General features: G+C 58.6%; 45 protein-coding genes and 11 pseudogenes (1 of these 56 running past the window's edge). 28 read left to right on the top strand and 28 right to left on the bottom strand.

All coding sequences use genetic code 11. The features are described from left to right. From B0G83_RS34450 to B0G83_RS34425, 6 genes are all read right to left on the bottom strand, one after another. Window positions 1-559 carry the beginning of a M20 aminoacylase family protein gene (locus tag B0G83_RS34450; protein WP_105511798.1) on the bottom strand. 629 nt of this gene lie to the left of the window's left edge, so only the first 559 of its 1,188 coding nucleotides appear in the window; it begins with the start codon at window positions 557-559; its stop codon lies beyond the left edge, outside the window. Window positions 560-570: 11 nt separating this feature from the next. Continuing rightward, complete coding sequence (locus B0G83_RS34445) at window positions 571-1,806, bottom strand: diaminopropionate ammonia-lyase (protein WP_105511769.1); 1,236 nt, start codon at window positions 1,804-1,806, stop codon at window positions 571-573. 555 nt (window positions 1,807-2,361) lie between these two features. Continuing rightward, window positions 2,362-3,492, bottom strand: coding sequence for a Xaa-Pro peptidase family protein (locus B0G83_RS34440; protein ID WP_105511768.1), 1,131 nt, complete (start codon window positions 3,490-3,492; stop codon window positions 2,362-2,364). 22 nt (window positions 3,493-3,514) lie between these two features. After that, window positions 3,515-4,678 carry a Xaa-Pro peptidase family protein gene (locus B0G83_RS34435; protein WP_105511767.1) on the bottom strand — a complete coding sequence of 388 codons (1,164 nt, stop codon included), beginning with the start codon at window positions 4,676-4,678 and terminating at the stop codon, window positions 3,515-3,517. A 32-nt stretch (window positions 4,679-4,710) separates the two neighbouring features. Next, entirely contained in the window at window positions 4,711-6,240 is a 1,530-nt protein-coding gene (locus B0G83_RS34430) for an amino acid ABC transporter permease/ATP-binding protein (protein WP_105511766.1), read from the bottom strand. A gap of 45 nt (window positions 6,241-6,285) precedes the next feature. Further along, window positions 6,286-7,125 carry a transporter substrate-binding domain-containing protein gene (locus B0G83_RS34425; RefSeq protein WP_105511797.1) on the bottom strand — a complete coding sequence of 280 codons (840 nt, stop codon included), beginning with the start codon at window positions 7,123-7,125 and terminating at the stop codon, window positions 6,286-6,288. A gap of 193 nt (window positions 7,126-7,318) precedes the next feature. On the opposite strand from B0G83_RS34425, the gene B0G83_RS34420 reads away from it, so the two are divergent. The 3 genes and pseudogenes from B0G83_RS34420 (at window position 7,319) to B0G83_RS34410 (ending at window position 9,411) form a co-directional block, all read left to right on the top strand. After that, window positions 7,319-7,780: an Lrp/AsnC family transcriptional regulator gene (locus tag B0G83_RS34420; protein WP_374954966.1), complete on the top strand. Its 462-nt coding sequence runs from the start codon at window positions 7,319-7,321 to the stop codon at window positions 7,778-7,780. A 259-nt stretch (window positions 7,781-8,039) separates the two neighbouring features. Continuing rightward, window positions 8,040-8,536, top strand: a pseudogene (locus B0G83_RS34415) (IS6 family transposase). Between the two features lie 584 nt (window positions 8,537-9,120). After that, on the top strand, window positions 9,121-9,411 hold the full coding sequence (locus B0G83_RS34410; protein WP_146120338.1) for a hypothetical protein: 291 nt from the start codon (window positions 9,121-9,123) through the stop codon (window positions 9,409-9,411). 163 nt (window positions 9,412-9,574) lie between these two features. On the opposite strand, the gene B0G83_RS34405 is transcribed toward B0G83_RS34410, so the two are convergent. Continuing rightward, window positions 9,575-11,086 (bottom strand): CoA-acylating methylmalonate-semialdehyde dehydrogenase, encoded by a 1,512-nt coding sequence (locus tag B0G83_RS34405; RefSeq protein WP_105511763.1) that lies wholly within the window; start codon window positions 11,084-11,086, stop codon window positions 9,575-9,577. 107 nt (window positions 11,087-11,193) lie between these two features. Between B0G83_RS34405 and B0G83_RS34400 the strand changes: the two genes are divergently transcribed. Beyond that, on the top strand, window positions 11,194-12,138 hold the full coding sequence (locus tag B0G83_RS34400) for a LysR family transcriptional regulator (RefSeq protein ID WP_105511762.1): 945 nt from the start codon (window positions 11,194-11,196) through the stop codon (window positions 12,136-12,138). 300 nt (window positions 12,139-12,438) lie between these two features. On the opposite strand, the pseudogene B0G83_RS34395 reads toward B0G83_RS34400, so the two are convergent. Then, window positions 12,439-12,612 (bottom strand): annotated as a pseudogene (locus B0G83_RS34395) (DMT family transporter); the annotation flags it as partial. A 289-nt stretch (window positions 12,613-12,901) separates the two neighbouring features. Between B0G83_RS34395 and B0G83_RS34390 the strand changes: the two are divergent. Continuing rightward, the gene (locus B0G83_RS34390) at window positions 12,902-13,576 is read left to right on the top strand and encodes a hypothetical protein (RefSeq protein ID WP_105511760.1); all 675 of its coding nucleotides are present in this window, start codon (window positions 12,902-12,904) and stop codon (window positions 13,574-13,576) included. A gap of 83 nt (window positions 13,577-13,659) precedes the next feature. Here the strand turns inward: B0G83_RS34390 and B0G83_RS34385 are convergent, their stop codons facing one another. From B0G83_RS34385 to B0G83_RS34370, 5 genes and pseudogenes are all read right to left on the bottom strand, one after another. Next, the gene (locus B0G83_RS34385; RefSeq protein WP_105511759.1) at window positions 13,660-14,886 is read right to left on the bottom strand and encodes a PLP-dependent aspartate aminotransferase family protein; all 1,227 of its coding nucleotides are present in this window, start codon (window positions 14,884-14,886) and stop codon (window positions 13,660-13,662) included. Window positions 14,887-15,296: 410 nt separating this feature from the next. Then, window positions 15,297-15,518 (bottom strand): annotated as a pseudogene (locus B0G83_RS39635) (hypothetical protein); the annotation flags it as partial. A 160-nt stretch (window positions 15,519-15,678) separates the two neighbouring features. Then, on the bottom strand, window positions 15,679-17,094 hold the full coding sequence (locus B0G83_RS34380; protein WP_219849057.1) for an aldehyde dehydrogenase family protein: 1,416 nt from the start codon (window positions 17,092-17,094) through the stop codon (window positions 15,679-15,681). A gap of 2 nt (window positions 17,095-17,096) precedes the next feature. Continuing rightward, window positions 17,097-18,146, bottom strand: a complete 1,050-nt coding sequence (locus tag B0G83_RS34375) for a homoserine dehydrogenase (RefSeq protein ID WP_105511796.1) — start codon at window positions 18,144-18,146, stop codon at window positions 17,097-17,099. Between the two features lie 138 nt (window positions 18,147-18,284). Continuing rightward, window positions 18,285-18,740 carry an Lrp/AsnC family transcriptional regulator gene (locus tag B0G83_RS34370; protein WP_105511757.1) on the bottom strand — a complete coding sequence of 152 codons (456 nt, stop codon included), beginning with the start codon at window positions 18,738-18,740 and terminating at the stop codon, window positions 18,285-18,287. A 301-nt stretch (window positions 18,741-19,041) separates the two neighbouring features. Here B0G83_RS34370 and B0G83_RS39305 point away from each other — a divergent pair. Further along, window positions 19,042-19,327, top strand: a pseudogene (locus B0G83_RS39305) (antibiotic biosynthesis monooxygenase family protein); the annotation flags it as partial. Between the two features lie 147 nt (window positions 19,328-19,474). Here B0G83_RS39305 and B0G83_RS34360 read toward each other — a convergent pair. From B0G83_RS34360 to B0G83_RS34330, 7 genes are all read right to left on the bottom strand, one after another. Then, window positions 19,475-20,404, bottom strand: coding sequence for a LysR family transcriptional regulator (locus B0G83_RS34360; RefSeq protein WP_105511756.1), 930 nt, complete (start codon window positions 20,402-20,404; stop codon window positions 19,475-19,477). A 189-nt stretch (window positions 20,405-20,593) separates the two neighbouring features. Then, a complete protein-coding gene (locus B0G83_RS34355; protein ID WP_105511755.1) occupies window positions 20,594-21,361 on the bottom strand; it encodes an ABC transporter ATP-binding protein in 768 nt (255 codons plus the stop codon). Window positions 21,362-21,381: 20 nt separating this feature from the next. Continuing rightward, window positions 21,382-22,095, bottom strand: a complete 714-nt coding sequence (locus B0G83_RS34350; protein WP_105511754.1) for an ABC transporter permease — start codon at window positions 22,093-22,095, stop codon at window positions 21,382-21,384. Continuing rightward, entirely contained in the window at window positions 22,092-22,781 is a 690-nt protein-coding gene (locus B0G83_RS34345) for an ABC transporter permease (RefSeq protein WP_105511753.1), read from the bottom strand. Before B0G83_RS34345 ends, B0G83_RS34350 begins: the two co-directional genes overlap by 4 nt. A gap of 61 nt (window positions 22,782-22,842) precedes the next feature. Next, window positions 22,843-23,616, bottom strand: coding sequence for an ABC transporter substrate-binding protein (locus B0G83_RS34340; protein WP_105511752.1), 774 nt, complete (start codon window positions 23,614-23,616; stop codon window positions 22,843-22,845). 266 nt (window positions 23,617-23,882) lie between these two features. Further along, the gene (locus tag B0G83_RS34335; RefSeq protein WP_165576571.1) at window positions 23,883-24,632 is read right to left on the bottom strand and encodes a B3/4 domain-containing protein; all 750 of its coding nucleotides are present in this window, start codon (window positions 24,630-24,632) and stop codon (window positions 23,883-23,885) included. A gap of 89 nt (window positions 24,633-24,721) precedes the next feature. Further along, window positions 24,722-25,321, bottom strand: a complete 600-nt coding sequence (locus tag B0G83_RS34330) for a helix-turn-helix domain-containing protein (RefSeq protein ID WP_105511750.1) — start codon at window positions 25,319-25,321, stop codon at window positions 24,722-24,724. A 329-nt stretch (window positions 25,322-25,650) separates the two neighbouring features. Here B0G83_RS34330 and B0G83_RS34325 point away from each other — a divergent pair, with 329 nt between their 5' ends. The 7 genes and pseudogenes from B0G83_RS34325 to B0G83_RS34295 all read left to right on the top strand — a co-directional run bounded on the left by B0G83_RS34325 (window position 25,651) and on the right by B0G83_RS34295 (window position 32,009). Beyond that, entirely contained in the window at window positions 25,651-26,415 is a 765-nt protein-coding gene (locus B0G83_RS34325) for a DMT family transporter (RefSeq protein WP_181157158.1), read from the top strand. A 294-nt stretch (window positions 26,416-26,709) separates the two neighbouring features. Continuing rightward, window positions 26,710-27,609, top strand: a complete 900-nt coding sequence (gene dapA, locus B0G83_RS34320) for a 4-hydroxy-tetrahydrodipicolinate synthase (RefSeq protein WP_105511795.1) — start codon at window positions 26,710-26,712, stop codon at window positions 27,607-27,609. Window positions 27,610-27,782: 173 nt separating this feature from the next. Then, window positions 27,783-28,079, top strand: coding sequence for a hypothetical protein (locus tag B0G83_RS34315; protein ID WP_146120337.1), 297 nt, complete (start codon window positions 27,783-27,785; stop codon window positions 28,077-28,079). A 1,110-nt stretch (window positions 28,080-29,189) separates the two neighbouring features. Continuing rightward, complete coding sequence (locus B0G83_RS34310) at window positions 29,190-29,567, top strand: hypothetical protein (RefSeq protein ID WP_258168451.1); 378 nt, start codon at window positions 29,190-29,192, stop codon at window positions 29,565-29,567. Continuing rightward, window positions 29,495-30,109, top strand: a pseudogene (locus tag B0G83_RS34305) (3-oxoacyl-[acyl-carrier-protein] synthase III C-terminal domain-containing protein); the annotation flags it as partial. The gene B0G83_RS34310 and the pseudogene B0G83_RS34305, both read left to right, overlap by 73 nt. 399 nt (window positions 30,110-30,508) lie before the next feature. Beyond that, entirely contained in the window at window positions 30,509-31,204 is a 696-nt protein-coding gene (locus B0G83_RS34300; protein WP_258168450.1) for a LuxR family transcriptional regulator, read from the top strand. A 166-nt stretch (window positions 31,205-31,370) separates the two neighbouring features. Then, the gene (locus B0G83_RS34295) at window positions 31,371-32,009 is read left to right on the top strand and encodes an acyl-homoserine-lactone synthase (RefSeq protein ID WP_105511746.1); all 639 of its coding nucleotides are present in this window, start codon (window positions 31,371-31,373) and stop codon (window positions 32,007-32,009) included. 137 nt (window positions 32,010-32,146) lie between these two features. Here B0G83_RS34295 and B0G83_RS34290 read toward each other — a convergent pair whose 3' ends face one another. The 3 genes and pseudogenes from B0G83_RS34290 to B0G83_RS34280 all read right to left on the bottom strand — a co-directional run. Then, window positions 32,147-32,713, bottom strand: a complete 567-nt coding sequence (locus tag B0G83_RS34290) for a hypothetical protein (RefSeq protein WP_105511794.1) — start codon at window positions 32,711-32,713, stop codon at window positions 32,147-32,149. Between the two features lie 1,380 nt (window positions 32,714-34,093). Beyond that, window positions 34,094-34,303 (bottom strand): AlpA family transcriptional regulator, encoded by a 210-nt coding sequence (locus B0G83_RS34285; RefSeq protein ID WP_258168447.1) that lies wholly within the window; start codon window positions 34,301-34,303, stop codon window positions 34,094-34,096. A gap of 360 nt (window positions 34,304-34,663) precedes the next feature. After that, window positions 34,664-34,843: pseudogene (locus tag B0G83_RS34280) on the bottom strand (integrase); the annotation flags it as partial. Between the two features lie 197 nt (window positions 34,844-35,040). Between B0G83_RS34280 and B0G83_RS39300 the strand changes: the two are divergent. The 3 pseudogenes from B0G83_RS39300 to B0G83_RS34265 all read left to right on the top strand — a co-directional run. Then, window positions 35,041-35,189, top strand: a pseudogene (locus tag B0G83_RS39300) (alpha/beta hydrolase); the annotation flags it as partial. 91 nt (window positions 35,190-35,280) lie between these two features. Next, window positions 35,281-35,968: pseudogene (locus B0G83_RS34270) on the top strand (IS6 family transposase). Window positions 35,969-36,020: 52 nt separating this feature from the next. Next, window positions 36,021-36,782 (top strand): annotated as a pseudogene (locus tag B0G83_RS34265) (transposase); the annotation flags it as partial. 984 nt (window positions 36,783-37,766) lie between these two features. Here B0G83_RS34265 and B0G83_RS34260 read toward each other — a convergent pair. Then, on the bottom strand, window positions 37,767-38,399 hold the full coding sequence (locus B0G83_RS34260; RefSeq protein ID WP_105511745.1) for a TetR/AcrR family transcriptional regulator: 633 nt from the start codon (window positions 38,397-38,399) through the stop codon (window positions 37,767-37,769). A 129-nt stretch (window positions 38,400-38,528) separates the two neighbouring features. Here B0G83_RS34260 and B0G83_RS34255 point away from each other — a divergent pair, with 129 nt between their 5' ends. From B0G83_RS34255 to B0G83_RS34245, 3 genes are all read left to right on the top strand, one after another. After that, window positions 38,529-39,527 (top strand): SDR family NAD(P)-dependent oxidoreductase, encoded by a 999-nt coding sequence (locus B0G83_RS34255; protein ID WP_105511793.1) that lies wholly within the window; start codon window positions 38,529-38,531, stop codon window positions 39,525-39,527. 381 nt (window positions 39,528-39,908) lie between these two features. Then, entirely contained in the window at window positions 39,909-40,523 is a 615-nt protein-coding gene (locus tag B0G83_RS34250; RefSeq protein ID WP_258168445.1) for an SDR family oxidoreductase, read from the top strand. 196 nt (window positions 40,524-40,719) lie between these two features. Further along, window positions 40,720-41,841, top strand: a complete 1,122-nt coding sequence (locus tag B0G83_RS34245) for a winged helix-turn-helix domain-containing protein (protein ID WP_105511744.1) — start codon at window positions 40,720-40,722, stop codon at window positions 41,839-41,841. A 592-nt stretch (window positions 41,842-42,433) separates the two neighbouring features. Here the strand turns inward: B0G83_RS34245 and B0G83_RS34240 are convergent. Then, complete coding sequence (locus B0G83_RS34240) at window positions 42,434-44,053, bottom strand: methyl-accepting chemotaxis protein (RefSeq protein WP_105511743.1); 1,620 nt, start codon at window positions 44,051-44,053, stop codon at window positions 42,434-42,436. Between the two features lie 310 nt (window positions 44,054-44,363). On the opposite strand from B0G83_RS34240, the pseudogene B0G83_RS34235 reads away from it, so the two are divergent. The 4 genes and pseudogenes from B0G83_RS34235 to B0G83_RS34220 all read left to right on the top strand — a co-directional run. Continuing rightward, window positions 44,364-44,713: pseudogene (locus B0G83_RS34235) on the top strand (transposase); the annotation flags it as partial. 137 nt (window positions 44,714-44,850) lie between these two features. Beyond that, window positions 44,851-45,486 (top strand): adenylyl-sulfate kinase, encoded by a 636-nt coding sequence (gene cysC / locus B0G83_RS34230; protein WP_105511742.1) that lies wholly within the window; start codon window positions 44,851-44,853, stop codon window positions 45,484-45,486. Between the two features lie 298 nt (window positions 45,487-45,784). Then, window positions 45,785-46,204, top strand: coding sequence for a MarR family winged helix-turn-helix transcriptional regulator (locus B0G83_RS34225; protein WP_105511792.1), 420 nt, complete (start codon window positions 45,785-45,787; stop codon window positions 46,202-46,204). Between the two features lie 118 nt (window positions 46,205-46,322). Then, window positions 46,323-47,675, top strand: a complete 1,353-nt coding sequence (locus B0G83_RS34220; protein WP_105511741.1) for a chloride channel protein — start codon at window positions 46,323-46,325, stop codon at window positions 47,673-47,675. Between the two features lie 259 nt (window positions 47,676-47,934). On the opposite strand, the gene B0G83_RS34215 is transcribed toward B0G83_RS34220, so the two are convergent. Further along, a complete protein-coding gene (locus B0G83_RS34215; RefSeq protein WP_105511740.1) occupies window positions 47,935-48,705 on the bottom strand; it encodes a DUF3047 domain-containing protein in 771 nt (256 codons plus the stop codon). A gap of 1,571 nt (window positions 48,706-50,276) precedes the next feature. Next, on the bottom strand, window positions 50,277-50,681 hold the full coding sequence (locus B0G83_RS34200) for a BspC domain-containing protein (protein ID WP_105511738.1): 405 nt from the start codon (window positions 50,679-50,681) through the stop codon (window positions 50,277-50,279). 185 nt (window positions 50,682-50,866) lie between these two features. On the opposite strand from B0G83_RS34200, the gene B0G83_RS38360 reads away from it, so the two are divergent. From B0G83_RS38360 to B0G83_RS34190, 4 genes are all read left to right on the top strand, one after another. Continuing rightward, window positions 50,867-51,208 carry a hypothetical protein gene (locus tag B0G83_RS38360; protein WP_146120335.1) on the top strand — a complete coding sequence of 114 codons (342 nt, stop codon included), beginning with the start codon at window positions 50,867-50,869 and terminating at the stop codon, window positions 51,206-51,208. 157 nt (window positions 51,209-51,365) lie between these two features. Beyond that, window positions 51,366-53,024, top strand: coding sequence for a penicillin-binding protein 2 (locus tag B0G83_RS34195; protein WP_105511737.1), 1,659 nt, complete (start codon window positions 51,366-51,368; stop codon window positions 53,022-53,024). A 1,213-nt stretch (window positions 53,025-54,237) separates the two neighbouring features. Beyond that, on the top strand, window positions 54,238-54,390 hold the full coding sequence (locus B0G83_RS38815; protein ID WP_181157157.1) for a hypothetical protein: 153 nt from the start codon (window positions 54,238-54,240) through the stop codon (window positions 54,388-54,390). A gap of 661 nt (window positions 54,391-55,051) precedes the next feature. After that, on the top strand, window positions 55,052-55,486 hold the full coding sequence (locus B0G83_RS34190) for a universal stress protein (RefSeq protein ID WP_105511736.1): 435 nt from the start codon (window positions 55,052-55,054) through the stop codon (window positions 55,484-55,486). A 986-nt stretch (window positions 55,487-56,472) separates the two neighbouring features. Here B0G83_RS34190 and B0G83_RS34180 read toward each other — a convergent pair. Next, window positions 56,473-56,757 (bottom strand): annotated as a pseudogene (locus tag B0G83_RS34180) (DUF1840 domain-containing protein); the annotation flags it as partial. 306 nt (window positions 56,758-57,063) lie between these two features. Between B0G83_RS34180 and B0G83_RS34175 the strand changes: the two are divergent. Further along, window positions 57,064-57,591, top strand: coding sequence for a hypothetical protein (locus B0G83_RS34175; protein WP_258168444.1), 528 nt, complete (start codon window positions 57,064-57,066; stop codon window positions 57,589-57,591). The last annotated feature ends 80 nt before the right edge of the window (window positions 57,592-57,671 follow it).

The following is a 57,671-nucleotide window of genomic DNA, read 5'->3' as shown; positions in this document are numbered from 1 at the left end:
CGCTCGCCATAATTCCGCCTCGGCGGGTCGCAAAACTGCCTGCAGGCATGCCTGGCATATTGTGCGCGCCGAAGATCGCTTCGACCGGGAAGCGCTCGAACAGTCCATCCGCCATCATTGCTTTCGCACCGCGACCGTGTTCTTCACCGGGTTGAAAGATGAACCGGACCGTGCCATCGAAATCCTTACTTTCAGCTAGCAGCCGCGCGGCCCCTAGAACCATGGCCATGTGCCCGTCGTGACCGCACGCGTGCATTTTGCCCGGCGAGCACGAGGCGTAAGCCCGACCAGGTGCGTTTTCGGCGATCTCCAGTGCGTCCATGTCGGCACGCACGCCGATGGCTCGATGACTGTTGCCGACCTTAAGGTTGGCAACCAACCCCGTGCCACCGATATTGCGATGTACTTCGAGGCCGAGCGCGGAAAGAATCCGTGCGACATAGTCGGAGGTCCGGACCTCCTCAAAGCCCGTCTCCGGGTTCCGATGGAGGTGGTGTCGCCAACTGCGCAAGCTTTCCTGCAACGGACGGCCGAACGCGTGATCCAGTTCAACAGTCATATTCATCACTGTCACCGTACAGCGCAGCCCTGCAGCCACTCCTGCTGCCGCGCCAGCACCGATTGAGCGGATTCTCCAACAAGTTCGGAGTAGGTGTTCGGTGCCGTGGCACCTTCCGTACTGATCACCAGCACCCGCGATTCGGACGTCAGGCCCACCTCGCGAGCTTGCTCCGGGTTTTGCGCCAACACTGTCACGCCGGCGTATCCCGCAGCGCCGGATTCGCCGACAACCAGCGGCGCATCCCTTTCAGTGCCTCGTGCCAGTGTTTGCATCGCCTTCACCGCGTCATCGTCTGAAATCGTCATGAAATGGTCGACGCATGGTTCAAGGAACTTCCATGCGAGTGGAGAAGCTTCGCCACAAGCCAAACCCGCCATCACGGAGTCGACCGAGCCGGTGGCCGTAGTCGCGTAGCCTTCGATTGCGCTCTGATAGAGGCAATCCGCCTGTTGAGGCTCAACCACGATGAAAGTTGGGCGTTGCACACCGTAGTGCTCCCAGAAATACGTCGCAATGCCAGCCGCGAGGCCGCCAACGCCGCCCTGCAGGAACACGTGTGTGAAAGGAGCCTTCGATGGTGAGCTTTCCAGCTGTGCGACAACTTCGTCAGGAATGACGCCATAGCCTTGCATGACATCGCGCGGGATGGCTTCGTATCCTTCATAGGAAGTGTCGGACACGACATGCCAGCCGTTTGTCTGGGCGAGATGCGCTGCATGTTCCACTGATTCGTCGTAGTTGCCAGAAATCCGGATGATCTCTGCGTTGTATGCAGCAATCGACTTTTCACGCTCAACGCTGACATTGGCGTGCAACACGATCACGCAGCGGCACCCAATGGCTTGAGCCGCCGCCGCAAGGGACTTTCCGTGATTACCATCGGTCGCACTGATCACAGTGAGACCTTCAAGCAGGCCGGAATAGCCGCCATTGATCAATACTCGTGGATCGAACATCGCTTCTGAGCTCCACAGCCGAGCGATAAGGCGCATCAACGCCACGGGAGCGCCAAGCGCCTTGAAGCTGCCAAGAGGCGACCGCACCGACTCGTCTTTGAGACACAGTTGTGCAATCCCGAAAGCTTCTGCTGCGTCCGGAAGATCCCACAACGGCGTGACCGACCGGTTTATCTGATTCCAGTGTGAGAGCCAGATACCGCTTTCCTGCGCTGACTTGATATTCATCACTGCGCGCAGGTCGTCCGGATAGGCGCGGCGGGACGCTTGGGGATTTTTGATCAGCATCGCTATCTTTACTCCATGTGAGGTGCCGAACAGGCACGCGATTCTTCCGTGACAGCCAAAATGCTTCAATAGGCGACACGTGTCAGTCACAATAATATTTCATCACCCCGGCAACTACGTCTCTATTAACGGGGCTAAGATGCAAATTTTTATCGTCGTCGGCTTTGATCACTCTCGACTCATTTGATCGCATGCTGCCCGCACAAATACAGCGAGATTCCAAAGCGCCACAGGGCGGGCTCGGCGCGCGGGTTCAATCTCTGGGGCTGCGGCCGTCCCACAGGTGATGTAAAGGCTGTGTGAACGGTGGTCATATGACCGCTACGCGGCCCCATTTCTTCTCACGAGCTTCACCACGATATGAGGGCCGTCGCGAATGTGTAGGTCGAAAAACAAAGCGAGCAGATCGATTTGCCCGATGCCACGAAGCACGCGTTCGCGGGGAAAGGTTGAGCTTGATATACCGACGGTTTAAATGAGAGTCAGCAGTCTGAGCAAACCACAGATCCGGGAAGAAGGGTCGCGCCAGTCTTCAGGCCTGGCGCCGCCTGTTTCTCATCGTTCGAAAAGAACGCGGGGCGAACGCGTCAATCGTTCTCCACCATCCTTCCTGACGACTACCGTCTCACTTAGCGCGATCCCTGCCGCTGAGGTATAGACATGAAACACCATGCCCGCTTCGAGTTTCCAATCAGCTTTCGGATTGAAGCAACGATGAAGATCGCTGGTCCGCTGGGTGGTGATCGGGGTCAAGCCGAGCGTGTATCCAGTGATGTTCTCGTAGGTTTCACGCAGGCCGGCCTCGATCACTCCCCGTCGAACAATGCTGTCTATCTCGGATGCAATCGCTCCCGGCCGCATTGCTTCGATCTGCCGATCCTGAATCTCGGCAAGCAACGCCGTTATGCGCTTCTGTTCAGAACTGGCACCGCCCACAGCGACACAACGCATGATGCGAGCGGAGTAGCCCCGCAGGCGCGGCAAAAGCTCGATATGAACCAGGTCTCCGGCTTTCAAGGGCCGTTCGGGCATGAATCCATGCAACGAATCCCATCCTGTAGCGACCGTAATCGGACCAATGAATCCGTCGTCGAACCCGAGCTTATAAACCTGTGCTGCTGTCTCGGCTGCAACGATGCGAGGTAGTACACCCTCACCGATGGAAGAAACAGTGTGCTTCAGCGCCTGGTCGACAAGCGCAGAAGCTCGCCGCATCAGTGTAATTTCTTCTTCGGACTTGCAGCGGCGCAGATCCCACAGTGAGCGGTTCAAATCGCAGATATCTGCGCGCGGAAGAAGCTCGCGCAGGTCCCTCATCCGCGCAACGGTAAATGAGTGCGATTGAAAATCAACCGCCACACGCTCAAGTGTGAAATTCAGCGTTCGGGCAGTTCCCACCAAAAGCGGCAGTGGATCGTCCCAATCAAGAAAGCCAACAATGTGTTTGAACCAGCTCCGCTCCTTCGCGGGTGCCATGTCCAATTTCCTCACGAGCAAAACCGGCTCGCCGACAGCCGGAACTGCACACGCGCGCCAAAGGTTTTCGGTCGTCCAGTAGCCGGAAAGCCAGCCCATCATCTCCGGCTCGTCCAGGATTGCGACGTCGATCTGCTGCGCGCGAAGTTCTCGTTGAATTAATTCAAGTCGGTTGCGGTATTCGTCGATAGTGAAAGCAAGGTCCGTCATGGTTCGTCCTACGTCTAAATGCTCAATTGATGGCCCACATCTCTCGCGGGGCCCGAACGGTCAGGACGTCGGCAAAACCGTCCTCTGTAATGGTTATGTTCTCTTCATGGACAATCATCTTTCCTGGCTCGTACTCCATACCAGGCTCGATGGTGATGACCATGCCAGGCTGCAGCACTGCCTCGTCCGCCACACTGTTTGACGGAGGCTCGGTAACCTGAAGGCCAAGTCCGTGACCGAGCCGTCCGACGTTGTTGCCGCGCATACCAGCCCCTTCGAGGACTTCCATCATCGCCTTCCAAAGATCCCGGACCTTTGTGCCGGCTCTCGCGGTATTGATCCCAACTTCAGTTGCGACCCAGACTGCATCGTGAACTCGACGAGCATCGTCCGAGATTTTTCCGACGGCATAGTTGCGATCGAAATCGCAAAAATATCCATCGATGGTCGCGCCGACGTCGATAATCAGCACATCGCCGTCCCTCAACTCACGCCGGCTTCCGCGTGCGATGATCTGATCGTATCCGCCAGGCCCCGATGCACACGCCACGTACGGCACCGTGTGGGCACCACGCAAGAGAATATCCACCGTCAGATCCCGAGATGCCTGCGCTTCAGTCACCCCCAGCTTCGCAAATTCCGGGACCGATGCGAAGGAGCGGCTGACGATCTGACCGGCCTGACGGATTTTCTCGATTTCGGCACGTGACTTAATGTTGCGCACTTCCCAAATGCAAGGCGACCCGTCAACCGCCTCAGACGTCAACAAGTCGCGCAGCCGCAGAAAATCGAGTACCGGCATTCGCAAGGCGAACTCACGACCTAGCTCGAATCCAACCTTTCCGAAGCGGCGGGCCCGATCGTTCACAACGGATGCGAGAAGCGACACGCCCTCGTCTTCGGGCCGAGGCGAGGGCCATGTCTCCACGCTGCCCGCTACACACTGGTTCACGACAACTTCAGCAATGGACGGGACAATCGCGATGGTCGGTCCACTCGCTGGAATAACGAGAAACCAGGGACGGGTGGGGCTTTCCCAGAACTGACTGTCCAGACCTGTGAAGTAACGAAAATTCGCAGGCGTCGTTAGCACGAGCGCATCCAGTTGCGCTTTGCACATAGACGCCTGCGTTCGTTCTAAGCGAGCATCAAACTCGCTTACCGGGAATGGCAAAGAGGTCATCATTTTTGTTCCTGTCGAGGCCGAGAGGTCCGTTATCAAGCCGTTGCCGTGACGTGCTCGTGCTCTTCCCGGCATCCCTTCAAGAAGCGGACCACGCGGGAATCACGCGGCATCGCCTGGTACTGCGCGGGCGTCATGTCGTGGGCAACGACGCCACCCTCCATGAAGAGAATTCGATCGGACACTTTCATTGCGAAGTCGATTTCGTGCGTGACGATGATCATCGTCATGCCTTCCCGAGCAAGGTCTTCGATGACACGCAATACTTCACCAACCAGTTCAGGATCAAGCGCCGACGTCGGCTCGTCGAACAGCACGATGGACGGCTCCATGGCCAGCGCGCGCGCAATGGCAACTCGTTGCTGTTGGCCTCCGGAGAGTTGGTGCGGATACTTGTACGCATGCGCCCCCATGCCCACCTTGTTGAGCAACTTCAGACCATGGCGCTCCAGCATCTCACCCTTGAGTCGGGAATGATATTGCGGGGCCAAGGTAACGTTCTCCAGGACGGTCCGGTGAGGAAAGAGATTAAAGCTCTGGAACACCATGCCGATGTGCAGAATGCCTTCGTGATAAGCGGCACGCGACTGATGGGAGCTTTTGTGATTCGAGAGGAACGGCTTGGTGTTGAGTCTTACTTCACCGTCGTCGATCAATTCGAGTCCGTTCAGCGTTCGAATCAGCGACGTTTTGCCCGATCCGGATGGCCCGATGACAGAGATCACTTCGCCCGTCATCACCTTCAGGTTGATCCCTTTCAGGACATGGTGGCTGCCGTAATGTTTATGGATATTCGCTGCCTCGATAGCGGTCGTTGGCTTGCGGTCGGGCACAACGATCGGGACTACCTTTTCCGCGACGGCCGCGTCTCCGGTATGAACGTCTCCGCTTCGGCGCGTGAAATCGAGGTGTTTCTCGACATAACTTAGGAGATACCCGAAGACCGTTACGATGAGGACGTAATAGACCGCCACAGCGAGCATCGTTTCCAGAACTTTGAAGTTCTGGGTATACAAGCGCTCGCCGACGAGCAAAATTTCCTCAAGCGAGATAACAGACACCAGCGACGTCAGCTTGACCATGCTGATGTACTCGTTGATGAGGGCCGGAAGGGCGACACGGAACGCCTGCGGCAGAACGACCAGCCGTTGGAGACCGATGTAGCCAATCCCGAGTGCTTTTCCAGCCTCAAGCTGACCCTTATGAACGCCGGCAAGACCGCCCCGGTGGATTTCCGCTACGTATGCGGTCTCGCTGAGTGACATGGCTATCAGCCCGGCCCAAAACGCATTGGAGAGAAACGAGCCCGTCCATGGAAAAATCTGCGGAAGGTTGTAGACGAAAATCAGCAACACGAGCAAAGGCAGGCTGCGGAAAAACCAGACGTAGCTGCGACACGCCCATGAGAGTGGCCGCCACGTGGACTGCTTTCCGAGAGCGAGCAGGAAGCCTGCCACAATGCTGATGAGCCATGCGGCCAGACTCAGTTTGATGACCAACCATACGGCGTTCCAAAAGTCTGCGAGGGTCAACAGCGAGAGAGCGTAGTGCCAGTCGAAAATCATGGGGTGTCTCCTACAAAGTCAGCCGATTGCTGTCAAGGAACCTTATTACTGTGCGGTTCCCATCGCCTTGGCGATTTCGGCCTCGGTCGGTGCAGCAACGTTGTATTTCTTCAGAAGCGCCTGATATTCGCCCTTTGCCTTCATCTGAGCGATTGCAGATTCGATTTGAGACTTGAGTTCTGTGTTGCCTTTCTTCATCGCGAGTCCACATACGACGGGATCGAGCGGACCGTTCGACGTGATCTTTAAACGGCCGCCGGACTTGTCGACGATGAGGCCCGCGATCGACACGTCTTCGTACTGCGCGTCGATGCCTTGCGAAAGGATGGCTTGAGCCGTCTCAGCGGATGTTTCGTACTCGCGCACCTGAACGGCCGGTTTGCCTTGAGCAACGCAAGCCTTATCTGACGCGGCATTGATGTATTTGATCCATGCTGCGCCCTTGATCGAGCCGATTCGCTTTCCGCACAGATCGCCAACGGTCCTGGGGTTCAGCCCACCCGTTGAGCTAACCATGATGGAACCGCCGGTCATAAAGTACGGCACGAAGTCGACGACCTTGGTGCGCTCCGGCGTGACGTACAGGGCCGATGCAACGATGTCGTAACGCCCGCCCGTAACGCCCAAAATCAGATTCGCAAATCGCGTGTCGACAAACTTCGTCGTGTCGTTCATGTAAGAGGCGACTTTGCCAACAAACTCCGGATCAAAGCCGGCCGGTTTGCCGTGATCGAGATAGGTGTGAGGCGGCAGCGTCATGTCGCTGCCTACCGACAGCACGCCGGGAGTCAGCGTAGCCGCAGCGTTCGCGGCGCCGCATGCCAAGGCAGACGCTGCGGCAAATGCAGCCAGTTTCAGTATGCCTGCGGACGAACGATTCTTCATGCTGGACTCCATGTGTGTCGCGTGGAAAAGCAAGCGCTGCCGGTACACGATGAACTGGAGCGAGGATTCGTCTTCAGCCAACCGGTGTGATATAACGCCTGATGAAGAAAGTTTATTTCGCCATGGAATTTAAAAGTTATCTATTTTTGCGAGTTAAACGAGAAAATTTCTCATGCCTACCCGCCGATCTAGCTTGGAACTGGACGACTTCGATCTAAAGATTCTGGAGATTGTGCAGCGCAACAACCAGACTCCCCACCGAGAAATAGGCCAGCAGATCAATCTCTCAGTGCCGTCCGTCGCGCGGCGTCTGCAACGCTTGCGGGGTACGGGGGTGATCGCGTCGGATCGCAGTGTCTTAAACCCCGACGCTTTGGGGACACGAATCACGGTCATCGCGCACGTGTCCGCCGAGAATGAAGCCATCGAGTTGTTAGACGAGATGCGAGCCCGATTCGAAGCGTGCGAACAGGTCCAACAGTGCTACTACGTCACCGGCGACGTCGACTTCATCTTGATTCTTTGCTGTCGCGATATGGCTGAGTACACGGCTTTGACTCGCTCGTTGTTCTTCGCTGAAGGAAACGTCAAGAGCTTCCGTACTTTCGTTGCGATGGAGCGTGTCAAGATAACCCTCAATGTTCCCGTCATGTAGGCGTCGTGGTTGAGCGAGCCAACAAGTCCAGCCATTCGTCCTGCCGTCTGTCACCTACGCGGCAGCCCCGGCTTTACGCTAGTTGGACACGAGATACTCAACTTCTGGTCTGTGAGGTAAGGCCTGTACGCGCATCGATGGATCTAGCGGCCGCACGCGAAAAACTGGCAGACTGAGAGTCACTGCCTCACGAGCATAGCGTGACGTGCTGGCGTGGCATTGATAATCATATAGCCGCCGGGTTGGGTAAGATGTTGCGATGAAAAAGACGAAATCGCTCTATCACGGCCACCGTTTTCCCGCCGTCGTCATCAGCTGCGCGGTTCGCTGGTATTTCAGGTTCAGCCTGAGCCTGCGCGACATCGAGCAACTGCTGTTCGAACGGGGCGTCGTCGTGACCTACGAGACGATCCGCTGCTGGTGCGAGAAATTCGGCGCGGTGTTTTCCCGTCAGACCAGGGCCGCCCGACCCAAGCCCGGCAGCACCTGGCATCTGGATGAGATGTTCGTGGCGCTGCGTGGCGAGTCCTATCTGTTGTGGCGTGCGGTCGACGAGCATGGTGCCAGCTTGACGTGCTGGTTCAGAAGCGGCGCGACAAGCCGGTGGCCAAGAGCTTCTTCAGGCGGGTGCTGCGTTCAAACCCGATGCCGTGCAAGATCGTGACCGACCAGTTGCGCAGCTATCCTGCCGCGAAGGCGGAGATCCCGGAGCTCGCTCACGTCAGGCATGTATTCGTCAAGGCGGCAGCGCGTTAACAACCGCGGAGAGAATCGCCACCAGCCCACCCTCCGACGAGAACGCCAGATGGGGGGTTCGCGACCCCAAACGCACGCAGGCATTTCTTTCCAGCTTCGGACCGATCCGCCAGTACTTCGCGTTGCCCAGACACCGGATGAATGCCTCGTGTCATCGTATCGAAGTCAAGGCGCGCTTGGCGGCATGGCAACGCTGGAGTGTGGACGAAGCCTGCATCAATACCAAGTGATTAGGAAACCAATACACTTTCACTCCGATTCATCTGGTATCCGCCAACCTGACAATGCCCTCTGACGGCATCAGAGTCCAGTACGGGACCGGTCCCTGACCCGCAGGTGATCTAGGACGAGATTCGCGACGCAAACGGCCGCTTCGGCAGCGTCTACACGGCATCTCGATCGATTTCGGTCGGCGGGCCCCTACCGAGCTTGGCGCGCTGAAGTTCGATTCAGGCTATCAGTATCCGGGCGCGCCGGAATCTTCTGACGCAGGCTATTGCGGTAGCGCAACGCCGACGCCGCGGCTTGGGGGCGTCTCGCTGCCCACTGCGGTCGATCCCGTCTGGCTCGGCGTGACGGGGCAGGTGAATCCTGCGACGCTAACGGACGCGGTCTATCACGCGAACGCAAACCATGGCAACGGCAATGCGCCGATGTTCACGCTCGCCGGCACATACGGCCTGTCGAAGCAGACGCTCTTGTGCTCGGAAGTCGGCTATCTTCGCAACAACGCAATCTCGAATCGGGGCCTGAACGGCGGCCAGTATGGCGCGAACACCATCGACGATCCTGCTTCTGGCGGCACGTCGAGCAGCGAACCGCGTTGCGGCCATAGCCAGTTCGCTACGTTCGCAGGCAAAACTGTCACGTTCTAACGTATCAGCCAGCCCTACCCGGTTCGGTGCGATACTCGTGGCCTCCGATCGCGCCGGGCACCACACATCGGCGGAAATGATCTAGCCGCCTGGAAACGGGCAAAAAAGCGCCACGCAGTAACATCGCGCGGCGCGTGACTGACTAAAGCAATGCGCGTCGGCCTTACTTCGCTGTCGGCATCGCGAACTCAGTGCCCTTTTCGATGCTTTCCGGCCAGCGTTGCATGATGGATTTTTGCTTCGTATAGAACCGGACGCCTTCTTCACCGTACGCGTGCGTATCGCCGAACAGGCTGCGCTTCCAGCCGCCGAACCCATGCCAGGCCATCGGAACCGGAATTGGCACGTTGATGCCGACCATGCCTACCTCGATCCGACGGCCAAATTCGCGTGCGATATGACCGTCGCGCGTATAGCATGCGACGCCGTTGCCGAACTCGTGCGCATTGATCAGATCGACGGCCTCAGTGAAATCGTTGACGCGAACGCACGCGAGAACCGGTCCGAAGATCTCTTCCTTGTAGATGCGCATGTCAGGCGTGACGTTGTCGAACAGCGTGCCGCCGGTGAAGAAACCGTCCTCATGTCCCTCGACCTTGAGACCGCGCCCGTCGACCACCAGCTTTGCGCCTTCGTCGACGCCCGTCGCGATGTAGCCCTCGATGCGCTCCAGTGCCTGACGTGTGACGATAGGGCCCATTTCGGCGTCGGGCTCCATGCCGTTCTTCACGACCAGGTTGCGTGCGCGTTCGGCCAGGCGCGGAATGATCTTGTCGGCGACGTCACCGACCAGAACCGCGACCGAAATCGCCATGCAGCGTTCTCCGGCTGACCCATATCCGGCGCCCACCAGCGCATCGACAGCCTGGTCGAGGTCTGCATCGGGCATCACCACCATATGGTTTTTTGCACCGCCGAGTGCCTGTACGCGCTTGCCATTCCTTGCGCCGGTCTCGTAGATATAGTTTGCGATCGGAGTGGAACCTACGAAACTCACAGCCTTGACTTCCGGATGGGCGAGCAGCGCATCGACGACGACCTTGTCGCCTTGAACCACATTGAAAATGCCATCGGGCAGTCCTGCTTCCTTCAGCAACTTCGCCATGAACAACGAAGCGGATGGGTCACGTTCGCTCGGCTTCAGGATGAAAGCGTTACCGGCGGCAATCGCAACCGGGAACATCCAGCACGGCACCATGCACGGGAAGTTGAACGGTGTAATGCCGGCTACAACGCCGAGAGCCTGACGAACCGTCCAGTTGTCCATTCCCGTCGAAACCTGTTCGGTATAGTCACCCTTGAGCAATTGCGGAATACCGCAGGAAAATTCGATCACGTCTATGCCGCGTGCCACCTCGCCCTGTGCGTCGGAAAACACTTTGCCGTGTTCGGCTGTGATGATCGCGGCCAGTTCGTTGCTATGCCTGTTCATCAGTTCGAGGAAACGCAGCATCACGCGGGCACGGCGGATCGGGGGCGTGTTGCTCCACTTTGGAAAGGCGGCCTTCGCACTTGCGACCGCCGTGCCGACATCGGCCACCTCGCCCAACAACAACTGACGCGGACGCTCGCCCGTCGCAGGATTGAAGATGGGCTGGGTTCGCTGCCCCGACCCACGGACTACTTCACCGTGAATGAAATGCGCCACATCGGCCGTATCGTTGAACGCTTGCATGTCGACTCCTCTAGTTTTGGTTTCGGTGAAGCAGTGTATGAAGAACCATTGACCCTGCAAAGGCGCTAAGATTGAAATGACTGTTTTGAATAGTGAACAATACACTCATGGATATCGAAAAGGTCGAGGGCCTCTGGATGCATTTGCACTGGTTGACTGTGCTTGCGGAACAAGGAAGCTATACTGCCGCCGCGGCTCGCCTCGGGGTAAGCAAGGCGGCAATGAGCCAGCGCATCGCGGAGCTGGAACGGGTCGCGGGCGTTTCACTGGTGCAGCGAACTACGCGTAGCGTGCGCTTCACCGAAGCCGGACAGCGGCTCGTTGAAAACATACGGGGAGAGTACGAACACATCGCGACCAGCTTCGCGACAGTCCGGGAAATGGCCGGCGTGGCACGCGGATTGATCCGGGTGACAGCGCCTGTGGCATTTGCCCGACAGCAACTAGTACCGAAAGTGTCGGACTTTCTGCGGGCGAATCCTCAAGTCCGCCTGCAACTGGAAGTGTCCGACCGACTCAGTTCGATTGCCACTGAAGGATTCGATCTCGCAATCAGGCATAGCGCACAGGTACCCGAAACACATGTCGCCTGGAAACTGTGCGAAACACGCTCTGTGATCGTTGCGACGCGGGCGTACATCAGGCGGCGAGGCCTTCCAGAATCCCCCGCGGACCTGGCGTCTCACAGTTGCCTGTTTTATCCCCGTGCGCTAGGTGCGGGAATCTGGTCATTTGACCGCAAGACCGCACGCAAATCAGATGCCGGACCAGTCACGGTCACGGTAAACGGGCAGTTTTCAGCCAACAACAGCGAGGCTTTGCGAGACGCCGCGCTTGATGATATGGGCATCGCACTCCTCCCTGACTTTACCGCCGAGATGGCCATTCGAGCAGGCAAACTCGTCGTCCTTTTGCCGGATTGGCGCCCCGTTGGGGCCTTCGCCGAACAGCTCTATGTCGTACGACCCTACGCGCCTCACGTGCCGCGTGCCGTCGCACTGTTCGTCAAGTATCTTCGTGAAACGTTTGCTGGGGGCTTTTCAGTCCAATAGCGGCGTCAACAACGGCAACGGCGTTCATTAATCCTCTCGAGGAGGCTACAAATTGACGGAGGACGGCCGCCTGGGCTCTGATGTGATGGACGACTTCCGCCCTTCAGGGTTCGGCATATGCCAAAGTGGATAAGTCGTGACTTCCACGGCAAAGGAGCATTCATCATGAAGATAGCCACTGTCGGACTATCAGGTGCAAAAATGGGATGGACCATAGATTTGGTACATTAATGCCGTTCGGTTCTGGAGGCCCTTAATCATGCCCACCTCCCCGAAGGGAGGGCGTATCCATTCCATCTAGGCGGTGCCGAGCGGCAAATGGCGCAGGGCCACGCCAAGAAGCCAAAAGGTACCGAGAGCGGTGACGACCGTGAACAGGGACGGCCAAAGGGGCGTGAAGCCCTCGGACGATTTGAGACCCGTGGCCCACGCGATCTCGAGCAAATCGGCGATAACGAGAAGAACCCAATGCAACGCGAATACTCTCCAAAGATGGGGCCGTCCCGAGATATGGCGAGCATAAGGTCGTTCCGATACTCGATGTGAGGCCGTCCACACACGAGAAAAGTCTAACAGCACATTAAGCAGAATCGGGACGTGTGAGTTCAACTCACCACGAATGTCATATTTCATCGCTTTTCTTCATATTTTCGTTTTTCTATAATGACTCCCCGTGACGAGGCAAACTGCTCGACATTCACTGCATCAGTGAGGCAGGAATACAGTATATCGTGGCGCTATTACCGGTTCGGGGCAAAAGATATTGGATACGTTAATCAACCTGGAAGAGGCGGCAAATCACCGCGCCGCCTCCATCCTGGCTGGCAATTCGCCGATCCCACTCCAAGACGGACCCAAGTGGATAGGAAGGATTGCGAGCGAAAAACAGAGAAATGGGGCGAGCCTCGGTTACCCACTGCAGGCCAACATCTCGGGCCTGTTGCTCGCGATGGCGCCTGCCAATGTGATTCTGAACAGCATCGAGCCGTACGAGAACGGCTGGCTCGCCAAGTCAGCGCCAGACAGCGATGGGCGGCACGACGGATATGTCTACATCGACCGCCGGGAATTCATCGAAATGGTCGGCGTATTGCACGTTGGGCCGTGGCTGACGGAATCACGGACGTGGTGGCCCGGTGTCTACGAGTTACAGCTAGTGAAACAACTCCCCACAATAGTCAGGCAACTCATCAGTCAGCTCCATCTGCCTGCCCCGCTCTATCTCTTTATGAACCTGGTCGACGTATGCGGCACAGCGATCGTTACTGAATCCGACGACGGCATCGAGCGCCCATTCCCGATACCCGCCGATCTAAACAAAGTGAACTTCACCCCGGTTCTTCTGGACATGTTGACCTATCACGAGTCGGTCGTGAATTCCCTCAACAAGATCCGTCGCGTTATCGGATTGAAGAGCAGCCGGCCGTTTTATCTCTGAACAAACATGGCGCGAAGATATCCACGATGTCTTCGCGCACCGCGCAGCTCCGCTTCAATGGCGGAGCATCGTGGGCGATCGCGTTACTTCGCAAACGTCGCGTCCAGCGCTGCGGAGATATCTGCGATGAGATCGTCCGGATCCTCGAGGCCGATCGACAGACGCAGGTGACCGTACTTCTGAAACTCGGCAGGATACTTCTCTGCCCCACCTCGGCCGTCGCCGCCGACGTGAACAATGAGCGTCTCGTCATGCCCGAGCGATACCGCGGAGGTAATCACGCGGAGATTCGCGACAAAGCGGTTCTGAACGTCCCGGCTACCTTCGACGGCGAATGCCATCATCGCACCGAAGTCCGTGCCGCCGAACTGGCGAACCGCCACTTCGTGCTGAGGGTGCGACGCGAGTCCGGGGAACATCACATACGCCACGCGAGGATCCGAGTCGAGGAAGGCCGCGACTTTCTTTGCCGACGACAACTGGCGCTCGAAACGCAGCGGCAAGGTCACCGAGCCCCGCATGATCAGCCAGGCGTTAAAAGGCGATATGGTGCCGCCCAGATCGACAATCGCGTTGTGCTTCAGCTCACGGATCAACGCCGAGCGGCCGATGACAGCACCGCCCATCGCGTCGCCGTGGCCGTTGATGTACTTGGTCAGCGAATGAACCACGAAGTCGGCGCCATGCTCTGCAGCCCGATACATCGGCGCTGGCGTGAACGTTGCGTCGACCGACAACATCGCGCCACCACGGTGCGCGATCTCCGCTACTGCTTCGATATCTGCAACCTTGGTCGTCGGGTTTGCAATCGTCTCCGTATGGACGAGCTTCGTGTTCGCTCGCATCGCCGCCTGGACGGCCGCGAGGTCGCCCATGTCGACAAAGGTCGCCTCAATGCCGTACCGCTCAGGCAGAAGCTCTGCGAATAACCGCCACACCGCTTCATAGGTCACGTCACCGAGCACCACATGGTCGCCGCTCTTCAGGAACGTGAAGAAAATTGCGTGAAGCGCTGCAACACCGGTCGCGAACACGGCTGCTTCTTCACCGTGCTCCATTGCGGCCAGCTTCTTCTCGAGACAAACCTGATTGTGGCCGGCATTGCGCGTGTACGTCAGGCCGTCCGGGCTCGACCAGTCCATGGTCGATGGATCTTCAGGCAGCAGATACGAATTTGCCATCACGATCGGCGTGCGCACCGCACCGGTCGTCGCGTCGGCTACGTTGCCGCCGTGGACAGCCTGTGTCGAAAACGACAAGGTCGACAGATTCCCTTTGTCCGGGCGTTGTTGCTTGCTATTGGTTGACATGTTCCACCTGTGCACAATGAATGGGAATGCATTCCCGGGTTAGTCGTTCGACGCCAATGCCTCCGTGCCGTACTCGCGTTGTTCGGCTCGTCCACTGAACGTCAATTCGCCGTTTGCAATGGCCTTGACGCGCTTGCGTACCAAGTGCCAGCCAACGACCAGCGCCGCACCGTAGAAGGGAACGGATGCGATAGTGTATGTCCCTGACCGGATAGTCGAACGCGATCAGCATGAGAATGAAAGCGCAGAACACAAGCGTCGCGTAACCGTTGTACGGGGCGAATGCCATCGGAATTCAGGCCGATCGACCAACCCGGCTCGCGACCATTTCGAAGCTTGATGTGGCACAGAATGATGGTCGCCCACGAGCCGATCAGCAGCACCGCTGTCCGCGTGATTGCAATTCCGACGCCGTAAAACTTGCGCGCATAGGAAACGAAGGACGCGGTCGTCGGCCGGTACATCACCAGCTCTCCCGACGCCCGAATGATCAGCCACGCGAAGAATCCACACACGGCGTACACGAAAAACAACGAGGGGCCGGCTGCTGCCAGGCACGCGCTCGCACCCATGAACGATCCGCTTTCAATCGCGCCGTCAATGGTAATCATCTGTACCTGGCGCGCCCGCAACGTCTCGTTGTCGGCGCGTATATTCTGACTCACTAATGCCGCCTCCTTCCTTTGTTTGCCTCCCGAACTCGACCGGTGGTGCCGATCGACTTCCGCCTACAAGCAAAGCGGCTCACCAATGTGCAGTGAGCCGCCGGGGCAAACCGTCTGCTGCGTAAAATCAACGGCCCGTCTTGCGGATGCAGACAACCTTTGGTTGCGTCATGTCTTCATACGCAAATCGCACGCCTTCACGTCCGAGGCTCCCATACTTGAAGCCGCCAAACGGCATCGCATCGAAGCGATAGTCCGAAGAGTCGTTAATCATGACCCCGCCTGCCTCGAGCCTGTCGGCCGCCTTCAGGGCAACCTCCAGATCCCTGGTGAAGATGCCGGCATGCAGGCTGTACTCCGGGAGATTCGCGAGGTCCAGTGCTTCATCGATCGAGTCGATCTTCCGCAGCACTACGACCGGACTAAAGATTTCCTGAGTCCACAGATCACAATGGAAGCTCACGTCCTCCAGAACGGTCGGCGCATAGAGCGAGTCATCACGAACGTTGCCGCACAAGAGCTTCGCACCCTGACGAATCGCATCGCTGACGATGTCTTCGGTGCGTCGCGCGGCTTGAGCGGTAATCATCGGGCCGACGTCGGTGTCAGGCAGCGCCGGATTGCCAACCTTCAACGCTTGGGTCAGCGCAACGAAGCGCTCCCTGAATGCGTCGTAAATTCGCGCGTGGACGAGGATCCGTTGCGTGCCGATGCAGTTCTGGCCCGCAGCCCAGTAGGCACCTGACACGCACGATTCGACAGCGTCCTCGAGATCGCAGTCGTCCATCACAATGACGGGCGCGTTGCCGCCGAGGTCCATTGCGAGCTTCTTCAGACCGGCGGTACGTGCGATCCTTTCGCCTGTCACGAATCCGCCTGTGAACGAGATCATCCGCACATCTCGAGCGGAAACGAGCGCCTCGCCGAGGGCCGGCCCGCCGGTCGCGATCGAGATGACATTAGGCGGCAAGCCGGCGATGTTCAGATAGTCCACCAGCTTGATCGCGGACAACGGCGCGAGTTCGGACGGCTTCAGCACGACCGAATTGCCGCCGGCAATCGCCGGCCCCAGCTTGTGAGCGACGAGGTTGAGCGGATCGTTGTACGGCGTGATTGCGACGATCACCCCGAGCGGTTCGCGCGTGAACCAGCCTTGACGGTCTTCCGAGCCCACGTACGAATCGAACGGCACGACCTCGCCACCGTTGCGGCGCGCTTCGTCGGCCGACAGCTTGAGCGTGTTGACGCAACGAAGCACTTCCTTCTGTGCCTGCTTGAGCGTTTTGCCGGCCTCGTCCACGATGAGCGCAGCAAACGCCTCCTTGTCGCGCTCGACCAGTACGGCACAGGTCTCTAGGATACGGGCACGTTCGTGCCGCGGCAGCGCGCGAGCCACCTTTGCCCCGTCTCGAGCGATGTCGATGAGAGACTCGGCGCGCTCCGCCGGCATATTCACGACGGTTCCAACTTGAGTGCCGTCGAACGGATTGTTGACGGTAATGACGCTATGGGACGCGGTGACGGGAAACGCAACGTTGTTCATGTTCATTTCCCCTGTGCGACCTTCGCTTTGTGGATACTGATGATGTCCGCAAGCAGCGCGTATGCGGTTTCCACCCGGCCAGCACCGGGGCCGCGTACCGTCACATCGCCCAACACGCCGGTGCGGAACGTCACTGCATTGATGGCGTCGCCCACCGCCGCCAGCGAATTTTCCAGCGGCAGCAGCTTCGGCTCGACGCTGGCTCGCACGGTGCCATCGGCCATTCTGGATGCACTGCCGATCAGCTTCCACCGCGCATTCGCAGCAGCGGCGTCGTGGATGCTTTGCAGCGTCAAGTCGCTGATGCCCTTGCACGGCACATCGGCCGGCTTGAGCTTTGCGCCAAGCAACTCGTTTGCCAGGATAACGACCTTCAGGCGGACGTCGTGCCCTTCGATATCGGCAGTCGGGTCGGCCTCTGCATAACCGAGACGTTGAGCCTTCTCGACTGCTTCCGTGAAACTGAGGCCGGACTCCATGCTCGACAGCACGAAATTCGATGTCCCGTTGAGAATGCCTTCGAAGCCTTTTAGCTCGGCCCCGGCAAGCAGTTCCTTCGCAAGGCGAATGACGGGCGTCCCGCTCATGACCGCGCCTTCGTATTCGAAATGCACGCCGTTCACCGCAGCTTCGCGCTTCAACGCTTGTGCATGGAAAGCCACCGGCCCCTTGTTGGTCGTAACGACGCTGATACCCTTGCTCAGCGCAAGGCGGCAGTACGACGTTGCCGGTTCACCGTTGACCGCGTTGGTGAAGGTCGCTTCAGCCACGATGTCTGCTCCGGACGTCTCGATGACATGTTCGGTCGCAGCGTCGATGCTGCCGCCCGACAGCTCCGCCAGAGCCCCTTTCTCCGTCGGGAGATTGCGCAGCGCGTTCAGATCGAGACCATCGGGGCGAATGACCGACCCAAGGTGCAAGTCGCTGATGCCGACGATCTTCAGCTGGAAGCCCAACTCGCTTTGCCACTTGGCATTGTTCTCCGCTGCCAACTGCGCAAGCGCCCTGTTCACGCCGCCAAACCCGATCAATGCAACCTTGTATTCGCTCACTTCAGCACCTTCGTCGTAGTGGAAAGATAGCGAAAATGTTATCGAACACGCTTGGCAGTCGAAATATGGCAGCTTGAACGAAATTACGAGCAATTGGCTCGCGAATGTTCGAAATGCTTGATTCGGACGCGAAGGCGTTCAGGCGCCGTGCGGATTGCCTTTTGCACGGGTAAGGACGAACGAGGTGACGGTGTTGAGCACCTCGGGAAGCGCAGAAATCTCGTCCCACAGCTTGTGAATTCGATCAACACTCACCGCTTCAACATGGAGGACAACATCCAGGTCGCCGCTCATGACGTCGCATGTCACGACTTCCTGCACCGACCGTACGTATTTCAAAACATCGCCGCCGCGCATACGGTCTTTTCGGTACACGAACATCAGGGCTCGAATGGGCCCGGACTCCGGCGTCGCCGATCCTTTTATGATCGTGTAGCCGCGAATGAAGCCATCGCGCTCCAGTCGGTCGATTCGCAATCGCACCGCGTTGCGCGACAGGTTCACCGTGACGGCGATATCGTTGTGAGACAGCCTCGCGTTCTCGGCGAGCTGCGCGAGAATCTTCTCGTCAACCTTGTCTAGCACACGCTTCATGGCTTTCCTTGCAACGCTCCGGTCATTCAGATGGTTGCCAGCCCCGTGATCTCGCTGAACATCATTCGACGAAGACTTTCTGACCGCACCAAGAGTTTAATATAACGCCATTGTAGAACAGTATATTGAACTATGCTAGCATTTTGATCATTATCCGAGCAACGTGCTCGCTGGACGTCGCCCACGCGATCGACCCGGCATGTCGACACGAAAATGACCATCGACAAGAAAGCAGCCGCAGTCCGCGCATCCAGGATGCGCGTGCCCGGTCAAATGCGTCCACATCCGCAGGGGAAGCCCAATGTTCTCTTCTAGCTTTATTTTCAGGGCCGGGCAGTATGACGACGAGTTCCACGAGCTCGATCAGCAGATCACCGAGTCGCCCGCAGCCTTCCGGGATATCTCGGTGAAGATACCCGGGAAAACGCCGCGGCCGACTGATTCAGAGTATTTACTGCTGGGAATCGGAAGAGGCGCTGTTGCGACTGGTCAAGCACCCGGCTCACCTCGAAGCGAAGTCGAAGCAGGCACGCTGGCCGGACGGATATCGAGTCGTCATTGCGCAGGTGCTTCGGACGTACGGGGAACGATCGCATAGGAAGAGCGACCCTCCCGGCTTGCATCTCGTGATTTTCGATCCGCGCATGGGTTGTGCAACCGCTACTCATGCATGGCGCGATGTGCTTCCCGTTGAACGGAGAAAAAGCACATCTCAGCGATCGAGACGACACGTGCTATCCGGATGCCAGATTCAGGAGCCAGTCCCTGACGACACGGCCCACGTTGCTTTCCTCGATGGGGGTACGCGCCAGCAGATAATAGGCGGAACCGTCCTCGACAAAGGCCATGGGTGCCGCGAGCAGACCGCTCTCGATTTCGCGCCTCACCAGTTGCCATGGGCCTATGGCAACCCCGACCCCAGCCGCAGCGGCTTGAAGACTGAAATAGAAGTGTTCGAAGGACTTGCCAGCTGCCAGCGCAGCATTCCCTGTGCAAGAGGTCAGCTTTGCCCACGTTTGCCACGCATTGGGCCGCGTTCTCGTATGCAGCAGCGGCGCGGCATCCTTGAGTCGCCAGCCATCGTCCGCAGCATCGAAAAAATCGGGCGCATACTCGGGGCGACATACCGGCCCCACTCGCTCCGTGAACAGACACGTCGCCTCGACATCCACCGACCATTGAACGTCATTACGACGAATTGCCATATCGATTCCCTCTCCCAGCGCCGGACCAGATGCCGCGACAAGCCGCAACTCGAGCTGCGGTGACTGCGCCTGCAACGAGGTCATGTTCGGAATCAACCAACGCATCATCAGCGTCGGCTCGCACGATAGCGTCAAGACGGTCTCGCCGGCTCGCTCGCGGAATTCGCGACATACCGCGCCGATCCGGTCGAAACTCTGCCGCACGGCCTCCGCTAACCTTTGCCCATCCGGCGAGAGAAAGACACGTCGATTTCGGCGAGCAAATAATTGAACGCCGAGATCGTCCTCCAACACTCGGACTGCACGACTGACAGCCCCGTGTGTCACGTGCAGCGATTGTGCAGCTCGACTGAAGCTCTCCAGGCGAGCGGCCGCCTCGAAGCAAACGAGCGCTTGCAACGACGGCAACACTCTCGTTGTCGGTTGAGTGTTCGATCCGTCCGTGATGTCAGAATTCATCGTTCGATCCTGCTAGACTCTCCGACACGCTCGACGAGCCACATCAATGCTGCGTCACTTTTTCCGAAGTGCCACAACTATACTGCCGCACGCGGGCGAGAAACAGCGCAGATGACTGGGAGCCAGCAAGGTGGTCCGCTCCCGCCTCCCGCACGTTCATTCAGAAAATATGCCGCGCCGGGCAAAGTGTCATTTCAACCGCCCCGACAGAAATTGTCCGAGCCTCTCGCTCTTCGGGTTGACGAGGATATCCTGCGGATTCCCTTCCTCCTCGACCTTCCCCTTGTGCAGGAAAATTGCATGATTGGACACGTTTCGTGCAAACCCCATCTCATGGGTAACGACGACCATCGTTCGGCCTTCTTCGGCCAGCGCCTGCATGACCTTCAAGACTTCACCGACGAGTTCGGGGTCGAGCGCCGACGTCGGTTCGTCGAACAACATCACCTCCGGCTCCATCACAAGCGCCCGCGCAATCGCGACACGCTGCTGCTGTCCACCCGACAGGTGAGACGGGTACATGGCCTCAACACGGGCGGGCAGGCCGACCTTTTCGAGATACTTTCGTGCACGCGACACGGCTTCGTCCTTTCCGATCCCCAGCACTGCCATCGGCGCCTCGATGACATTCTCGAGGACGTTCATGTGCGCCCACAAATTAAAGTGCTGAAACACCATCGCAAGCTTGGTACGCATCCGTTGCAGTTGTTTTTTGTCCGCGACTTGCAGCGCGCCGCGTCTGTCTTGCGTTGTTCGAATCCGTTCAGTCCCGATCGTGATCTGGCCCGAGCAAGGTTGTTCGAGGAAGTTGATGCAACGGAGGAACGTGCTTTTTCCCGAGCCGCTCGAGCCGATGATGCTGATGACGTCGCCGGCCTTCGCCTTCATTGAAACGCCCCTCAACACCTCGTTGTCCCCGAACTTCTTGTGAAGATCCTCAACGATAAGCTTGTACATACGTGTGTCCTTCTGATTCGTTAGTGACCCCGAGGCGCGAGATAGGCGAGCCATCGGGTTTCGAGCTTTCGGAATGCCCAGATCAGCCCGAATACGACGGTTGCATAAAGCACCGCCGCGAGACCATAGGCCTGGAACGACATATAGGTCGCAGAATTCACATCGCGCGTGACTTTCAGGATGTCCGGCACGGTCGTCGTAAACGCAAGCGTTGTCGCATGCAACATCAGGATCACCTCGTTGCTGTAACTCGGCAATGAACGCCGCAGCGCCGACGGCAGAATGATCCGCGTATAGAGCTTGAAGCGCGACATCCCGTAAGCGATGCCAGCTTCGATTTCACCAGCCCCGGTCGACTTGACAGCGCCCGCAAAGATCTCCGTGGCATACGCGCACTCGTTCAGGACAAACGCAAGCAACGTACAGTTCATCGCGTTGCGGAAGAACGTGTCAAGCAGCACGTGTTCGTGAACGAACTGAAGGCTATAGATGCCGGTGTAGCACATCAAGAGCTGCACATAGAGCGGCGTACCGCGGAACACGTACGTATACAGCCACACGGGCCGCGAAATCCATCGATTGGACGACACGCGCGCGATGGCCAGCGGTATGGCAAGCAGGAATCCAAGCACGATGGATATCACCAGGAGCCACAAGGTGACTGCGAGCCCGCTGAAACCGTACCCGTCTGTGTACATATAGTTTTGCCAGTACTGGCTGATGAGACTGATCACAGCGCGAGCCTCCGAACACCGACCGAATAACGCTTTTCAAGGTGGTGCAGCACGATGTTCGAAACTGTCGTGATTGCAAGGTAAATCGCACCTGCCGCTAGCGTGAAGAAGAAGAAGTTCAGTGTGGTCTTGCCCGCGTCCTGCGACGCTTTCACAACATCGGCGAGACCGATGATCGACACCAGTGCGGTCGCCTTCACCAGCACCTGCCAGTTATTGCCGATTCCTGGCAGCGCGAAGCGCATCATCTGCGGGAACAGGATGCGTCGGAACACCCGCCAGCCGGTCATCCCGTACGCAAAACCCGCTTCGAGCTGGCCGCGCGGCACGGAAAGAAATGCGCCACGGAACGTTTCGGTGAAATATGCGCCATAAATGAAGCCCAGCGTCACGACACCGGCCACGAACGGATCGATGTCGATCTGATCCCAATCGAGGATGTCGGTCACGTTGTTGAGCAGGATCTGCATCCCGTAAAACAACAGGAGCATCAGAACCAGGTCAGGGACCGCACGAATCAGTGTGGTATAGAAAGTACCGAGTGCCGCCAGCATGCGATTTGACGACAACTTTGCGGCCGCGCCGAGCAACCCGAGCGTAAACGACGCCGCCAGCGACAGCACGGCGAGTTTCACGGTCTCGACCGTGCCGGTCCACAGCAGCGGACCAAATCCTTGAAAAAGCATGTCAGGGTATCCAGAAAGGGACGCGACGCATCACGGTCATTGCCGTGTGCGCCGCAAAATGTCAGTTTCCGAAGATGTCGAACGGGAAGTACTTCTGTCCGATCTTCTTGAACGTGCCGTCTTTCTGCATGTCGGCGATGACCTGATTAAGCTTCGCTTTCAGGTCAGCATCGTCCTTGCGCAGGCCGATACCGACACCCTCGCCGAGCGTCTTCGGGTCACTGATGTTGCCTCCGGCGAACTGATAGCCCGTCCCGCGTGGCGTCTCTAGGAAACCGATGTCGGCTTGAACGCTGTCCTGCAGCGAGGCGTCCAGCCGCCCCGACAGAAGGTCAGCATAAACTTGGTCCTGGTTCTGGTACGCGACGACGCGCACGTCCTTCGGCGCCCAATAAGTCTTCGCATACGTCTCCTGGATTGTCCCCTGCTCGACGCCGACCGATTTTCCTTTTAGCGACTCGGCGGTCGGCTCCAGCGTGACGCCCTTCTTGGCCACGAGTCTCGTCGGCGCATCGTACAACCTTGCGGAAAACGCGATCTGCTCCGCGCGCTGCGGCGTCATCGACATAGACGACAGCACACCGTCGAACTTTTTCGCTTTCAATGCCGGGATCAAACCGTCGAAATCACTTTCGACCCATACGCACTTCGCCTTTAATCGTGCGCAGATCTCGTTGCCGAGATCGATATCGAAGCCGACGACCTTCCCGTCAGAGCTCTTCGATTCAAAGGGCGCGTAGGTCGCATCCACACCGAATCGGATTGTCGACCACTCTTTCGCAAATCCACTGGATGCAACAACGGCAAGCGCAACGCACGCAACGAGCTTCTTCATGACTGTCTCCGGGGTAATTTTGCTTTTAAAGTAATCACTGCAAGGAGGCTCTTCTAATCGATACTGCACCTCTTCTTTTCGATCTACCATTTCGTATACCTAATTAAATCAGGGGTATACAGAATTACACTGCAGCAAACCTAAGGAATGGTTATTACCGCTCGAATCCGGCTCTGCTCGAGCTAAATCGCACCTCTTCCATGCCGGAGCACGAGCGACGCCGTACCACTGTCAGCCACGGTCTCGCGACGCCGAGCCCCGGCACATCAAAGCGGGAGATTGCCGACCTTGATGAGTCGATAGCCTACTTGCGCTGCACCGCCATGGACCCGGAGAACGTCGGTCAACTCTTTGACGATTTGCATGATTTCCATTCCGCCGGTTGACGGAACAACAGTATCAACGATGAAGTAAGCATTCTGTGTCTCTTCAGTGAGCCTCGTGCGCCGCCCCTGACGCCAGTTCCAGCGGCGGCAGGTAACACCAAGGTCGTCCGTCCAAATAACTTCCTGTTCGGGCACGATCACCTCATTCGAGGAGGAGTCATCTGCAATATCAAAGCTCTCCCGACCCGTTGCCGGCCGTAGTTCAAGCACGCCTTGGAGGGCATTGAGATCCTCTCCTCCGATCGGCACAAGGTGACGCAAGCTAAGCGCGTTATAGAAATCGACCAGGCGGTTGATGGTCGGAACGGCTGACTCCGGTCGAAGCGCCCGTCGGGCGAGCGCTTCGACCGAACAGGGGTACTTGCGGGGCTTTGCGTTGAAACGCTTATAGATTTCATGCCAGCACGCAATTTTCGGATGGTCACGCAGTCCGTCCGTGTCGACGGCCGCACGCAACGCGACAGTGGCGTCAGCGAGTGCCTTGCTGCTTTTGGCGTTCGTCGGGCCGTTGCTGAGCCCAAGGGCCACAATGACCGCAATCGTCGCTTCGGGATAGATGTCATGAATCGCATCTGACACACGGAACTGATCGAACGCAGTCGCCAGAGGATCTTCGATTTCAAGAGGCACAGCACTCTCCAGAGAACATTCTAGAAACGACTATAGCCCGAAAAAACCGACAGTTCAATATATTTGTCTTTCAGTACAGTTTGAACGAATTAGCCGCACGGGCCAGCGCCTGGTCGAGCGGCGGTTCGTGGCTCGACGACCACCATCATGAAGACCACTTCCTCGTCCAGTTCGTTGGCATAGCGATGCGGAACGTCGGCCGAGAAAACCAACGCTTCCTGAGTGGCGACCGTTTCGCATGCCGGGCCTGCAGTGACGGTCAGGGTGCCGGTCGTGACAAACAGGAGCTCCTTCGTCCCCGGCGGATGGGCGATGCCGTCGTACGACTCACGCGGGCTCAGGCGCCACTCCCAGAATTCGAGCACGGACGGCTCGTCAAAACCCGTGATGAGACGACCCAAGCCGCCAGCGGCCCCGCGCCAGAGCTCGGAGGCGTCGGAAAGCTTCGTCTTGTACGCAGCGGGGCGAACGTCCGTCTCGATAAGCTTGGAGATGGGCACGACCAGCGCGTTGGCCAGGCGGCATAGCGTCGCGACACTAGGGTTGGTCTTGCCCTGCTCGATCTGGACGACCATTCCGCGGCTGACTCCGGATGCCTGCGCCAGTTGGTCCAGCGTCAGCCCGCGGGCCTTGCGCTGCGCAACCAGGTTTCTTCCGACGATGGTGTTGATAGCGTCGACGTCATTCATGCGAGAACCGGTACATGTTGTTAGATCAATATAATGTACCACGCATGCAGATTAGTGTTGGCGCGACGCGACTGCGCTCCCATATGTCGGAAATCCGTCGCCACCCCATCGCTTCGATAAGACTAATTTAATTGACTATAGGATAATATAATGTACTATTGACCTGGCGTGCTTGTACTCGTTCAACCGCCGCTGAACCAGCTTCGACCGGCGGCTCTACCTTCCTGCAAACAATGGGCTCGATCCTCGCGCTTCTGTCTTCCGTCTGTTACGGGTCAGCTGACTTTCTGAGCGGTTACTCGGCACGTCGCGTATCTATCGGGTATGTGATGCTCTTCAATCAGGTCCCGGCGCTCGCGATTACGGGATTGCTGGCCATCGCGACCCACGGGCAGCTGGCGGGAGCCGCAGACTGGTGGTGGAGTGCGGCAGCCGGCGTCAGCATTGCGATCTCGCTGCCCGCCCTTTATATGGCGCTGGGAATGGGGCCTATGGCGGTGGTCGCTCCAGTTACCGCGTTGATCGGAATCGTGCTGCCAGTTCTGTTCGGTGTGCTCGTTGCACACGAACGGCCGTCCCCCCAGGCTTATATCGGCTTCCTCCTCGGTGCGCTGGCTGTCCTTATCGTCAGCGGAGCCGAACATGGCGACCGCAATGCTGAAGACAACACACGGCTAGTCAAGGGCTTGCTTCTCGCAGTTGTCGCCGGCAGCGGGATTGCAGCTACCTACATTTGCCTGAAGCAGGTTTCCCTGCAAGCGGGATTCTGGTCGCTGGCGGTGGCGCGCTCCGTGTCCCTGTCTCTGCTCATTATTACGGCTCTCTTCAGCCGTCGCGTCACCCTGGAAGCGCGCCCCGACTTTCGCGGTGCCGTCTTCATCGCCATCGCCGGTTGTCTCGACGCGTCCGGAACGATGCTGTACAAGTCGGCGCTGATCTATAGCCAGCAATTGTCGATCGTGGCGACGCTTGTCTCTCTTTACCCGCTCACAACCGTCGTTTTGGCAACGACCATCCTTCGTGAACAGCTGACGTGGCAACGTGTGCTCGGTGTTTTACTTGCACTATCAGGGATTGGACTGCTGGTTAGCTGACATGAAGCGCTCAGAGGCCGGCTGCTCAGATTTCGCTTAGGATCACCGTTTCACTGATACAAGAGAGCAGGCGGATCAATTTCGGCAAACCTGGAAGCATGCCTCGGACCACTTCCGCTATTTCGACGGGCGCGCGGCCTGACTGCCGACGTTGCAGACGTGATGTCTGCCCCGCGTGCGAGCAATGCCGCCCAGATCGACCTCGCACGTCGAAAATTTCGCATGATCGTACGTCGGTTCCGGGAGTGCGGATCCATACGCGACACCCGATTGGAATATGCAAAGGACACGGAGATGAATACTGAAACAATCCCGCCGATTCGCGGCAGCGTTCCCGCCATCGTCACACCCATGCATGAAGATGGCAGTCTCGATCTGCCGGCCTTTGGCAAGCTGCTCGACTGGCACGTCGAAGAAGGCTCCAACGGGCTGGTCGTTGTGGGCACAAGCGGAGAGTCGGCGACGCTCACAGTCGACGAGCACATCCTCATGGTCAAAACCGCCGTCGAGCATGCTGCAGGGCGCATCCCCGTAATCGCGGGCGCAGGGGCAAACTCAACGGCCGAGGCAGTCGAGCTGTCCGAATTGTCGAAGCAAGTCGGCGCGGATGCGACGTTGCAAGTGGTTCCGTATTACAACAAGCCCACGCAGGAAGGCATGTATCGACACTTCCGAACGATCGCCGAATCCGTCGATTTGCCGATGATTCTCTACAACGTGCCGGGTCGCACGGTCACTGACATGTCTAACGAGACGATCCTGCGCCTTGCCGGCATTCCAGGCATCATCGGCGTCAAGGACGCGACGGGCAATATTGAACGCGGGGTGCATCTCATCAAGCATGCTCCCGTGGACTTCGGGATCTATAGCGGTGATGACGCCACCGCGATCACACTCATGTTGCTCGGCGGCCACGGAAACATCTCCGTCACGGCAAACATCGCCCCCAACGCGATGAGCGCGCTCTGCCGAGCTGCACTTGAGGGCGACGCAATCACCGCCCGCCGCCATCACCTTCGGTTGCTGTCGCTGCACAAGCATCTCTTCTGCGAGGCAAATCCAATGCCTGTCAAATGGGCATTGCAAGCCCTTGGCCGAATCGAAGGCGGCATCCGGTTGCCTCTCACGCCGCTGGACGAGCGGTACCACGACGTCGTCCGGTCGGCCCTACGTGAAGCCGAGCTCCTTGCTTGATGTACCGCTACGCGGGGCGTAGCCTCATCTCGGATCAAGGCTTCACCGCATGAACAGGCCGCACGCTTGCTCAGGTGTGGCCTTCAATCGCCATCGAGACGTGCCACACTTTTTCGTCTCTAGCGTCGTTCCAAAGGTTAGCTCCGTCTCACGCCGTCAGCGGGAGGAATGTTTTGAGTGAGCTACCGCAGCCGTGCCGGAAGCTGCTTTACCGGATGATCTGGCAGACACCTGACGGGATCGCCGACGCGCTCGCGCTGTGTGCCACGCGTGAGGAGGCACAGCGTTTCTGCTGCACGGCGATATCGCTGGTGTCGGGCATTCAACAGGACGAACTAGAACTGTTCAACCTCGAGTCGTTTGATGACCTCGTGAACGCGGGCGTGAGCGAGGACGAAGACCTGCGCATTTTCGAGACGCATGGAACGGCGCTCATGTCGTTGGCTGGACAACGCGGCCGCTTTTTCTAATGCCGGACCCTATGTTGATCGCCAGATGGGCAGACCTGCGGGCGGAACTCGCTGCACCGAAGACCAACTCGGTCCTCTCACGCATCAGCGGGCGCGGGATACTGAGACACTGCGAGAGAGTCTTTCGCCAAAGCGATCCGGCCTCGGGCCGGGTAGCTATTAAGATAAGTTTTCCTATATTAATAGCTCCCTATTCAAGCAACTCCCAGTCTTCGCGAAGAGGCCATTCCGCCCGGACAACCGGCTCGTGCCGGATCCAAGACAGAAGCTTTGACTACCGAAACGACCTCTTATGAGGCACATCACCCATCTGCATTAGGATTGCGAAACAAAGCGAGAGGCCTGTACTAATACAATAATTGCTGCCTGCGTTGGATTACCGCCGCTGTGGATTCACTGTATGTGTTGCGGCTAGCTGACAATGTCCGCAAACCATACATAAACCGGACCTTGGCGCATCATGGGTGGCCTTGATGGCGATTGCACGGGCGGCTGGCAATCCTCGAAGGCGACCTTGACCGAAACTTGACCAAAGTAGGCATAAATCCCCGTCAGAAGGGCTAAAAGCATAGTCGGTTAGTGGACGGCCACCACTGCAAGTCATTGATTTAACTTAGCTTTAGTTTCTGCCTGTTTACGGCGAATGGGACTTTTAATCCCGTGGTCACAGCTTCGAATCCCGTATGGCCCACCAGCGATTATCTGTTGGGAAAACCAACGGCCTTCGCAAAAAGGGCCCCTGATCAATGGCGCTCCTGAGACTTCAACCGAAGATTTCAAGACCGTTCCTTTGCACGAGCTGAAGCATACGCACCACGATGCCACTGGACTTCTTGTCGCCTTGTCCGAATCCCTGTCGAATCGAACGTCGACGCTGGCGACCGGATGAAGCCTGTCACCAAAAATCTCCTTCGCCAGACGCGTTTCCACTTCCTGCCAGATCTGGCGCCTGGCAGATCGCCGCGGCAGTCGCGCTTCCGCATCTGAATCGATCACGTTGCATTCGTCAGTCAAACGTCTATATTTGGCAGATGAAACCTCGCTCCTGCCTGAGCCCATGTCTTGACCGGAGCAGGTTTATGCCGCAATGCGTGCCTGAAGGAGCGAATCATGGGTTGGCTGAAACTCGCGCTGATCGTCGCTATCGTCGTCGCTGTCGCAAAAGGCCTCCAGCTGTTCAACCGGCACTGCCGGCGCCGGTTCGGCCATTCCTTCTTTACAACACGCGGATTCTGGCTCACCGCCATCGCGATCAATCTGCTCTGGTGGGGCTTCTATTTCTGGGGGAAAGCACACCTTCAGCACACGACAACATCCGACGGAATCATCCTGATGGTCTTCGGGCTTGCCGCCGTCGCGGGGCTGCTGTACGAGAATATCCGCGACACCGATCTCGTCCACGGCATCGGTGGCTCGGCTTCACCAACGCCGAGGCGTTCTCGTTCGCCCAGCAGCATTGCGCATCCGCCCTTGGCGCACTACGTGTGATTCGCGCGATGTTCATCGCCCGGCCCCACATGAAACGGGTCCTGCTTGTCGGCGCCGATATCATGCCACTCGAGTCAGAAAGGTTAATGCAAACCGAGGGGATTCTGGGTGACGGCGCATTCGCCGCATTCATCGAGCGCGGTGCCGCCGTCAACCGCCTGATCGCGATCGCGACATATGCCAACGGCCAGGGCTGGCGAGGGGTACTGACAAATGAGGAACCGCGCCTGGCAGCGCAGCATTTCTTCACGACGCGCAGCCTGATCAGGCAGACAGTCCAGCAGGCACATTTCGCGCTGGACGACATCCAGCGTATCCTGCCCCATCATCTGGATCTGCCTGCATGGCACCGCCTGCTCGACGCGCTTCAGATCCCGCAGGACCGGCTGTTCGCGGAGAATTTCGCCCGCATCGGCCACGTCACCGTCAGCGATGCGTTCATCAATCTCGCCCAGTGTCATGGACTGGTGCCGGGCAGGCCGTTCCTGCTCTTTGCGCGCGGCGTCGGGGGGTTTTCAGCAGTAGCGGTGCTGCTCCGTTAGCTCATCGACACAATCATCCTTCCTCGCACCTTCCCCTGCACGGCGCACATGATTTCAATCCCTTACATGCGTCGTTGAACCGCCATCCACAGACTACAATGAACGCTAAACTGACTCGGGCGGGGTGCACAGTATGCCCGCGGTTGGCCATCGCCGATGCCTGCGGCAATCGCAGGTGCGACCTGACTCACCGCCTCTCTCCCAAAAGCCCGTGCCGCATGGACCGCACTGTCATCGCGCGCGTGCCTCGTTCTCATTTGGCACCCGCCGTTCCAGTCCCTGTCGGGCAACGCCAGGGTAGCGAACATGAAACATGTCCCTCGACGCGGTTCTAACCGCGACCAACATGGGCCGTCACCCATATCTGATGCTCTGCTCGCTGGTGCCCCAGCACCGGTTATGCGTCTTGCACGCGCCACAGACATTTATTCCCTCGTCGAGTCTTTCGGCCGAGCGGCCAGGAGGCTCGGCTTCCCGCACTATGTGATCAGCCGGGTTACGCCGATCCGCTCGGCCTGCACGCGGCGAACGGCACTCGAGATGATCGGCTCGCACTATCCGCACGAGTGGATGCGGCACTACCAGCGTCGGGACTACGCGTCCGCCGATCCCGTTCATCGGGCCGCGTTCCTTCAGTCCGCGCCCTACCGGTGGCACGACATCATCGGGTTGAGCAAAGCCGAGCGTCGTCTGCTCGATGAAGCAAGAGAGGCTGGACTGCCCGCGGGACTTAGTATCCCGGTCCACCAGTCCGATGGCAGTATTCTGCTGTTTAACCTGTCGGGCCCACTTCATTACGTGAACGACACAGGCAACTCCCGACTGGCTTACCTGATGAGCGCTCAGTTCAATTTTGAACTGCATCGCCTCGCGCTGATACGTTCAGGAAGGGCGGCACGTCTGCTTACGCCGCGCCAGCTGGAGTGCCTCACCTGGGTCGCGCGTGGGAAAACCTCCGCCGAGATTGGCGAGATCCTCGGCCGCTCCCGCTATACCGTTGACTACCACATCGAAGAAGCGATGGCGGCTCTCAACATCCGAAGCAGAACGGCAGCAGCAGTCCACGCGACGGCACAAGGCATCATAAAACCCTGAATCCATTTTTCCTGAAGTTCCACCGCACGTCCTGCCCGTCACCGTAAAAATGACGTTGGCCAGTGCACGCTCGCGCGTATCCATCAACACCCTCCCAAAGCTCCGAGTTCCCGCGCCACAGACACGCTGATAGCGTCGCCTCAACGGCTAACTCCAGGAGGAGCCCATGTCATCCATCGTTGCCGGCAGGCTTGATGACCTGCCATTGGATATCCGTCGCAATCTCGGCACCTTTCGCCACAAGGTCTTTGTCCAGCGCCTGCACTGGGAAATACCCGGCGTGTCCGACGATGCCACAATCGAGTGGGATGAATTCGACGCTGCCAGTACCATCCATCTGGTCGCACTGTCCGCCGACGACGAGGTCTGCGGATGCGCGCGTCTGATGCCCACCACAGGACCCTATCTGCTCCGTGATGTTTTCCCACAACTCGCAGGCCCAGGCTTATTGCCGTCATCGAGTTCGATATGGGAGATGTCGCGATTCGCTGGACCAGGACTGCCAGACCACCGAACCGGCTCGACCTCGGGCATGTCCTTGTTCCCCTACGCAATGGCGCTCGCCCTCTCGTTCGGCGCGACACACGTGATCGGCGTCGTCTCGCGCTCCGTTGCACGTCTGTACCGACGTTTCGGACTCGATCTGCGCGATATCGGCGTTCGATCTGCGCTGGGCCGCGCAGATATCGTTGCTTGCTCAATTGAACTGGGTCCTGCTGCGTTCCGCAATCTCCAGTGCGATCCCGATACGCTACTCGACTCGATCACCCGCTTCGGACAAGTCTTTACAGGTCCCACTCGCTGAAGCTGGCTTGCGGGGTCATTCGTCTTCCACTGACGCGGGCGCCCGTTCTGAATACTCGCCGGTGACAAGCACCTCGCGGGATGCGGCAACGAAACGACGAGACCGCAAGCGGCGGTCCAGGCGACTGGCCTCCTGCATCAGCGCATCCCTGCAAGCCGGCAATGGTGGCGGTTGTCGGCCTCCTTCACCCAGTCCGGCCTGATCGCCGACGCATAAGCCTGCCCGCTGCGCGAAGCCTCTCCGTTCCGCTGCGAACTCAGGCCCAGGCGTTCGTCGATGGCGTGTGCGACAGTCGAAGACTTCGGAGGGTGATCGTGATCGCAGTCCATCCAGAACGTACACATTGCATCGAACAGGACGGACAGTATCGAAGTCACGTAAGGCAGCTTCACGACAATGCCCTCCACGGGTCGGTCACCGGTAGACTTGCCCCAATGCTCCTGGAATTCGTTCACGGGCATCATGATCCGCAGAGAATCCAGTTCACGCTGCAGGCGATCTTCAAACGAGTAGTGAACGGTCGCGGAATGCGCAAGCGCCTTGCGCAGTTCGCAAAGCTGCCGGTCCTTCATCGCCATGCATCTGGTCAGCCGACGGACTTCAGACTCGGCCCGCTGCAAACGCTGATCCGCAGCAGCATTTGCCGGTAGCATCTGAGGGGCGCTCCCCATGCCAGCGACTGCCCATGCATTGAGTTCTTTCATGATGTTCCCTGCCTCGAATGCGCATGCCTGTACCGTTACAGCTGTGCCCTTCCGGCTGACCGGCGCGGGCGCGAGGGCACCTGAAGTTTCGTCCATTGGTCAATCGTGAGGGTCAATCGCGGCGGAGTCGTCGGGCCTGAGCCACGTATCTTTTTTCGGTTTTCTCAGACGAAATATCAACTGCGAATTAATGGAGGGTATGCTGTAGCGTGGTCGGCACGGAGACGCGGAAGTGAACATCCCACAATTTCTGGTGACCGCTGGTCAGCGCGCAAGCGCCGCCGGAAGGCAAGGCGCGTGTCCTGCTATCGGGAAAGGTGCATGATTCAAGACTGCGAAGCGATTTTGTACGGAAGTGGCCAGCGTCAAGCACGAAGTCCGTTTTGATGCCCCAACGGAACGCGTTTTAAAGAATATCCTGCAATAGCCAGCAACGTTAGACATGAGTGCCGGGGATCACGCGGGTGATGTTTCAGCCAACGTCAACGAGTCATCTGTTGCGGCTCTCGCAGTACCGGGAGCTCCACAAGATGTGTTTGAACGTACGTGCGGACTCCCCGCCCCAGGTAACATGCCATCGACCAGTCACGAGACGCGCGCTGGATTCGCCGACGCGTGACGGGCCCGCCTGCACGTCATTCGACCGAACTAACACCTCGCTGTTGATGCTTTTCGATTCCGACCTTGTCGATTAGACCTCGCTGAATCTCAGGCCAGCCGAAGTGGCTTCGGTATCGTCACGGATGACGACGAAAATCTTCATCGAAACGAAATCCGGTACTGATTCGCCGGAGATCATCGCCTCCGTGCAAATCGCCTGGGACGCCTGCTCATCGTCTCATTTGTAGGCACCCGGAATATACGCACGCCCTCCCTTTGCCGAAGTGCCCGCGCTACCCGTATTCGATGTCGCCCAGGCGCAGGCCGGTCGAACGCCATGATAAGGCCGGTCTCTGCGCCTTTGGGCTGATCTTGATAGATGCCGAAACCAAGGGCATTGGCTGCAACGAGGACCGGATGAGAGGATGAGAGTTGCGGTAGGACTAGCGGGGGTAACGTCCCGCGCCGATAGTCACCAAGAGATGATGCGTGAGCGCCCTCGCCAGAGCGGCTCCGCCGCTGCGCACCGCACCATCGTAGCGGCCGATACAGGCGTCTGCCAGGCGAAATCGGAGAAATAACGGTACTGACGATCGGCACCCACACCCTTGTGCCGCCGGCACATTATCGTATCGTCTGCAACTCCTTCGGACGCGCTCGATTGCCGTCGGCAATCTAATTCCACGCCGCACTGGACACGACCCGCTCCCGCCCAAGGCGGAAGCGGTTGAATGGGCTCTGCCGCGAAGCTCGCCAACCTTCGCGTCCGCAGTTAAGAGGCTATTCCGGACTACGCCAGCCTGCCTCTGGACGATTCGCGATCCACGCATCGATTTCGCTTTCGAGCCATGCCACCCTTCCGCCACCGATCTCGACAGGCTTCGGAAATTTCCCTGCCGCCAGGTACCGGTAGACTGTGCTTGCGCCAAGGCCTACGCGCGCGCACCTCCCGAAGGCGAATAAGGCGGGCTTTCGCGCCTTCGTACCCACCACTGTGCTCGTTCATGATTCAGATCCTCCTGACGGCGTCCGGTCGCCGCCGGACATTGCCAGATTAACTCGCCTTCACCGGCGCCTCAAACCCGCGTTCAGGAGAATTGTTGCCAAAACCCGGAGGGGTGCTCCCGCGGCGCATTTCTCATGGTTTCCCTGTAGTTCCCAGTCCGCCAACACGACGAGCCGGTTCTTGCTCCGAGATCCCATGACGTAAAAAATCCTCGCTATTTCCGGCCGCATGGCTGGCTGGCGACCAAACTATGGGCAACCGTGAATCACTGATGCGCAGAATGCTGCCGCCAGAGCTGACGCCCATCACCTGCGGGTTGTAATTCATAAGCAATCCAAAATTATCTATTTTTTCTCGTCACAGTATGCCGCCCAGTCGTCCATCATCTGCTTGCGACGCTGGAACATCTCACCGCGACGGTATGCGGCCTCGACCTTGTCATCCACTGTGTGCGCCAAGGCCATCTCCGCCATCTCGTTGGGATAAACCGTACACTCCGCAGCCCAGTCACGGAATGTCGAGCGAGCATTGACGGCTTTTCCTTCATCATCCCGCGAGAGGCTTGTCACGCGGGGCATTTCTTGATCAAACGCCCTTCAGATAAAGGCTTTTTGCATCTGCCATCTGCACAGCAGAAGGCATCTACGGTCATCTGCAAGTTGCTAAACTCTAGATGTTGGAGTAACTTTTTTCACTCACTCGCCGAAAACCTACGCCAACCATGCGATTTGATGCCAGGCCGCGAAACAGCTAAAGCCGGATACCCACATGGGCTTCGAGGCGTTCCCAGGCCTTCGCCTGGAAGCGACCGCATCGCGGCGCAGTTGGACCTACCGATTCAAATCGCCCATCGACGGCCGGATGCGTCAGCAGGGCGCTGTCAGGTTGATGGGTAGGCGGCGGTAGAATGAGCGCATGAAAAAAAGCGAAATCGCTTTATCACGGCCACCGCTTCCCTGCTATCGTGATCAGTTGCGCGGTTCGCTGGTATTGATATGACTTTGCGTGTCAATCGCGACATCGAGGAGTTGCTGCTCGAGCGCGGTGTCGTGGTCACGTATGAAACAATCCGTTGCTGGTGCGACAAGTTCGGCGCTGAATTCGCCCAGTATGCCAAGGCAGTGCGGCGGAAGCCGGGCAGGACCTGGCATCTGGACGAGATGTTCGTGACGCTGTGCGGCGAGCCGTATCTATTGTGGCGTGCGGTCGACGAGCATGGCGCCGAACTCGACGTGCTGGTGCAAAAGCGACGCGACAAGACCGCGGCAAACCGCTTCTTCCGACGGGTGCTACGGTCAAACCCGGTGCCGCGTAGGATCGTCACCGACCAGCTGCGCAGTTATCCGGCGGCGAAGGCTGAAATTCCCGAGCTCGCTCACGTAAAGCACGTTTTTGTCAAAGCGACTGCACGCGTGAACAACCGTGCCGAGAACAGCCACCAGCCGACCCGCAGGCGCGAGCGCCAGATGTGCGGCTTTCGGGATGCGCATCGCACGCAGGCGTTTCTCTCGTGCTTCGGCCCGATCCGGCAGCACTTCGCGTTTCCCAGACATCAGATGAACGCGGCATCTCATCGCACCATACTCAAAGAGCGCCTTGCCACATGGCATGCTTGGACCGTCTCTTCAGCAGACGGGAAAGTTATCTGATAAGGATAACTATGTTTGAGCCACTCAGATGGTCTACGGCCTTCAACTTGACAGAGCCCTTGTGCTGCATACCTGGGGCTCCGCGCTCACGCATCATCCCCATGTGCATGGCATCGTTCTCGGTGGTGGGCTATCGCCGGATCGAAGCCGGTGGCTAGCGTGCAAGCCAGGTTTCTTCCTACCCGTGCGCGTGCTCTCGCGGCTGTTCCGGCGACGCTTCCTCGAAGAACTGGAAGCGATCTATCGCCGCGGCCAGTTGCGCTTCTTCGGCGAATCCGCCGAGCTCAACGATATGGCAGCCTTTGCCGAGTGGCTTGCGCCAATGCGCGCATGCGAGTGGGTGGTATATGCCAAACGCCCATTCGCCGGACCGAAAGCGCTGTTGGCCTATCTGTCGCGTTACACCCACCGGGTCGCGATCTCTAACCAACGCCTGGTCGCGCTCGACGAACACGGCGTGACCTTGCACTGGAAGGACTACCGCGTGGACGGACGCACACGCAACAGGACCATGACGCTCGAAGCGGATGAGTTCGCGCGCCGGTTCCTGTTGCACGTGCTGCCTGGCGGCTTCCACCGCATCCGCCACTACGGTCTGATCGCGAACCCATCGCGGCGCGAGAATCTCGCGACGATACGCGAGTTGCTGGACGTCGTGCCTGCCAGTCACGACGTCAGTGCCAACGGCGTAACCACCGTCGCAGTGCCGCCAACCTTTGTTTGCCGGCACTGCGGTTCGCCGATGATCGTCATCGACATACTCCAACGCAGCAGACCTATCCGGGCACCGCCTGTTGAGCGAGCCCACGCATGAACACCAGCGTGTCAGGATGCACCATTCGACTGTCGGCTCTTCGGCAACGAGAGCCAATAGGAGACGCCTGCGCCTATCGCACCAAAAAGGCAGTGTCGCGCTGGCTGTGTCGGCGCGATGGCGACCCGCCGCTGTGCCGCTGCCGCGATCGTGTCCGTCTAGCCTCAGATTTATCCGCGTTTATATCCACCATGCCCTCAGTGCGCCCAAACAAATCGCCATAGCGATGACATGTTCAGACCACGTCGGAGCACTCCGCGGTTTCCTCCCTTGGGGCTTGTAGGACGCCTGCCCGCCGGCGTCTGGGCGAGTTCACGTGCCTACGGATATAGGGCAGGCGTCCTACAACCCTAAACACGAGCCGCCGGTCGAGGTCGCCATTCGATTTGAATAGCCAAGGTCTCGTCCACCCTCGCTGAATGGCCGGTTTCCGGCGAGCGAATTGCCGGTGGTACCGCTTCAACCCGGCCAACAACGGCCTGTTGTGAAGGGCCGCTTCGGAGTCGCCTGCACGGAACCCTGGAAGTCTCATCGGGCACGAGCATGCGCCACTACAACGGACGTTGGACGAAGATCGAGGTGACCAATTTGCCTGGTAGGGAGCTTCCGACTGGTACTTCGAGGTCAGCCCGAAGAAGACCGTAGCGCGGCAGATGGAGGTGTACGACGCGGCAGTCGTTCTGCAGTACGACCAACAGCATCTTGAGGTGATTCGGGGTTGTCACAGACAAGCCGTGCGATGCCGCGCCGTTTCCAGTTGCCGAAATTGCGCGCAACGATTTCGAGAGGGCATGGTCAACTCATGCTGCCGCGAATCGCCACTCGAGAGGGACCGCGCTTGGGGCCAACTGGTTTTCGGGCTTCGATTTCCAGATCAAGGTGATCCACCCTATCCGAAACGGGAAACGATTGATCGGGTTTGAGGGGCGCGCGGAGCGGCAACTACCAAAGCCTACTGCCCCGCGACGCCCCTTAACGTCGGCGTCAACTTTCTGGCCCCGCGTTTCCACGCCGCGGCAAGAGCACCAGGTCGGCTGCTTCGTCAGCATCTTTCAGGAGCGTCTTGCGCGGCGTGCCCATCTGCGCACGCATGGTCAGCCCACGCGCTAAATCGGTGACTTGGATCGCGCGCGCGGCTACGGGAAAGTCGGAGGGGATTTCTCCCGCGCTGATCCCGTCCCGGAAGCGACCTTCCGCCAGCGCCACGGCGCCAACGGCAACGTTCTGCAGGAATTTACGGACCTCAGCGTCGTCCACAAGCGGCGCCACGCACACGAGAAGACAGCCTGGGGCAGAACCTTTCTCGGTCGCACTTTCTACGGCCTGCCTCAGAAAGCTGACGAGCGAGTCGCGAAGAGTCCCCGGCGAGAGGAGCGCTTTGGTTGCGAGAGCGCCCTTCCTCTCTGCATACGCCCTGAGGGCACGCATGAATATCGCCCGCTTGTCCCCAAAGACGGCATACAGGCTCGGACGTCCCACACCCATTCCGGCGACGAGATCGTCGATCGTCACTCCGTCATAGCCCTTCGACCGAAACACCTGGGTCGCCTTTTCCAGCGCCCCCGTCTCGTCGAAGCTGCGCGGTCGACCCCGCGGCCTAGCGTTATTTTGAATCATTTGGTTCAAAATTCATTGACAAATTTCATTGCACCAATATATAACCGAATAGTTCGAAATTAACAAGCCGTTTCTGGCGCTGTGGGGCCTCACGACTCGGCCTTCACCCTTCGCCACACGGAGACGCCTATGGAACATTCGATCGCGCTCGTCACCGGCGCCACCTCCGGGCTCGGCTATGCCGCAGCTCGCACTCTTGCCGGAGAGGGCTGGCGCGAGATCATCATCACCGGACGCAGCCTGGCTCGGGCCAAGGAAGCGGCCGCTCAACTCGCAGCGGAAACCAGAAGACAGGTCTTCACGCCGCTGGAGCTGGAGTTGGACACGCCGGCCAGCGTCCGGTCCGCGCTCGCCGAGTTGGTCAAACAAGGTCGGCCGGTCGATTTCCTGCTGCTCAATGCCGGATTGGTCCCAACCAAGAAGCGCGTGATCACTGCGGCGGGCGTTGAGGCTTCTCAGGCCCCGCTGATCGGCCATCATCAACTGACTGTCGGGTTGCTTCGCGCCAACCTTCTTAGCCCCAACGCGCGGATTGTTATCGCCGGCGCGGAGCCTGCCCGCGGGGGCGTACCCATGTTCAAGTACACCGACGTGGACGCATTCGCTGCCAAATACCACCAGGGCGACCTGACCGCTGCTATGGAAGCCCTGCTGCGCAACGGGCCGAACGTGAAGTACGTGCCCAACAATGCGTATGCTGACGCGAAGCTCATCATCGCTTGGTGGACTGCGGCGCTGGCCCGCCGGCTGCCCTCCGGCATGGCCGTGTACGCCGTATCGCCCGGTGGGGCGACCGACACCAAGGTGGTGCGAAACGCTGGCCCGTTGTTGAAGTATCTGTTTATCCCAATCGTGAACCTCATTCCCGGCCTGAATCAAACGCCGGAGACCGCGGCCCGTCGGTACCTCCAGGCGTCGGAGTTCGGAACCGACGTCTCAGGGCAATTCTTCGCCTCGGCTCAAGGGAAGTTCTCAGGCCCAATTGAGGCGCAGCACCACCTACACCTCCACGATGGCGCCAACCAGGAAGCCGTCTGGCAGGCCGTCGCCAATGTCTCTGGCGTCAATTTCTCGCCTGTCAGGCCCGCGTCGCCGTCGAGTCCGCCGAAACAAAACGGCTCGTCGTGACATAGAAAAAACTTCGTCGTCTTTCGCTGCAAGTTAAGAGCGGTGTGCTGAAGGAGAGTCCGATCGCGGCTGAACTGATCCCGGTAAGCCGAATCAGCAGGCGATTGCGGCGCTCCATGATTGCCCACGGGGTCCTACGGTATTTTGAAATAAGTAGTTCAAAACTCATTGGCCGCGGTCATCGCGTCTATTACCATACCGAACAGTTCGAAATAAGCAGGGCGACCCGGCGTCGCAAGGAGAATACACATGGAACGGTACCAAGGTAAAAAATTGTGATCATTGGCGGCACCAGTGGCATGGGGCTCGCTACGGCGAAGATGCTCCTCGATTGGGGGCGCGCGTGTTCTAGTGACGGGTCGATCGCAGGCTGGGCTGGAATTGGCGCAGAAAGAGCTTGGGAATAACGCCATCGTGGCTGCGGGCGATGCGCGGTCGTTGACGGACATCGACGTCCTCGCCTCTCGGGTGAAGACCGAGTTCGATACCTTCGACCTGCTCTTCGTCAACGCCGGGTTCAGCATTCCAACGCCTCTCGAGAGCGTGACCGAGGCCATCTACGACGAGATGTTCAACCTGAACGCCAAGGGACCGTTTTTCGCGGTGCAGAGGCTCGCGCCGCTGGTCAACCGGGGAGGCTCTGTCGTCCTCACGACCTCGATCGCGAACGTCAAGGGAATGCCCGGCCAAGCCACATACGGAGCCGCCAAGGCTGCACTGCGATCATTCGCCCGGGTGCTTGCCGCTGAGCTTCTTCCTCGGGAAATTCGCGTGAAGGCGGTGAAGTCCGGTCCCATCGACACGGACATCCTCGAAAAGGCGATCCCCGACAAAGATGCGGCCGCCCAGATGAGGGGACATGCGAGCGGTATGGTCCCCATGAAGCGCTTCGGGACGTCGGAGGAAATCGCCAAGGCCGTCATCTTCCTTGCGTTCGACGCGACCTTCACGACCGGCGCTGAACTTCCGCTCGATGGGGGTTGGTCGCAACTCTGAAGGCAATGCTTGCAGCATTTTCGATGGTGTAGGTTTAGAGATGAGGACCTTACAGCGCGCTGAACGTGCCTGTAAAGGTCTGATATGAGGCGAGGCGCGCATGCTACCTGAAAATCGCTTTGGTATGCTTAAGGAAAACTGAAGGGAAAATTACAACGCGCGACAGGAAGCGAGAACATGAATTTCGCCGCGAAAGATGTCGAAAATCGTGTATAAATATTGCGAATTTCAGAGCGACAAAACCACCAAACCACTGCCGCCAAGGACGATGAGTAAACAGTTCGACGATGTTCCGCTCGCGCGGCGTAGGGCTCTTGCCGCTAAGCTTCTGTTGAGTGGTGAGGGTATTAGCGAAGTGTCCAGAAAGGCTCGACTGAGTCTTCCGACCGTGAGCAAATACAAGGAACTGGTTGAAAGGGGCGGAGCTGACGTCCTTGCTCGCCTTCGCATCCACGGCGGCCCCTCGCGACTGGATGATGCGTCGCAAAGCTGGCTCGTTAGCACGATCAAGCACTCACCTGGAATTCACGGCTATCCAGGGCCGACCTGGACCATAAGCCAACTGCGCGAATTGATCTTTCGGCGTTTCGGAGTCCAGTTTTCAGCTTCGCATGTTGGCTACCTCGTTCGGGGCTATGGCCTCGCATACCGACTCACCTATTCAACGTCAGAAAAAGCGTCGCCTGCTACCGCTCAGAAATCGCAGAGCGACGTCTATGCCGCGCGCCGAAGGGTTGCTGCGAAAATGCTGCTGGATGGGGGCAACGTCGAGCACGTTTCCAAAGCGCTCAACATCAGCGCGCGCACCATTGCAAAATACAGATCAATGGTAATTGCTGATGGAGTTGAGGCTGTTGAACAGCTCAAGTCATCAGGGCGCAAGGCTACGCTTGGCCCCGAAGCCCTTGAGTGGTTACGGGCGGCAATGGAGGGCAGCCCCATGGCCCACGGCTACGAAACCGAACTCTGGAGAATCGGGGATATTCAAAAGCTGATCAGAGAGAAGTTCGGCGTTTACCACTCCGGCGGACACGTGAGGACCGTCGTCGGGAAGCTTGGAATGGACCACCGGACGCGATCGCCGAAGCAGCGCACGGACACGAAGCCTTCGGCGATGAGTGACGAAACGCTGGCATGGGTTGCCGCAGCGCTCAGGCAGTCGCCTCGGGCGCACGGTATAGAGGCTGATCACTGGACGAACGCGCGTTTGCGCACTGTGCTTCACCTGCGGGTAGGCGTTGATTATTCTCGCGGATATATCTGGGAAATTGCCGCCCGTGCCGGGGTGGCGGACCTGCTTACAAGGCGCCGGGGCTGATGAATTCATTCTGGCGCTGACCACAATCGCCCAGCCTGCTAGCTGTCCGCTATATCGCGACTCGGGCTCGTCGACGTTTTGCGAGGGGCGGCATTAGTGGGGCGAGCCGAGCCGGACGTCATGCGGTGTTGCCTATCGTGTTGTTGTGGATGTTGAGCGGCGCTGCAGTATGGATTCGGGAAGGATTCGAAAACCCGTCCTAGTTCTCCCAGCGCGAGCGACGCACACAGGCGTGGGCAAAAAATAGCCCTCCCCCCACAACAAAGGGACAGGCCTGGGAAACACACACCGGGAAAGGAAATCAGCTATTCCCCGAGAGCCGACCTTAACCTTTCAAAACGACAGAATCAAGTACCCGCCTAACACTGGTTATTTGTGTACAACCCGACGATGGCCCATCGATCACGTCGAGCAGATGCCCAGCCGGTTTACCTGCTGTCAGTCTTGCTGCATAGTGGGTAAAAACTGACCTGACGGGGAAGTCGTGGTTTTTCTAATTCTGGACGTACCAAAAGCCGAGCTTCCCGACTTGCAGCGTGATCTACAGGCGTTTGGTGGTGCAACGTTCGCCGCGAGATTGCGGCGCGGGTCCTTACGCGAACACTGCTCGGTGCTGCGCCGAAGCCGGCGCGAGCGGTGCACCGCCGTTCGCGTCAGCGTCGCCTACCTGAAACGCCGCCGCCGCGCGTTGCAAGCTCATCGCATGCTCCTTCAGCGACTGCGCCGCGGCCGCCGCCTGCTCGACGAGCGCCGCGTTCTGCTGCGTCATACTGTCCATCTGCGTGACCGCGAGATTCACCTGATCGATGCCGGCGCTCTGTTCCGCCGCGGCCGCCGCGATCTCCTGCACGACACCGGTCACACGCATGATCGCGTCGCGCGCTTCGTCGATCGTCGAACCGGTGTTTTCGACCAGCGTCGCACCACTGCCGACGCTGCCCACCGCATGACTGATCAGCTCGCGGATTTCTTTCGCCGCGGTCGCGCTACGCTGCGCGAGGCTGCGCACCTCGCTCGCGACGACTGCGAAGCCGCGGCCCTGCTCGCCTGCTCGTGCCGCTTCGACCGCCGCATTCAACGCGAGAATGTTGGTCTGGAACGCGATGCCCTCGATCGTCGCGATGATCTCGACCATGCGGCCCGATTCGTTCGAGATGCCCTTCATCGCCGCGACGGCCTGCGTGATCACGTCGCCACCGCGGTTCGCGATTTTTGCGGCGCCGGCCGCAAGCTCGCTGGCGGTGCGCGCGTTGTCCGCAGTCTGGCGGACCATCGCCGTCATCTGCTCCATGCTCGACGCCGTTTCCTGCAATGACGCCGCCTGGTTCTCGGTGCGCGACGACAGGTCTGCGTTGCCGTTCGCGATCTCGTTCGCGCCGCACGCGACGTTGTCGGAAGCATGCTTGATCTGACAAATGGTGCTGGTCAGCGCGTCACGCATTCGCTGCATCACGTGCAGCAGGCTGGACGTGTCGCCGTCGCGCGTGCGGATCGCCACGGTCAGGTCGCCCGATGCGATCGCGTCCGCCACGTTCGCTGCGTAGGCCGGATCGCCGCCGACCGTGCGCGCGATGCTGCGGTTCGTCAACGCGACGAGTGTCACGAGCACCGCCGACACCGCCAGGAAAATCGCACCGATCAGCCACAGCGACGCCATGAACGCAGCGTCGATGTCGTCGACATAGGCGCCGGTCGCGATGATCCAGTCCCACGGCGCATAGCGCACCACGTAGCCGATCTTGCCGACCGCCTGTGTCGACGCCGCACCCGAATGTGGGAACACATAGTCGACAAAGCCGCCGTCCGGCGCCTGCGCAGCCGACGCGAACGTCACGTAATGGTGGCGGCCGTCGGCATCGGCGCTGCCCGCGAGATCCTTGCCTTCGAGTGCCGGCTTGATCGGATGCATCACCATCTGCGGCTTCGAGTTGATCACGAGGAAGTAGCCGTCTTCGCCGTAGCGGACGCCGCGCAAGCGTTCGAGTGCCTGCTTGCGGGCATCGGCCTCCGGCAGCGCGCCGCTTTGCGCCAGCGCGGCATACTCCGTCACGATGCTGAGCCCGACGTGTGCGATATTCGTGAGGTCGTGCTTACGTTCCGCAATGCGCGTCTCGCGCGACTGCCACGCCGCCGATACGGAGACGGCGAGCAACGCGACGAGGCTGATGATCAGCGGCAGCCACAGCTTCTGCTTAAAACTGAGCTTGTGCATCCTGAGTCCTCGAGCAAACGAATGGAAATCGCGCAGGGCTGCCGCGCGAAGTGGCACGTGAATGGGCGCGCCGGATGCCGCCGGTGGGCTGTCCGGCGGCCGTCCAAGTGGTCCCTGCTCAAGTTATCGGCGGATACTAGCGAAAGTTTCATCCTGTGAAACCCTCGGTTACCACCTTGTCAAGGCGTATCAAAGAGCGCTTGTGGGTCGTCTCCGACCGAGCGTCATCAGGCACTAGCCGGCCCAGACCGTGTCAAAACGCATTTTTGAAGCGCTAAAATTTCTCATCCGATAGCGGAGGATGAGCAATATGAAGCGATTCGTCCAGGGCGATAGTCGTACGCAAAGCTTTCTCCGGCCAGAAGCGTTTGATGACTATGTGACGGACACGAATCCTGTGCGCGTAATTGATGTCTTTGTAGATGAGCTTGATCTTCATAAACTCGGGTTTGAAGGTGTCGAACCAGCGTTGACCGGTCGGCCGTCGTATCACCCCGAGGTGATGCTCAAGATCTATATCTATGGTTACCTGAACCGTATTCAATCGAGCCGTCGCCTTGAACGCGAGGCGCACCGCAACGTCGAACTGATGTGACTCACGGGCCGCCTGACGCCGGACTTCAAGACCATCCCCGGTTCCGTAAAGACAACGGCAAGGCGAACTATTGCCACTCACGGCAGATCCGTCAAAGCGACATTTAGCTGAGCAGGGCGAGCCGCTGTTACTTTTTTTGGAGAGTTAAGGTTGGCATCGCGAGTGACGTTACTGCGATTACATCCCCTGCTACTTGACATCAATGAACAAGATACTTCCCTTTCTGCAGCGCCACGATGGCACCATCACCGGTGACGACCGGATCCGGCTATTTCGCCAGAAACCCGTCACTATCTGGCTAACTGGGCTATCCGGAGCTGGGAAGTCAACGCTCGCTTTCGCACTTGAGCGCGAGCTAATTGCACTCGGTCGCCCCTGCTATGTGCTCGACGGCGACAATATCCGTCACGGCCTGACGTCTGACCTCGGATTTCGCCTTGAGGACCGGAGGGAGAACGTCCGCCGGGTGGCACACGTCGCCCGCCTGATGAACGACGCCGGCCTGATCGTCATTAGCGCGCTGATTTCCCCGATGCGTGAAGACAGAGCTATGGCGCGTGAAATCATTGGACATGAGCATTTCGTCGAGACGTATCTCTCTGCATCGATCGATGCGTGCGCCGAGCGTGACCCCAAGGGGCTCTACGCAAAAGCTCGCGACGGCGCGATCCCGTCATTCACGGGTATCTCCGCCCCCTACGAAGTACCGCTCAATCCGGATTTGAACATCGATACTGCCAGGACGACGGTTACGGTTAGCGTGACCCACCTGTTCGCCTATTTGCTGGACCACTGCTTCCTGTTTGACAGGCCTTGCATTAGTCAATCCATCCCCTGAACTCCCGCCGACCGGGGGGAAACCCAGCAGCGTAACGTCGAATGGCTCGGTTCAACCCACGGCAGCCTGCCATCTACTAGTGCTGAATGTCTGCTATGGCGCGGCCATCAGCCCGTCAGCGCGTTTATCTGACCTGTTCCGTCCTCGCATTCAGCGCTCTAAAATCCCAAAAGAGCAGCGGATCGTCTCGACAATGTCGACGCCATGGCTGGACAGGCATGTTGCTGATGCGGCGGCGAAGGATCTGGGGATGCAACGCACGCAATATCTGAAACCCATTTTGGTATCCGGAGATGAAATGAGTTCGCACAAGGGCGCTTTCTCTGAAGCACCGAGCAAGGAAGATCTGGAAGCAATGTCGGAGTTTCGCTACCGGTTACGACGCTTCCTGCGTTTTTCCGAAGAGGTAACTCGTGCTGCGGGCGTCACGCCCTTGCAGTATCAACTCATGCTGCAGGTAAGAGGTTTTCCGGGCCGGTCGTGGGCGACGGTTGGCGAACTGGCCGAACGACTGCAGGCTGCGCCCAACGGCACAGCCGCTCTCGTGTCGCGCTGCGAATCCGCTGGCCTGGTGATTCGCAAACCCGGCGACGAGGACCGAAGACAGGTCCGGGTTCATCTCACGGTAAAGGGTGAACGATGCCTCCTGAAACTGGCGGCCCTGCACAAACCCGAGATCGCATCATTCGGCTGGGCATCCCGCAACACGACTGAATAGTCTCAAAATGTGGCTTTCACCCAGACCGGTGTCAGCCGTACTGTCACATGTGGCATGGGCCGAGATATGGCACAGTATGCTATATCCGCTATACTGATGCCTTTCCGGTGGCGGCCGCATGCATATTCCAGATCTCATCGACAAACGTGCACTGCAACGTGGCCGGCGGCTTTGGCTGCACTATGGCGTTTTCTGGCTGGGTGCTATTGTGACTGGTCTCCTCGCCGTCCTCTACGCGCAGTTGATCGACATCGGATACAACACTTTCCTGCGGTACGCGACACGCTACTGGTGGCTTCCTTTGCCTGTTACACCCTTCATTGGTGCGGTTGGTGTCTGGCTAACACGACGCTATTTCCCAGGGGCGGAAGGCAGCGGCATTCCGCAGGTAATTGCGACACTCCATGACGACGGCACCCTCGCTCCGCGGCTTCTCAGCATCAGGATCCTGATAGGCAAGATAGCCGTGTCGTTTCTTTCGATACTGGGTGGCTTCACGATCGGCCGCGAAGGCCCAACCATCCACGTCGGCGCGGCGCTTATGTTCAACCTGCGGCGCTTTTACCCGCAGCGATTTCGGGCCATTCGCGGCACCGAGCTGGAACGCAGGCTCGCTCTCGCGGGAGCAGCGGCCGGTTTGTCGGCAGCCTTCAATGCACCACTTGCTGGCGTCGTTTTTGCCATTGAGGAGTTGACCCGCAGCTTTGAACAACGCACGAGTGGTGTGTTGATTACCGCCATTATTTTCGCCGGCGTCGTTTCATTGGGGCTACAGGGAAACTACACCTACTTCGGCACGATCGACGTAGGTGGTCAATTCCCAGATTTGCTTGCTGTGGCGGTTCTGCTGATCGGTGCGGTGTCGGGTGTCGCAGGTGGCATGTTCTGCTGGCTGCTGCTGAATACCCACCGCTGGATGCCTGCTTCAGTCACGACCTGGCGAGGACGCCGACCGGTCGCATTCGGCGCTGCCTGCGGCCTGATCGTAGCCGTGATCGGCGTCACGTCGGGTGGGCATACGTTCGGCAGCGGCTATGCCGAAGCGCGTGCGATGCTGGAAGGACGCGCGCAGCTCGGCGCCACTTATCCGCTGCTCAAGATGGCGTCGATGGTCGGATCGTATTTGCCGGGAGCGCCGGGTGGCCTGTTTGCACCGTCTCTTGCCATTGGCGCGGGAATCGGCAACGCATTGCACCTGATATTCGGCCAGATGCAGCTTCCGATGCTGATCGCCCTCGGCATGGTCGGTTATCTGGCTGCTGTCACCCAGAGTCCAATCACCGCGTTCGTCATTGTCATCGAGATGATCAACGGCCACGCACTCGTCATCTCGCTGATGGCCACCGCGCTGATATCCAGTCAGATGTCGAAGCTGTTTGCGCCCGCATTGTACGAAGCGTTGTCGGAGCGTTATCGCAGCCCGAGCGACGCACCAGGAATTGCCGTCGCGGATGACTCGCATCGCAAATGATTCCAAGAGCCTGTTGTTCCAGACTAATAAGCGGCCGCGTGAGCGCGTAACAAACGTCGCTCACGCGGTGCATTCAGGCCATTGGATTCAGAGAACTGACCGGCTCTTGATGGCCGGTTGTACCCGCCGACCTATGCCGTCACAAAACTGTCGTTGCCCCAGAAAGAATGGTTGCGACTATCAGCCTTCGGCGAAAGGACTCAAGGACAGCCACTCGTATCGTACCGATGTGCTCAGTTAGTTCGACGGCTTTGCGTTATCAGGGCCCGGGCAGGAACTCGACGTCGCCGTACCACGCGCGTGTCGTGGTCCCAGTATTGTCGGTATCGGTCAGCAGCCCGTAGCCGGTGATTCGTCCTGGCGGCTCGTGAAAGACCCGCTCGTAGTCTTGCACAATATTGCGGCGCAGGTTTTGCCACTGACCCGCATCGCCGGACAGACCGGAGACCGTGATCATCTGTACGCGGTTCGTGTGAGGGTTGGCAATGACGGTCCCTGGCGCGGCGGTGGTCGACCAGATATACATCAGCGTGCCATAGGGCAGCTCTTCGCCACCCAGGCGCCTTGCCAGATCCATCTTGGCCCGGTCGAAAAACGATAGCTTGCTTTTGTCGCCGTCAAATAAGAACACCAGTCGCGCTGGCGCGTCTTCCTTCGATCCGACGCGGTTGTCGGCCCCCTCGATCGGTTCTTCTGCTTTCCAGCGCCATGCCACCACAGGTGTGCGGGCGAGGTCGATGTTGCCCTTGTGCATCAGCGCAGACGCTGAGTGATTCGCGTCCGCCTGCAGGACGGCGGTCTGACCTTCGTGAACGAGCGTGTATTGCGTCATGGGCTTGCCGTGCACGACCGGCACGTTCTGCCAGCCTGATGGCAGTGGTGCGCCGGGCTCGATCGCGGAAAAGGCGATACCCGGCTTTTCGTCCTGGGCAAGAAGGGCTGGCGGCAACAGAAGGAGCGCGAGGCACACGGCTATCCAGACTGGTCGGGTTGTTCGTTTCCGTACTCGATGGATCCACGGAAGATACATGGCTGGTCGCATTCGTCTTTTGACTAGTATCCATTGTAGTCGCTAGATGCTGCGGACCGTGAAACTAAGCCCGCTGGAGTAAATCAGGATTTCCAGACTCGCTTTTCCCCGAAAGAGCACGCAAAACGCGTCCTGTCTCACCTTCCATCAGACACATTTCTGCATCGCAACATCCATAAATTCGGATACGTGCGTGGCCAGTCTCCCGACAATGCGGCCCGGGCTCGAGCCAAGGGGATTTCGCCTGCGCATACGCAGCGGTTCAGAAAAACGGTGAAGCGTCGCTTGCGGCGTTCCCCGCCAGGACCGTCCCACGGGATCAGGTCGAAATTCTCTGGTGCGTCCGGAGATCCACCGAGCAGCACTGGTACGCGAAAGTCGAGCGCATAGAGGGGTGCCGATTCCGGAGCGATAGCGCGCTGGGCGAGAAGCTCGCCCTTACGAAATAGTCGCTCATCGACCGACGGCGCCACTCTTGTGAGGTAATCGCGGTGGCAGATGGTCCTTTCAATGGTCGACTGCGTCACACGAGGGTCTAGCGGCGATGGCGACGTTGCGTAAAGCGTTAACGAATAAGATCCCAGCGCGAGGCCACCGAGCACGGCTGGTGTGATCAGCAACCGTGAACGGCGCATGGGGTTTCTCCGAAACATCCGAACCTTGTCAGTACACGTGATTCTGCATGGCAGCCGCCTGGAAGCTTGTTTGTTGAAAGGCGGCCCGGGACGTCATAGTGTACAGCGACAGTGTTTTAGTCGAGCGCGCTGCCAGACCGAAGGCGGAAGAAAACTGCAAGTCGTTTACAGCCGAATGAAACGGACGCGGCTTGGGCGTACAAGCCAGTACCGACTCCCTGCTAGCGCATCAAACTCACCACCCGGAAGCGCAAACAGGGAACGATGATGGGTCGAGTTACATAGTTCAGGTTGCCATACTCACGGGCTTCGTCACGGTGTCCAACGAAGATATACGGGTTCCCCACCTTTCGTCTGTCCGTCACTGCATGTAAGCTCATCACGGGTGTGGTGGCGCCAGGTTGTCTAACGGTAACCGGCCGACAAGATCCCCTGCAAAGGGGTTGCGAACCAGGGAACCTCCTTCAATCTTAAATAGACGACTAGTGAGAGCGGGAACATCGTGATCAGACTTCTGGGCGTTTTCGCGCGCATGGTCGGCCTGGCAGGCTGCATTGCCGTCCTGCCCCCTGCTTCCGACCCGGCATTCGAAGACACATCTGTATTCTCCGCCGGCTATTACGCAGCGCCGGCAATCGGGATCGGCCCGGGCCACAATGGGCGACACTGGCACCAAGGGTATTGAACCCTGTGAGACGCTGCAGCATCGTGATCACCATGTCACCTCGAAGACGTCTTGATGTTTAAGCAGGTCGTGGTGACCGTCGCCACGGACTCAGATCAGGCAACGAAACCGGTTATGTCCCGTAGCTGGATATCATCTTTCCTGCGCGTTCTGAAGGTCTCTGCGAATACCGTCAAAATCGAAACAATAGGTTGCTAGTCTGGTCTACTGGCCACCAGGTGGAATGAACCGCGTTGGCTGCGGCTCGACCATTACTGGATGGTGGTCGGCTGAGCGCTCAGGCCCACGACATGCGCGTGCCAAATTTTGCACGTCGCCTTGACGGGAACCCGGACATATTTGCCACGGACCTTGGCGAAGGCCGGCGTTTTGACCACGGTGTCGATCGGCAACGTTGTCGTATCGCCCGCAATGGCCTTACCGGATAGTACTTTTGCAGTCAGAGCACGGCGCTCCGAAATAATAAATAAATCGTATCGTGGGGTGGTGAGAACCCAGCGATCGAAAGCGGCTACGCAATTGACGACTACATCGGGCACATGCATGCGCCGCAGATAAGCATAGTCTTCTGGGATGTCCGCTGGCGGCTGCGCATTGGCACGCAGGCAGATCCAGCTGAAGGTGAGGAGGAGAAAAATGGCGGTGGTAAGCTTCATGCAAATGGGTGCCCGCGGATGCGGGTAACTTCAGGACAGCAAAACGGCATATGAGTATACACGCGCTTGTCGGACAATCGGCCCGCATTTTCCACCTATTCCGGCGTGAAGGTCCGTCCGGGTCGATGCGACCTGGCTGCTCACCGGCACGTCTAGAAGATGGAAACGCCGTGCGAGCAGCCAGCATGAAACTCCTGTTCGCGGCGGGTATCTGCCTCGCTGTCGCGTCGTGCTCCCGACCTGATCCGGTGTTCTCCAGCGCACCGCAATATTCCGGCGTCTCGGAGAATAGTCTTTCGTCGGTGGTCAAATGTATTGCGGATAGATGGGAGCGCAGCACGCGTCATCTGCATCGCACACGCGTTGGAGCAACGGTGCGTTTGCAGGGCAGAACCTGGTTTCGGGGCGTGCCGATTGGCGTCAAGATCACGCGCGGCGTCCGACAGACAACGGTGCAGTTTTTCGAAGCGCGTTCGACGGACCGCATCTATGTCGCCTTCATAAAGAGTTGCCTTAGGCACCGATGATCGGCTACTTTATGTGGAAATGGCTCACGTCGGTTCTCGCGAACGTGACACAAGCCGCCTCTTCGAAAATAACCCAACGCGCCAGCGTTCAGCGCCCTTGCAGTTTTCCTCCCGCCCAATCAGATCTCGCACCATGCCCCGATGGCGCTCCCGCGCGATGGGCGCGGTGTTCACTCTGGGTTTTCTCGTGCTTGCGACGCGGGCGGCATGGGTGCAAGGCATCAACGATGAGTTTTATCAGAAGCAGGGTGAGGCAAGGCAGGTTCGTGAATTCGCCATTCATGCTTCGCGCGGGCGCATCCTCGATCGTAACGGGAGACCGCTGGCGCTCAGCCTGCCCACCCGCACGTTATGGATGGACGCGCTGGGTGCCAAGCCGCTTTCCGACACTCAAGCTAAAGCGTTGGCAAGCGCATTGAATCTCGACGCAGCGCGTATCAATACGATCGCCGCTTCTCGCCGATCATTCACATACCTCAAACGCCAGGTGCCGTTGAGCGTCGCACAACGCGCGTTGGGACTTGACGTGCCGGGGGTCTACGCCCAACCAGGTTACCGCCGGTACTACCCGGAAGGCAATATTGCGGCACATGTCACAGGCTTCACGGGCATCGACGGCAAGGGGTTGGAAGGTATCGAAAAAATCGACAATCGGTGGTTGACGGGGATCGACGGCAGCCGGCGCGTGCTGCGCAATGCTCACGGTCAGGTCATCGAGACATTGGCCCTTGTGCGGCCGGTCGCCGGCAAAGACGTGAACCTCTCCATCGACCAGCCCATTCAATACGCAGCGTTTCGTGCGTTACATGATGCCGTCCAGCGAACCGACGCCCAATCAGGATCGGCAATCGTGCTCGATGTTCATACGGGTGAGATTCTCGCCATGGCCAACTGGCCGAGTTTCGATCCAAACCTCCTTGGAAAGAGATCCGGTGAAGCAATACGCAATCGCGCGGTGACCGATGTGTTCGAACCTGGTTCGGTAATGAAGCCCATCACGATCTCACTGGCGCTCCAGCGCAACTATGTTTCACCGCGCTCCGTTGTGCCAACCAACGGAGGCCGGCTGCGGCTCGACGGCGTAACGATTCACGACGACAAGAACTTCGGCACACTGACCGTGAGCGGTGTCGTGCAGAAATCGAGCAACGTAGGCACGAGCAAAATCGCACTGCTCCTGCAACCACGCGATATGTGGAGCAATTTCCACGCGGTTGGTCTCGGCCATCCGCCGCGCGCAGGACTGCCGGGCGCTGCCGGCGGAGCGCTGCGGCCGTATCAACACTGGCGGCGTGTCGAACAGGCCACAATGTCTTACGGCTACGGTCTGTCCGCGTCGCTGTTGCAACTTGCACAGATGTACACCGTATTCGGCAATAAGGGAGTCTTTGTGCCCGCTACCATCGCTGTGCGACGCGATGGCAGCCTTCCTGGCAAGCGCGTTTACTCGCCGCATGTCGCCGCTCAAGTTCTGGACATGCTTGAATCTGTTGTTTCAGAGGACGGGACGGCGCCTCAGGCCGCAGTGCCTGGTTACACCGCGGCAGGCAAAACCGGTACGGCCTACCGATGGACGGCTCATGGATACGATCGCAGTCAATATCGGGCCTCGTTCGTCGGCATTGTGCCGGCAACACAACCGCGCGTTGTCATCGCGGTCTCGATCGACCGCCCACAACACGGTTTGCATTTCGGCGGGGCGGCGGCGGGACCGGTGTTTTCCGATATCGCAGCAAAAACCATGAGCCTGCTGGGTGTAACACCTGATAATCCGGAACGGACCTTCGATCATGTTGAGTCGAAGCCCGTCACATGAAATGTGCCCGCGAAAAGCGCGCCTGAATTCGCAGATTCGACTGGCAACTTCGGAACTGGCGACTCTTCAACCTCGGCGCACCTGCCAAAATATGCCGGATTCGTCCGCTGGCTCCGCCCCTGCCCCTGACCGCGCCAAGCGTTGAACGCCTGTCATCGTGATACCACGTCACGCGTAAACAGATGAAGCGCTTTGTTCGAGGCGACCGTCGAACGGGAACCGCCCATCCTCCTGCGCGTATCGACGATTACTTGACGGATACCAATCCTGTCCGCGTAGCCAGTTGTTTGTCGACAAGACTGATCATGGCAGACCGTGTTTTGGTAATGGGTCGAGCCTGCGGTTACCGGTAGGCCGTCATATCCCCCAAAGTAAGCTCAAGATACATCCACTGCAATCGGATTCAGTCTGGAACACAAGGCGCAGCGCGGCCTCGTGTTCACCTCGTTGATCGCGCGTTGATGCCGGACTTCTAGTCCGTCAGTGGCGCCCGCAAAGAAAAAGGGAAACCCAACCTGGGGATCTGCCGTCCGTTTCGGCGATATATCAGCAATCGAATCGCCTCTCCGATTCCGCCGGGCAGCCGCGGGGGCAGGTTCTTCCCTCGCTTAACCGCCTCGGGGATCGTGGTTACAGTGCTAGTCACGCCTAGCCCTTTATTGTTCAGTTACTTTCTAAGTTTAGGCCTTTGCGTTGACCGACGTGATCCACTGAAAAGACAGCCAAATTGCATCATGCGTCTGAACCGCCCCGCTCCCGCAATTCATGCCGAATCAGGCAAATCTGCCGGACCATCCGTATCATTGCAGTTGAGGAACGAGCGAACATATCGTGACGAATGCGGGTTGCCCGGATAGCAGAGCGTGTAGACCGGAATAAAGACAGATCTGGGACGGGAAGGCGTAGTTTCGCCGATATGGCAGCGCAGAGGTGCTCGGGATAAAGTTACATCGAACGAAAACCTTCTATTTCAGGGGATATAACCTCGCGCTGCGGACATCGGCCCCATCGACGGACAGCGACAAAATATCACTATGTGACATACGCTCCCTATTTACTTCAGTGGAGGCAGGTGCAACGCAGAATGACTTTCTAGCTGTTGCCAGCAGGGTGGTGCTCGGACGTGGGAACAATTCCCGCAGGAGGCTGGCGGCTACCGGAGCCAACAGCCAGGATAAGACGAGCGCCGATCCTGCCTCATTAGAAAACGACGATGGGCGTCAATTTCCATTGGATTCTCTTCTTTTTCGGTCTGATCGTTCTTGGTGTGATCGCCATGAGCCTCTCGGCGCTGTTCGGAACGAATCCCCGCGATCATCGAACTGACTCGCGGCAAACCCGCGCATCTGATCAGCAGAACGACTGATTCCGGACGTGTAGAAGATGCCCGTGTCCGTGATGGCAAGACGCTTCCATCTTCTGCTATGGACAGCGGTCGGGCGCTGGGCACACTGGATGCAGGCGAATATTGAGCCCCCACGTTGCCCCAGGAAGTTGGGAGGGTTCAATGCGCACGCAATCATCCTTTCTTGAAGCGCGCATGCCGTCCGGCGCCTTTACGCCGATGCGTAACACGCAGGCCGGAGGAAAGTTTGACCATACATGTCATGATGTGACATATAATTGATTCAAATGCTCGCGTCTGCACGCCAGCGGGCGTCGAAGGTGTAACCCGTACGAGGAAATCTGAACACGCGAAAGCGGCCACGTCGCATTGCAATCGACTTTTGTCAGGATTTTGGCGACGCAATCTCACGTAACGCAAATGAGGCGTAACGGTCATCAACAACGACTTTGACAGCTACCTGCTGATTGCGTTTGCGCTCCTAGGTACTATCCTGGTTGGCGATCTGCTCAGCATGTTGCAGCTGCAAAAATGGCACCCCAAGCTGTTGGGTGCCACGGCCGGCGCTTTACTGGGTTTCGTGCTGATCGAGGCCGTGCCTGTCTTCACCTGAACAATTTCGTGGCGACCGATTCAATCGCTCGAATGGACGATCCTGCGAAAGTTGGCAAAGGAATCCACTATGGCTCCGTTCAATCGGATCCTGCTTTGTTATGACGCCACACCGGAGGGTCGGATCGCGCTGCGCTGCGGTGCGGCTCTTGCGCAGCAGTTGCAAGCGGAAACCCATCTGCTCTCGATTTTTGACTGCACAGACTGGTCTAGCGGGTTCGACGTTCTGTCGTCGATGAAATTCGAGGTCGATGAGCAGGTGGCACGGGAGACACTGCGCGAGGGCATTGACTGGCTGCGGGCATGGGGCGTAACCGCAACGGGACATTATTCGGTCGGAAACGCGGTTGACCAGATTTCCCGCCTTGCGGAATCATTGAAAGTTGACCTGATCGTCATTGGACATCATCCGCATGGGCTTTTTGCGCGTTGGTGGACAGGAGAAAACCACGCATCGCTGCTCGACCGGGTATCTTGCGGTGTTCTGTTCAAGGTTGCCCATTGACGGTCTTGCATGGATTCGAATCGGCATTCGAGCGGTCTATCAACCGGTGACCATCATCGGACGGCAGTACAACACAGGGCTACATCGAAAATGTCTGTTTGACCCGAAACGCCGGGTTTTCCTTTGGTTCGGAAATGCCCCGAAAATAGCCACCGCGATGGCGAAGCGCAATATCGACACGACGCTCGCGGGCGTCTGTGCTACATAGCCGGACCGGTTTTGCATCCCGGACGCGGGACAGTCGTCATTGGGTAAAGGAATCCTGATCTGTTCGCGGGCGGCTAGAAGCTCTTCATTGAGCGTACAACCGTGGAGGCTAAGATGATCATAGATCTTCTCGTACAGATTGGGGTTTCGGCTGCAGTGCTTGCGATGGTCGTTCTTTTCGTCATCGCCCAGGATCCCCAAAACCATACCCGTGAACGGATTCTTCGATATGCGGCTGGCAAGCACTGGTGGAGCCGCACTCGTCACGGACCCTGACGCTGCTAGCGGCATCGGTCCAGCACGCTCCCTCCACCTTCCGCGGCCCTGACCACCGATGCAACAGCGTCGGCGGGTCGGGCGATGCTTCCTTCAGGTTCCTCCTCCCATCGACGGATTGTCTTACAGTACCGGCCAGAGAAAAATGACATGCTGATTTTCGCCAGAGTGGCTCTGACTCGTGTCTCCCGTGTGCCATCGCCCGTTTTCAGGACAGCGGCCCTTCGGCCACCTCACCAGCATGAATGGTCCGCTCAATAGCATCTCGAGCGTCGTGTAACCGTAGGCACCGACAACCGTCACCGGGATATCAGCGCGATAACAGGCGGCCACTGCGTTGGCTGGCGTCACCCTCCATGTGCCGACGGGCTCACTGCCATTCGCGTTTTGACACGATCCCGATCCGACACGCTGCGGTCGGAGGCTAGAGTATCCGCCTGCCCGCGCTGATGCGCAGATGCCGCATGCAGTGAGGGCCGCTGCGACCACGCGCCATCTAATTGTTTGCTGGCTTCACGCATCATGTCGAGAAATGGCCAGGCCCGTTGTGAAAGTCCACTGCCAGATTCCGGAGGCGTTCGCGGGCATACTGCAGCGATTCGAGCACGATCGCCGCCTCTTTAGTCCGAAATCGCCACTTCGAGACGGCGGATTGTGCGAGGCACCTCGTCATGGAGGATGACCCCGCGCGTTTCGAACCGCTTTCCCACAAGACCGAACAGATACCGGGCGACGTCCCTGAGCATCACGACTTCGAGCGTCGCGGGCGATTGAAACGTGATCAGCAAAGTCGCTCCTTGCTTCGATCGGTATTGCACCATCGCACGAGAAAGCCATTCGGACCCACCCCGGAGAACTCGCGCAACGCGTTGTCACTGACCGGCGTTATGGAGCCATTCCGGGATCGGCGTATTGGCGCCACCTGATGATCGGCGCATAGGCGCCAGCGCAGGATCGGCGTTATGGCGCCAGTCCGTGACCGGCGTAAAGGAGCCAGTCAATGATCGGCGTATAGGCGCCACTGGCGCGGGGTGTTGAACGCGATTCGAACTTTCTAGATGGGTACGCTCCCGTTCTTTCTGAACGGAGTGTCCATGACCAACCGGAGGTTCGAATTGTTTGAGTACCGTCAAGTCCTTGTCCGCATGCGGCAAGGCGATTCTGATCGCGACATCGGGCGTAGCGGCCTGATGGGTCGCAAGAAGTTGACCGCTGTTCGTCGTATGGCCGACGAGCGCGGCTGGCTGAATCCCGGGCAGCCGTTGCCTGACGATACCGTGATTGCCGGCGTGTTTGGCCGCACTCCACATTTGCCGAGCACATGCGTGTCCACTCTCGAGCCGTTTCGCGAGCAGATCCGTGACTGGCATGACGCCGGCGTTCAGGGCACAACGATTCACCACGCGCTGAAACGCAACCATGGCTACACCGGCAGCTACTCGGCGGTGCGCCGTATCCTGCTGGGCCTGAGGGCCGAACGCGGCGTGCCCGCCACAACGATCCTTGAGTTTGCGCCAGCAGAGGCCGCACAGGTTGACTTCGGCGCCGGGCCGGTACTACCACATGAATCGGGCGCGCAGATCAAGACGTGGTTCTTCGTCATGACCGTAAGCGTCATTTGAAGGCCGTATCGACATCGACGTTGAGAGTGTCCAAAGTGATGTCCATCACTTCGAGTAGTGGGGACCACTTTGATGACAGA

The sequence above is a fragment of the Paraburkholderia sp. BL21I4N1 genome, from assembly GCF_002973525.1.
Taxonomy (GTDB): Bacteria; Pseudomonadota; Gammaproteobacteria; order Burkholderiales; family Burkholderiaceae; genus Paraburkholderia.
The sequence above is the reverse complement of the archived record's forward strand: the minus strand, read 5'-3'. Positions and strand labels throughout refer to the sequence as shown.

Excerpts from the sequence above, each read along its gene's own strand:
- B0G83_RS34190 (WP_105511736.1), top strand. The coding sequence starts at position 55,052 with ATGGCTCCGTTCAATCGGATCCTGCTTTGTTATGACGCCACACCGGAG.
- B0G83_RS34300 (WP_258168450.1), top strand. The coding sequence starts at position 30,509 with ATGCGTCTTGCACGCGCCACAGACATTTATTCCCTCGTCGAGTCTTTC.
- B0G83_RS34405 (WP_105511763.1), bottom strand. The coding sequence starts at position 11,086 with ATGCAAGCGTTCAACGATACGGCCGATGTGGCGCATTTCATTCACGGT.
- B0G83_RS34325 (WP_181157158.1), top strand. The coding sequence starts at position 25,651 with ATGCTCTTCAATCAGGTCCCGGCGCTCGCGATTACGGGATTGCTGGCC.
- B0G83_RS34290 (WP_105511794.1), bottom strand. The coding sequence starts at position 32,713 with ATGAAAGAACTCAATGCATGGGCAGTCGCTGGCATGGGGAGCGCCCCT.
- B0G83_RS34330 (WP_105511750.1), bottom strand. The coding sequence starts at position 25,321 with ATGAATGACGTCGACGCTATCAACACCATCGTCGGAAGAAACCTGGTT.
- B0G83_RS34225 (WP_105511792.1), top strand. The coding sequence starts at position 45,785 with ATGAGTTCGCACAAGGGCGCTTTCTCTGAAGCACCGAGCAAGGAAGAT.
- cysC (WP_105511742.1), top strand. The coding sequence starts at position 44,851 with ATGAACAAGATACTTCCCTTTCTGCAGCGCCACGATGGCACCATCACC.
- B0G83_RS34440 (WP_105511768.1), bottom strand. The coding sequence starts at position 3,492 with ATGACGGACCTTGCTTTCACTATCGACGAATACCGCAACCGACTTGAA.
- B0G83_RS34310 (WP_258168451.1), top strand. The coding sequence starts at position 29,190 with ATGGGTTGGCTGAAACTCGCGCTGATCGTCGCTATCGTCGTCGCTGTC.
- B0G83_RS34245 (WP_105511744.1), top strand. The coding sequence starts at position 40,720 with ATGTCGAAAATCGTGTATAAATATTGCGAATTTCAGAGCGACAAAACC.
- B0G83_RS34215 (WP_105511740.1), bottom strand. The coding sequence starts at position 48,705 with ATGTATCTTCCGTGGATCCATCGAGTACGGAAACGAACAACCCGACCA.
- B0G83_RS34380 (WP_219849057.1), bottom strand. The coding sequence starts at position 17,094 with ATGAACAACGTTGCGTTTCCCGTCACCGCGTCCCATAGCGTCATTACC.
- B0G83_RS34200 (WP_105511738.1), bottom strand. The coding sequence starts at position 50,681 with ATGAAGCTTACCACCGCCATTTTTCTCCTCCTCACCTTCAGCTGGATC.
- B0G83_RS34295 (WP_105511746.1), top strand. The coding sequence starts at position 31,371 with ATGTCATCCATCGTTGCCGGCAGGCTTGATGACCTGCCATTGGATATC.
- B0G83_RS34240 (WP_105511743.1), bottom strand. The coding sequence starts at position 44,053 with ATGCACAAGCTCAGTTTTAAGCAGAAGCTGTGGCTGCCGCTGATCATC.
- B0G83_RS34425 (WP_105511797.1), bottom strand. The coding sequence starts at position 7,125 with ATGAAGAATCGTTCGTCCGCAGGCATACTGAAACTGGCTGCATTTGCC.
- B0G83_RS34430 (WP_105511766.1), bottom strand. The coding sequence starts at position 6,240 with ATGATTTTCGACTGGCACTACGCTCTCTCGCTGTTGACCCTCGCAGAC.
- B0G83_RS34370 (WP_105511757.1), bottom strand. The coding sequence starts at position 18,740 with ATGAAGCGTGTGCTAGACAAGGTTGACGAGAAGATTCTCGCGCAGCTC.
- B0G83_RS34255 (WP_105511793.1), top strand. The coding sequence starts at position 38,529 with ATGGAACATTCGATCGCGCTCGTCACCGGCGCCACCTCCGGGCTCGGC.
- B0G83_RS38360 (WP_146120335.1), top strand. The coding sequence starts at position 50,867 with ATGAAACTCCTGTTCGCGGCGGGTATCTGCCTCGCTGTCGCGTCGTGC.
- B0G83_RS34260 (WP_105511745.1), bottom strand. The coding sequence starts at position 38,399 with ATGATTCAAAATAACGCTAGGCCGCGGGGTCGACCGCGCAGCTTCGAC.
- dapA (WP_105511795.1), top strand. The coding sequence starts at position 26,710 with ATGAATACTGAAACAATCCCGCCGATTCGCGGCAGCGTTCCCGCCATC.
- B0G83_RS34445 (WP_105511769.1), bottom strand. The coding sequence starts at position 1,806 with ATGCTGATCAAAAATCCCCAAGCGTCCCGCCGCGCCTATCCGGACGAC.
- B0G83_RS34345 (WP_105511753.1), bottom strand. The coding sequence starts at position 22,781 with ATGCTTTTTCAAGGATTTGGTCCGCTGCTGTGGACCGGCACGGTCGAG.
- B0G83_RS34220 (WP_105511741.1), top strand. The coding sequence starts at position 46,323 with ATGCATATTCCAGATCTCATCGACAAACGTGCACTGCAACGTGGCCGG.
- B0G83_RS34355 (WP_105511755.1), bottom strand. The coding sequence starts at position 21,361 with ATGTACAAGCTTATCGTTGAGGATCTTCACAAGAAGTTCGGGGACAAC.
- B0G83_RS34360 (WP_105511756.1), bottom strand. The coding sequence starts at position 20,404 with ATGAATTCTGACATCACGGACGGATCGAACACTCAACCGACAACGAGA.
- B0G83_RS34195 (WP_105511737.1), top strand. The coding sequence starts at position 51,366 with ATGGGCGCGGTGTTCACTCTGGGTTTTCTCGTGCTTGCGACGCGGGCG.
- B0G83_RS34340 (WP_105511752.1), bottom strand. The coding sequence starts at position 23,616 with ATGAAGAAGCTCGTTGCGTGCGTTGCGCTTGCCGTTGTTGCATCCAGT.
- B0G83_RS34385 (WP_105511759.1), bottom strand. The coding sequence starts at position 14,886 with ATGTCAACCAATAGCAAGCAACAACGCCCGGACAAAGGGAATCTGTCG.
- B0G83_RS34400 (WP_105511762.1), top strand. The coding sequence starts at position 11,194 with ATGGATATCGAAAAGGTCGAGGGCCTCTGGATGCATTTGCACTGGTTG.
- B0G83_RS38815 (WP_181157157.1), top strand. The coding sequence starts at position 54,238 with ATGGGCGTCAATTTCCATTGGATTCTCTTCTTTTTCGGTCTGATCGTT.
- B0G83_RS34435 (WP_105511767.1), bottom strand. The coding sequence starts at position 4,678 with ATGATGACCTCTTTGCCATTCCCGGTAAGCGAGTTTGATGCTCGCTTA.
- B0G83_RS34175 (WP_258168444.1), top strand. The coding sequence starts at position 57,064 with ATGACCAACCGGAGGTTCGAATTGTTTGAGTACCGTCAAGTCCTTGTC.